49 protein-coding genes and 1 tRNA gene (1 of these 50 running past the window's edge) are annotated in these 57,671 nt (G+C 70.1%); 26 read left to right on the top strand and 24 right to left on the bottom strand.

Going from position 1 to position 57,671, the window contains the following annotated elements; genetic code table 11:
- Positions 1-493 precede the first annotated feature (493 nt).
- From IU476_RS27345 to IU476_RS27360, 4 genes are all read left to right on the top strand, one after another.
- Positions 494-661 (top strand): hypothetical protein, encoded by a 168-nt coding sequence (locus IU476_RS27345; protein ID WP_195104841.1) that lies wholly within the window; start codon positions 494-496, stop codon positions 659-661.
- 158 nt (positions 662-819) lie between these two features.
- Complete coding sequence (istA, locus tag IU476_RS27350) at positions 820-2,457, top strand: IS21 family transposase (protein WP_195104843.1); 1,638 nt, start codon at positions 820-822, stop codon at positions 2,455-2,457.
- Positions 2,454-3,293, top strand: a complete 840-nt coding sequence (gene istB / locus IU476_RS27355; RefSeq protein ID WP_195104845.1) for an IS21-like element helper ATPase IstB — start codon at positions 2,454-2,456, stop codon at positions 3,291-3,293. Before istA ends, istB begins: the two co-directional genes overlap by 4 nt.
- A 78-nt stretch (positions 3,294-3,371) precedes the next feature.
- Positions 3,372-3,596, top strand: coding sequence for a hypothetical protein (locus tag IU476_RS27360; RefSeq protein WP_195104847.1), 225 nt, complete (start codon positions 3,372-3,374; stop codon positions 3,594-3,596).
- Between the two features lie 31 nt (positions 3,597-3,627).
- Here the strand turns inward: IU476_RS27360 and IU476_RS27365 are convergent, their stop codons facing one another.
- Both IU476_RS27365 and IU476_RS27370 read right to left on the bottom strand, forming a co-directional pair.
- Positions 3,628-4,041 carry a pyridoxamine 5'-phosphate oxidase family protein gene (locus IU476_RS27365; protein WP_195104849.1) on the bottom strand — a complete coding sequence of 138 codons (414 nt, stop codon included), beginning with the start codon at positions 4,039-4,041 and terminating at the stop codon, positions 3,628-3,630.
- A gap of 135 nt (positions 4,042-4,176) precedes the next feature.
- Positions 4,177-4,464 carry a hypothetical protein gene (locus IU476_RS27370; protein ID WP_195104851.1) on the bottom strand — a complete coding sequence of 96 codons (288 nt, stop codon included), beginning with the start codon at positions 4,462-4,464 and terminating at the stop codon, positions 4,177-4,179.
- A gap of 533 nt (positions 4,465-4,997) precedes the next feature.
- Here IU476_RS27370 and IU476_RS37250 point away from each other — a divergent pair.
- Complete coding sequence (locus IU476_RS37250; RefSeq protein ID WP_369123138.1) at positions 4,998-5,357, top strand: GNAT family N-acetyltransferase; 360 nt, start codon at positions 4,998-5,000, stop codon at positions 5,355-5,357.
- Positions 5,358-5,572: 215 nt separating this feature from the next.
- Here the strand turns inward: IU476_RS37250 and IU476_RS27380 are convergent, their stop codons facing one another.
- The 7 genes from IU476_RS27380 to IU476_RS27410 form a co-directional block, all read right to left on the bottom strand.
- Positions 5,573-6,532, bottom strand: coding sequence for a C40 family peptidase (locus tag IU476_RS27380; RefSeq protein WP_228824428.1), 960 nt, complete (start codon positions 6,530-6,532; stop codon positions 5,573-5,575).
- A 38-nt stretch (positions 6,533-6,570) separates the two neighbouring features.
- On the bottom strand, positions 6,571-7,605 hold the full coding sequence (locus IU476_RS27385) for a replication-relaxation family protein (protein ID WP_195104855.1): 1,035 nt from the start codon (positions 7,603-7,605) through the stop codon (positions 6,571-6,573).
- 84 nt (positions 7,606-7,689) lie between these two features.
- On the bottom strand, positions 7,690-9,393 hold the full coding sequence (locus IU476_RS27390; RefSeq protein WP_195104857.1) for a type IV secretory system conjugative DNA transfer family protein: 1,704 nt from the start codon (positions 9,391-9,393) through the stop codon (positions 7,690-7,692).
- A gap of 106 nt (positions 9,394-9,499) precedes the next feature.
- Positions 9,500-13,336: a TraG/VirB4 family ATPase gene (locus tag IU476_RS27395; RefSeq protein WP_195104859.1), complete on the bottom strand. Its 3,837-nt coding sequence runs from the start codon at positions 13,334-13,336 to the stop codon at positions 9,500-9,502.
- Entirely contained in the window at positions 13,333-15,243 is a 1,911-nt protein-coding gene (locus IU476_RS27400; RefSeq protein ID WP_195104861.1) for a TrbL/VirB6 family protein, read from the bottom strand. Before IU476_RS27400 ends, IU476_RS27395 begins: the two co-directional genes overlap by 4 nt.
- A gap of 3 nt (positions 15,244-15,246) precedes the next feature.
- Complete coding sequence (locus tag IU476_RS27405) at positions 15,247-15,663, bottom strand: pilin (protein WP_228824429.1); 417 nt, start codon at positions 15,661-15,663, stop codon at positions 15,247-15,249.
- Positions 15,654-16,577, bottom strand: a complete 924-nt coding sequence (locus IU476_RS27410) for a hypothetical protein (protein WP_195104863.1) — start codon at positions 16,575-16,577, stop codon at positions 15,654-15,656. Before IU476_RS27410 ends, IU476_RS27405 begins: the two co-directional genes overlap by 10 nt.
- A gap of 476 nt (positions 16,578-17,053) precedes the next feature.
- On the opposite strand from IU476_RS27410, the gene IU476_RS27415 reads away from it, so the two are divergent.
- From IU476_RS27415 to IU476_RS27430, 4 genes are all read left to right on the top strand, one after another.
- Positions 17,054-17,716, top strand: coding sequence for a hypothetical protein (locus tag IU476_RS27415; RefSeq protein ID WP_195104865.1), 663 nt, complete (start codon positions 17,054-17,056; stop codon positions 17,714-17,716).
- A gap of 65 nt (positions 17,717-17,781) precedes the next feature.
- Entirely contained in the window at positions 17,782-18,762 is a 981-nt protein-coding gene (locus IU476_RS27420) for a TRM11 family SAM-dependent methyltransferase (protein WP_228824430.1), read from the top strand.
- Positions 18,763-19,222: 460 nt separating this feature from the next.
- The gene (locus IU476_RS37255; RefSeq protein WP_195105161.1) at positions 19,223-19,495 is read left to right on the top strand and encodes a helix-turn-helix transcriptional regulator; all 273 of its coding nucleotides are present in this window, start codon (positions 19,223-19,225) and stop codon (positions 19,493-19,495) included.
- 26 nt (positions 19,496-19,521) lie between these two features.
- Positions 19,522-20,823: a tyrosine-type recombinase/integrase gene (locus IU476_RS27430; protein WP_195104877.1), complete on the top strand. Its 1,302-nt coding sequence runs from the start codon at positions 19,522-19,524 to the stop codon at positions 20,821-20,823.
- Between the two features lie 97 nt (positions 20,824-20,920).
- Here the strand turns inward: IU476_RS27430 and IU476_RS27435 are convergent.
- Positions 20,921-20,993, bottom strand: a tRNA-Asn gene (locus IU476_RS27435).
- A gap of 144 nt (positions 20,994-21,137) precedes the next feature.
- On the opposite strand from IU476_RS27435, the gene IU476_RS27440 reads away from it, so the two are divergent.
- Entirely contained in the window at positions 21,138-21,794 is a 657-nt protein-coding gene (locus IU476_RS27440) for a response regulator transcription factor (protein ID WP_195104878.1), read from the top strand.
- Positions 21,791-22,999: a sensor histidine kinase gene (locus tag IU476_RS27445; protein ID WP_195105191.1), complete on the top strand. Its 1,209-nt coding sequence runs from the start codon at positions 21,791-21,793 to the stop codon at positions 22,997-22,999. Before IU476_RS27440 ends, IU476_RS27445 begins: the two co-directional genes overlap by 4 nt.
- An 18-nt stretch (positions 23,000-23,017) precedes the next feature.
- Here IU476_RS27445 and IU476_RS27450 read toward each other — a convergent pair whose 3' ends face one another.
- Positions 23,018-23,407 carry a hemophore-related protein gene (locus IU476_RS27450; RefSeq protein ID WP_195104880.1) on the bottom strand — a complete coding sequence of 130 codons (390 nt, stop codon included), beginning with the start codon at positions 23,405-23,407 and terminating at the stop codon, positions 23,018-23,020.
- A gap of 128 nt (positions 23,408-23,535) precedes the next feature.
- Positions 23,536-24,564 carry an FAD-dependent oxidoreductase gene (locus tag IU476_RS27455; RefSeq protein WP_195104882.1) on the bottom strand — a complete coding sequence of 343 codons (1,029 nt, stop codon included), beginning with the start codon at positions 24,562-24,564 and terminating at the stop codon, positions 23,536-23,538.
- 217 nt (positions 24,565-24,781) lie between these two features.
- Here IU476_RS27455 and IU476_RS27460 point away from each other — a divergent pair, with 217 nt between their 5' ends.
- The 3 genes from IU476_RS27460 (at position 24,782) to IU476_RS27470 (ending at position 27,622) form a co-directional block, all read left to right on the top strand.
- Positions 24,782-25,324 (top strand): DUF8020 domain-containing protein, encoded by a 543-nt coding sequence (locus tag IU476_RS27460; protein ID WP_195104884.1) that lies wholly within the window; start codon positions 24,782-24,784, stop codon positions 25,322-25,324.
- A gap of 277 nt (positions 25,325-25,601) precedes the next feature.
- Entirely contained in the window at positions 25,602-26,801 is a 1,200-nt protein-coding gene (locus IU476_RS27465) for a hypothetical protein (RefSeq protein ID WP_195104886.1), read from the top strand.
- A 68-nt stretch (positions 26,802-26,869) separates the two neighbouring features.
- Positions 26,870-27,622 (top strand): thioesterase II family protein, encoded by a 753-nt coding sequence (locus IU476_RS27470; protein ID WP_195104888.1) that lies wholly within the window; start codon positions 26,870-26,872, stop codon positions 27,620-27,622.
- Here IU476_RS27470 and IU476_RS27475 read toward each other — a convergent pair.
- On the bottom strand, positions 27,619-28,464 hold the full coding sequence (locus tag IU476_RS27475) for a 1-acyl-sn-glycerol-3-phosphate acyltransferase (protein WP_195104891.1): 846 nt from the start codon (positions 28,462-28,464) through the stop codon (positions 27,619-27,621). The two genes, IU476_RS27470 and IU476_RS27475, sit on opposite strands and share 4 nt — an antisense overlap.
- 543 nt (positions 28,465-29,007) lie before the next feature.
- On the opposite strand from IU476_RS27475, the gene car reads away from it, so the two are divergent.
- Entirely contained in the window at positions 29,008-32,511 is a 3,504-nt protein-coding gene (gene car, locus IU476_RS27480; protein ID WP_195105163.1) for a carboxylic acid reductase, read from the top strand.
- 11 nt (positions 32,512-32,522) lie between these two features.
- Here the strand turns inward: car and IU476_RS27485 are convergent, their stop codons facing one another.
- From IU476_RS27485 to lpdA, 5 genes are all read right to left on the bottom strand, one after another.
- Positions 32,523-33,161: a nicotinamide mononucleotide transporter family protein gene (locus IU476_RS27485; RefSeq protein ID WP_195104893.1), complete on the bottom strand. Its 639-nt coding sequence runs from the start codon at positions 33,159-33,161 to the stop codon at positions 32,523-32,525.
- A 416-nt stretch (positions 33,162-33,577) separates the two neighbouring features.
- Positions 33,578-34,957, bottom strand: a complete 1,380-nt coding sequence (locus IU476_RS27490; RefSeq protein ID WP_195104896.1) for a dihydrolipoamide acetyltransferase family protein — start codon at positions 34,955-34,957, stop codon at positions 33,578-33,580.
- A complete protein-coding gene (locus IU476_RS27495; protein WP_228824431.1) occupies positions 34,950-35,951 on the bottom strand; it encodes an alpha-ketoacid dehydrogenase subunit beta in 1,002 nt (333 codons plus the stop codon). Before IU476_RS27495 ends, IU476_RS27490 begins: the two co-directional genes overlap by 8 nt.
- Positions 35,952-35,977: 26 nt before the next feature.
- Positions 35,978-37,069, bottom strand: coding sequence for a pyruvate dehydrogenase (acetyl-transferring) E1 component subunit alpha (pdhA, locus tag IU476_RS27500; RefSeq protein WP_195104900.1), 1,092 nt, complete (start codon positions 37,067-37,069; stop codon positions 35,978-35,980).
- Between the two features lie 13 nt (positions 37,070-37,082).
- Complete coding sequence (gene lpdA, locus IU476_RS27505; protein WP_195104903.1) at positions 37,083-38,531, bottom strand: dihydrolipoyl dehydrogenase; 1,449 nt, start codon at positions 38,529-38,531, stop codon at positions 37,083-37,085.
- A 388-nt stretch (positions 38,532-38,919) separates the two neighbouring features.
- Here lpdA and IU476_RS27510 point away from each other — a divergent pair, with 388 nt between their 5' ends.
- Complete coding sequence (locus tag IU476_RS27510; protein WP_195104905.1) at positions 38,920-39,861, top strand: alpha/beta hydrolase; 942 nt, start codon at positions 38,920-38,922, stop codon at positions 39,859-39,861.
- 13 nt (positions 39,862-39,874) lie between these two features.
- Here IU476_RS27510 and IU476_RS27515 read toward each other — a convergent pair whose 3' ends face one another.
- Entirely contained in the window at positions 39,875-41,056 is a 1,182-nt protein-coding gene (locus tag IU476_RS27515) for a PucR family transcriptional regulator (protein ID WP_195104907.1), read from the bottom strand.
- A 264-nt stretch (positions 41,057-41,320) separates the two neighbouring features.
- Positions 41,321-43,777: a hypothetical protein gene (locus IU476_RS27520; RefSeq protein ID WP_195104909.1), complete on the bottom strand. Its 2,457-nt coding sequence runs from the start codon at positions 43,775-43,777 to the stop codon at positions 41,321-41,323.
- A gap of 514 nt (positions 43,778-44,291) precedes the next feature.
- On the opposite strand from IU476_RS27520, the gene IU476_RS27525 reads away from it, so the two are divergent.
- On the top strand, positions 44,292-44,612 hold the full coding sequence (locus tag IU476_RS27525) for a hypothetical protein (RefSeq protein WP_195104911.1): 321 nt from the start codon (positions 44,292-44,294) through the stop codon (positions 44,610-44,612).
- Positions 44,613-44,622: 10 nt separating this feature from the next.
- Here the strand turns inward: IU476_RS27525 and IU476_RS27530 are convergent, their stop codons facing one another.
- On the bottom strand, positions 44,623-46,119 hold the full coding sequence (locus tag IU476_RS27530) for a PucR family transcriptional regulator (protein WP_195104913.1): 1,497 nt from the start codon (positions 46,117-46,119) through the stop codon (positions 44,623-44,625).
- Positions 46,120-46,340: 221 nt separating this feature from the next.
- Between IU476_RS27530 and IU476_RS27535 the strand changes: the two genes are divergently transcribed.
- From IU476_RS27535 to IU476_RS27560, 6 genes are all read left to right on the top strand, one after another.
- Positions 46,341-47,210, top strand: coding sequence for an FAD binding domain-containing protein (locus tag IU476_RS27535; protein WP_195104915.1), 870 nt, complete (start codon positions 46,341-46,343; stop codon positions 47,208-47,210).
- On the top strand, positions 47,210-47,686 hold the full coding sequence (locus IU476_RS27540; protein ID WP_195104917.1) for a (2Fe-2S)-binding protein: 477 nt from the start codon (positions 47,210-47,212) through the stop codon (positions 47,684-47,686). Before IU476_RS27535 ends, IU476_RS27540 begins: the two co-directional genes overlap by 1 nt.
- Positions 47,683-49,053 carry an 8-oxoguanine deaminase gene (locus tag IU476_RS27545; RefSeq protein ID WP_195104919.1) on the top strand — a complete coding sequence of 457 codons (1,371 nt, stop codon included), beginning with the start codon at positions 47,683-47,685 and terminating at the stop codon, positions 49,051-49,053. Before IU476_RS27540 ends, IU476_RS27545 begins: the two co-directional genes overlap by 4 nt.
- Entirely contained in the window at positions 49,050-51,380 is a 2,331-nt protein-coding gene (locus IU476_RS27550) for a molybdopterin cofactor-binding domain-containing protein (RefSeq protein WP_195104921.1), read from the top strand. Before IU476_RS27545 ends, IU476_RS27550 begins: the two co-directional genes overlap by 4 nt.
- Positions 51,381-51,492: 112 nt before the next feature.
- Positions 51,493-52,929, top strand: coding sequence for an NCS2 family permease (locus IU476_RS27555; RefSeq protein WP_195104923.1), 1,437 nt, complete (start codon positions 51,493-51,495; stop codon positions 52,927-52,929).
- A gap of 5 nt (positions 52,930-52,934) precedes the next feature.
- Positions 52,935-54,215, top strand: coding sequence for an XdhC family protein (locus IU476_RS27560; RefSeq protein WP_324194357.1), 1,281 nt, complete (start codon positions 52,935-52,937; stop codon positions 54,213-54,215).
- Here the strand turns inward: IU476_RS27560 and IU476_RS27565 are convergent, their stop codons facing one another.
- Together IU476_RS27565 and IU476_RS27570 are read right to left on the bottom strand one after the other, a co-directional pair.
- Complete coding sequence (locus IU476_RS27565; RefSeq protein WP_195104927.1) at positions 54,216-54,452, bottom strand: hypothetical protein; 237 nt, start codon at positions 54,450-54,452, stop codon at positions 54,216-54,218.
- 75 nt (positions 54,453-54,527) lie between these two features.
- Positions 54,528-55,517, bottom strand: coding sequence for an LLM class flavin-dependent oxidoreductase (locus tag IU476_RS27570; protein WP_228824432.1), 990 nt, complete (start codon positions 55,515-55,517; stop codon positions 54,528-54,530).
- A gap of 82 nt (positions 55,518-55,599) precedes the next feature.
- On the opposite strand from IU476_RS27570, the gene IU476_RS27575 reads away from it, so the two are divergent.
- A complete protein-coding gene (locus IU476_RS27575; protein ID WP_324194358.1) occupies positions 55,600-56,370 on the top strand; it encodes an enoyl-CoA hydratase-related protein in 771 nt (256 codons plus the stop codon).
- A gap of 1 nt (position 56,371) precedes the next feature.
- Here the strand turns inward: IU476_RS27575 and IU476_RS27580 are convergent, their stop codons facing one another.
- Positions 56,372-57,109: an SDR family oxidoreductase gene (locus tag IU476_RS27580; RefSeq protein ID WP_438944077.1), complete on the bottom strand. Its 738-nt coding sequence runs from the start codon at positions 57,107-57,109 to the stop codon at positions 56,372-56,374.
- Positions 57,110-57,161: 52 nt separating this feature from the next.
- Between IU476_RS27580 and IU476_RS27585 the strand changes: the two genes are divergently transcribed.
- Positions 57,162-57,491 carry a winged helix-turn-helix transcriptional regulator gene (locus IU476_RS27585; protein ID WP_195104933.1) on the top strand — a complete coding sequence of 110 codons (330 nt, stop codon included), beginning with the start codon at positions 57,162-57,164 and terminating at the stop codon, positions 57,489-57,491.
- Between the two features lie 87 nt (positions 57,492-57,578).
- Positions 57,579-57,671 carry the start of a hypothetical protein gene (locus IU476_RS27590; protein WP_195104935.1) on the top strand. The gene runs 351 nt beyond the window's last position, so 93 of the gene's 444 nt are visible here — the first part of the coding sequence; it begins with the start codon at positions 57,579-57,581; its stop codon lies beyond the right edge, outside the window.

Raw genomic sequence — 57,671 nt, forward strand, 5'->3', positions numbered from 1 at the left:
AGCTCCCACTGCTTGTCCGTCAGCACCTGGTACCGATCACCGGTCAGTGTCGCCACGGCGACCATAATGCATGACCGGCCCGCTGTTCGGGCTGGTCATGCAAAATCTATTGGGAGACAGGCCCTAGAGCCATACGTCAGTTTAGTGGCAGAGCTATGGTTCTTGCGCCGGAAGGGTGGCAATACGTCAGGTCATCTTGCATCGGACACGAATCATGGCGCAGTTGATCAGTGCATCCTATTCTCCCAAGGCCAGTTCGATCATTTTGGCTGTCTGGGCAGGGTTGGGCCCTCTCTATCTCGCCTTGGTTCGGGCTCGGAGGACGCACCATTGAACACCACGGCATCGTCAAACCGCACGTTCTGGGCTCGCATGAGCCCATGCTCCGGCACAGCCTCCCCAACACCCCAACCGTCCCTGGTGTCCGAGGCCAGGCGGTTGTCAAACCGACAAGCCCTCGGGCCTGTCGGTAGTTGACGACATAATGACGGGCGTGGTTCCTGAAATCTGGCTCGACGATTCAATGGACATCGATGCGCCAATCGTTAACTCGTGGTTCCGACATCATGAGGCCACCACTCAGGAGCACTGGTTCCCACCTGGCTATCGAGTTGATGGCAAGCTGTCTCAGGCCAAATCGCTGAAGTGGTTGTGCGGGTGATCTCGGACAGCACCTGCGGGGGAATCTGGGCAGCGCTTTCGATCTGAAGATGTTGGTGCAGGCGAATTTTGACGTCACCTGGATCGGATGGTGGTAGGTTGCGCCGCAACGTTCTGTGTGCTGCGTCGACGCCGGAACCCGTGTGGTAGGAGCCGTCGTTGCCGCCTCGCCAGTCCAAGGTGGAGTTGTATGCCGCGATTCGTCGGGATTCGCGGGCGGGGATGTCGGGTCGGGCGTTGGAGCGCAAGTACAACGTCTCGTATCGCACGGTTCGTGCGGCCTTGAACTCGGCGTGGCCGGCCGAACGCAAGAAGTATCCGCCGCGAGCGTCCAAGCTCGATGAGTTCAAGCCGACCATCGATGAGTGGTTGCGCACCGATCTGAATGCGCCACGCAAGCAACGGCATACGGTGCGGCGGATCTTTGCCCGGTTGATCGACGAGCAGCACATGATCGACGTCTCCTACGAGACAGTGCGTGAGTATGTGGCGACCCGGGCGCCGCAGATCCGGGCGGCGGCCGGGCGTGGCCCGGTCGAGGTGTTCATTCCCCAGACACACCGGCCCGGCGACGAGGCCGAGGTCGATTTCGGTGAACTCGTGGTCGAGCTTCGTGGCGAGCCGGTCAAGATGTTCTTGTTCTCGTTCCGGCTCTCATTCTCCGGCAAGGCTATTCATCGAATTTCGACCTCGGGTGGGCAGGAGGCGTTCTTCGAGGGGCACGTTCACGCGTTCCGCGTGCTGGGCGGGGTGCCGTTCGGCAAGGTTCGATACGACAATCTGAATGCGGCTGTCGCACAGGTCATCGGGTTGTCGCGGTTGCGTGTGGAGACGGATCGGTGGACGGCTTTCCGGTCTCATTATGATCTTGACGTTTTCTACTGTCAGCCCGGTGAGCAGGGAGCTCACGAAAAGGGCGGTGTCGAAGGCGATATCGGCTGGTTTCGTCGCAATCACCTCGTGCCCGTCCCGTCTGTGAACTCGGTAGGTGAGTTGAACGCGAAGATCGATGACTGGGACTTCGCCGATGACACACGCCGGATCGGTGCGCGCGCCCGGACGGTCGGTGAGCATTTCGAGGTCGAAAGACCACTGCTGAAACCGTTGCCGGAGGAGGACTTCGAGACCGGGTTGTGGTTCACCCCGCGGGTCGACCGGTATTCGTTGGTTACGGTGCGCACCAATCGCTACAGCGTTCCGGTCCGGTTGATCGGGCGTCAGCTGCGGGTGTTGCTGCACGCCTCACTGCTGATCGTCTACGACGGCCGGGTCGAGGTCACCCGGCACGAACGGATCGCGGGCAAGGCACAAACCCGCATGGACCTCGACCACTATCTCGAAGGGCTGATGCGCAAGCCCGGGGCACTGGCCGGGGCAACAGCGTTGGAACAGGCTCGCCTGGCCGGCAAGTTCACCGCCGCTCACGACGCATGGTGGGCCGCTGCGCGCAAAGCGCACGGGGATCGTGACGGCACCCGCGCTCTCATCGAAGTGCTGCTGTTGCACCGGCACATGCCCCACGCCCAGGTGATCGCGGGCCTCGAGGTCGCACTGTCGGTCGGCGCGCTGACCGCCGACGCTGTCGCTCTCGAGGCCCGCAAGATCGCCGACGCGACACCGCCACCACCGCCGGCAGTGGACCTCGACGTCCCCGACGCCGAGCCCACCATCGTGTCGTCGCTGACCACGCGTCGCCTGGCGCAGCTCCCACCCGATCTGAGGCCGTTGCCGTCGGTGGCCATCTATGACCAGCTGCTGCGCCGCCCGTACCCACCGAGAGAAGGAACTACCCGATGACAATCCCCAGTGCGCCGCGACGCCGCGGCATGACCGAGCAGGCCGCCGACGCGTCGATCGACCAGGCATGTCGGATGTTGCGGTTGCCGACGATTCGTCAGCAGTTCGGCGAGATCGCCGACACCGCCGAACGCGAGCAGATGTCGTATCGGGCGTTCATGGCCGAGTTGCTGCTGGCCGAGTGCGACGACCGCGCCCGACGCCGCTCCGAGCGCCGCATCCGCGCGGCCGGGTTCCCACGCGACAAGTCGTTGCGCGCCTTCGATTTCGACGCCAACCCGAGCATCGACGCCGCGCTCATCCACACCCTGGCCACCTGCGGATGGGTCGAGAAAGGGTTGCCGCTGTGTCTGATTGGCGATTCGGGCACCGGTAAGAGTCATCTGCTGATCTCGCTGGGCACCGAGGCCGCGATGAAGGGCTTCCGCGTGAAATACACCCTGGCTACCAAACTCGTCAACGAACTGGTCGAAGCCGCCGATGACAAGGTGCTGACCAAAACCATCGCCCGCTACGGTCGAGTGGATCTGCTCTGCCTTGACGAACTCGGATATATGGCCCTGGACCGCCGCGGCGCCGAGCTGCTGTTCCAGGTTCTGACTGAGAGGGAGGAAAAGAGCAGTGTCGCCATCGCATCCAACGAGTCGTTCGGGGGATGGACGAAAACGTTCACCGATCCTCGGCTGTGCTCGGCCATTGTCGATCGATTGACCTTCGGCGGACACATCATCGAGACCGGCACTCAAAGTTACCGCCTGACCCGCACCGCGCAAGTCGCCGCGCAGACCATGCCGCCGAAAGACGCAGAACAGCAGGCGCTGCAACCCCAACCCTGACCAGCTACCGCGACAACCAGGTGACGCCGAGATTCGTCTGGAATTACCTGGTCGCGCCACAATTCGGGACCATCCGGGATGTCCGATAACAGCCGCATCGGCGGCGACGCCACCGAGCTCGCCGAACTGCTCCAGTTCATCAACGACTGGCTCGCCACCGACCAGCAGGCCCGCATCCGCCTGGACCGTTTCGCTGGCCGCGCCTATTCCGCGCAATCCCTGCGCGCCGACCTCTACCGCTTCACGGCCGTGATACTCGCCGGCGCCGCCGAAGCTGACCAGGAACCCGACCCGGGCCACTGAACGACCCGGCACGTGGGTCCAGATCTGTTGATCAGGAGTCGTCGAGGTTCTCGATGCGCCGGGCCAGTTCGGGGTGGATCCGCAGCAGGCGAGGGCGGGGGCCGGGAACCGGGGCGGGCAGCAGGGTGCGGTAGTGCAGTTTCTCGGTGGGGTCGGTGATCTCGGTGCAGATCCCGGTGACGAGCACGCACCAGCGGCGGCCGGTGGCGGGGTCGGGGGCGTCAGCCTGATACGACACGACTTGGCGGTGCGGGCTCATGGTGACCGAGCGGGCCAGGAAGACGATCAGGTCGGGTCCCTCGCGCAGGTGTCCGGCCGGGTGCAGGGTCGGTAGCGCGTGGTGGATGTAGATCAGGCGCCCGACCCTCGTCTGCTCCAACAACCCTAGCGCCGTCACCAGCGGAAATACCGGCAGGTCGCCACGTTCGTTCAGTCCCGTTCCCATTCCTGACGCCCCGTTTCCGTTGCCCGGAGGCCCAGGGTTTGCTGCGCCGCGCTGGGCGTGCCGCCTGGACCGGTCCGTCTCCGGCCTCGGCCGAAGCGACCCGGCGGTGTCGGAGATGATATCGGGGGCTGTCCGCTATGGCGGGTATTCGCTGCCGTGGATGAGGGCCACGATCGCCAGACCGGTGTCGTGGATCACTGTGTCCAGGGTGTCGAGCACCGCGTCCACGCCCACACGCAGGTCTGCGGCAGCGCAGCCCTCGCCGGCGTGGGGGTCCAGCCCAGCGCGGAGCCGGTGCAGACCGAGACCGGCCTCGAACAAGTGCCCGACCAGGCGGTCCGCATGGTAGGCGAATTCGACCGGCACCGTGAGTACGTCCTCACCGACACCAGCGAACAGATCCTCGGCCATAGATTCCGTCACGAAGAACTCGCCCCGTCTCCCAATTGATCGTTCACGATCCTGAAGACGGCCAGTCCGAAAGGCGACGGCACCGATCCGGGTCACGTTTTCCCGGTCCGGCGGAGCGAGAGCACACGCTCGACACGACCGACGATCGGCCGGTGAGAACACGGGTGCCCTCCACCAACAGGTGCGTCACAACCTGTGACGTACCTGCCAGTGTGACACCACCACCCAGCTCGCACCACCACCTTCGGTCAACAGGCCCTAGCAGTGCCAGACCGCGCCAGACCCGCCAGCTTCCGGTCAACTGGACCCACACCCACCGACCCGCCCTCCGACAGCAGCAGGTGCTGTCAATTTTCGTCTGCACAAATCGCCGCTCGCGACGCCGAACGACTCCCGAATTCACCTGGAACCGCTGCCTGAATCCACCCGTCTAGCCACTGAAGCGCAGAGATCGCAGGGACGAGACAGTCGAGCTGATCAGTGCACACGCGTGGGTCGTCCGCGATCTGTGCGCGGAAGTGCCGATCGGATGGATCGCGGGGAAGGTGTGGCCGTGCCACGACTACTGCGGTGACATCATCTCAGGGCACCTGCCCGAGGACGCGGACGATCGCCCGTCCGGGCCGTTCGAGCTGTGCGTGGCTCCGCCGCGTCGAGGACAGGGGTATGGCACAGCAATGCTTACCGCGATCGCAAATCACCACGCGCTCCAGAACACCCAACTCTGGCTGAATATCGATATCAAGAACGGGCCCAGCCAGTGCGCTGCTAAGCGGGCCGGGTTCAAGCACGAATTCACGACGGCCCATTACCGGATCAAGGGTGGTGATGGTATTCGGATCGATTTGCAGAAGCACATGACCCACTTCCGTCGTACCGCTACGGGCCAGAAACCCGGTCATTGACTGAAGCGTGTACCTCTTGCTGTGCCGAGGAACCCAACTCGGCATGAGCGTGCGTTCGAGAACGTCAGATTTCCCGACGTCAACAGGTCTCGGCCCGATGGCTGACGCAAGCGTTTCGCCGGTACCCGGGAGCCGTGAGTGTAGCCGCTCGGAGTAGACCTGCCGCAGACTTCCCACTGGTCTTGCGTGACCGCGGGATGATTACGAGGGCACAGTCAGTCATGTGAACCTGCAGCGGGAATGGGCGAGGACGGCCGGGTGGCGGCGTAGAAATCGTCTCGATACGAGTCGTCGATCCGGACAGGGATTCCGAAGTCTGGTGCGTGGATCATCTTCCCGTCTCCGAGGTAGAGACCGACGTGATGCACGTCGTCGGCGGTGCCGAAGAACAGGAGATCGCCGGGCTCGATGGCGTTTGCGGGAATGCGGTGGCCGGTGTGGACTTGGTCGTAGGTGGTGCGGGGCAGGTCGATGCCGATGGTGGCGTAGGCGGCTTTAGTGAGTCCGGAGCAGTCCCAGCCGCCATTGGTTTCGGGGCCGTTGCCGCCCCACACGTACGGTTGCCCGAGTTGGGCGCACGCGAACGAGATCACCTGCACGACAGCGGGGTTGGCGGCTTGGATCGTGCGGCAGTCGCCGCTGCCCGGTGCCGGGGTGGCGCGGTAGCGGGCGGCTTGGTCGAGGACGAGTTGGACGTACCAGTCGGCGTGGTTGTAGGCGTAGAGGGCGCGGTGGAGGTCGCCGGGGGCGCCGGAGTCGCACAGGTAGAAGGCGGCGGCGTGGATGGCGTCGCTGGGGTTGTAGTGCGAGGGCGGGCTCGCCCCGCCCGCGGCCAGGGTGTGGTGTGCGGTGATCGAGTCGAAGGTGGCCTGGAGGAATTGCATGGGTCCTGCGGCGCCTGCGCTGTTTTCGCCGTCGGCGACTCCGGGGAGGCGGGAGCGGCCGTGGTCGGTCTCGACTTTGCCGATGCCGGCCAGGATGGTCCAGTCCAGTCCGGGGCAGTCCGAGGCGGCCTGGCGGTAGAGGACGAGGGTGTCGGCGGGGATGTCGGCGACCGCGTCCGGGCTCGGTGTGGATTGCCCGGCTGAGTCCGGCGCGGTGATGCCGGTGTGGGTTCGGGCGTCCTCGATCACGACGACGGTGACGGTGAACGCGCCGATTGTCACGGCGGTCATCAGCGCGAGTCCTCCGGTGCCCGCGGCGAGCCGGAACATCACAGTCTCCCGTGCTGGGGCGGGCGCGGCGGCGGGGGTGGGAGGGCGACGCGCCGGTCGACGGCGGTGCCGCTCTCGGCCTCGCTGGCTGGGGCAGGGGTGAGCGACAGGTGCGGCCAGGCGGTGGTGAGGTGGGTGAGGGTGATCCGGTGGCCTGGCCGGGCTGGTGGAGGGTGCAGCGGCAGCCACACTGTCTCGGCCGGTCCCGTTGCGGGGGTGTGGTCGGCGGCGGCGGTGGCGATCGGCACGGTGTCGGGGTGCTCGAGCCCGGCGGCGGTGGCGGCGAGTGTGGCACGGGCGGTGACTTCCCGTGCGCCGGTGGGGAGCCAGATCAGCAGCGGCGTGGTGATTCCGGTGGCGGCGGCCAGGTTCGCGTATCCGTCGAGTTTGCGGCTCAGTTGAGTGAGAGATTCTGTGCCGCAGTCGTATTCGAGGAAGAACTCCAGCGCGCCCGCGTCTCGCCGGGCGTTGGTACCAGGGATGGGGTCGAGGCGTCCGTAGCCGTCGGGACGGGACAGGTCTCCCCAAAGCCGCGCGCAGCGGGTCTGAGACCACCATGCGGTGAGGACTGGTTCGGGGTGGGTGGCGAGGGTGGTGAACCAGTCGGCGACGCCGATGTCGTGGTCGAGGTGGAGGCTGTGGGCGAGGCCGAGCGCGCGGTCGTGGCGCCAGCGCAGCTCGCGCATGTCGAGGCCGTGTTCGGCGGCGAGTACGGCGGCTCCGGCGGGGGCGAGGATCCAGTGCCAGGGTGCGGTGCCGACGGGGCGGCGGGGCCGGAATCGGTCGATGACCCCGGCTTCGTGCAGCCGCAGGAGGCGGCGGGTGGCGCGGCGGGGCGCGGTGAACGCAAGGGCTGCGATGTGGGTGGTGGTGAGGACGCGGTGCTCGTAGAGCATCCACAGCAGCCACCGGTCCCGGGCGGTGAGGATGCCGGCCAGCCTCGCCTGCCCGGCCAGCACCGGCCTAGCCGAGCGTGGGCGGTCGTGCGCGGGGGCGTGGGTTGTGGGCGGAGCGGATCGTGGAGTGGGGGTCATCGCAGTGCACCTCCGATCGGCGGCGAGGTGAAGCGCCGGGCATGGCGGGGCGGCGAGCGCCGGAAACTGTTGTGCTGGCAGGTGTTACCGGCGGCGTGGGTCGAGGCGGGGAGCCTTCGGTGCGGGCGGCGTTTCCTGGGTTGTGGGAACGGGCGGGCTTGGCGGTTGCCGGTGTGGTGTGGTGTGAGTGCGGACGGCGGCGCGGATGTGGCGGGCTCGTCCGAGGATCGGTGGGGGCAGTGGTTCGGTGGCGACGGTGCAGGGGGCGGTGTTTTGTCCGTTGACGACCAGGCGGGTGGCGGCGTGGTAGGCGTCGAGGTGGGCGAGGTCGTGTTCGGACAGTTGCGGGCTGGTGTGGCGGGCCAGGTTGTGGGCGTCCTCGGGCGAGACAGCGAAATAGATTTTGTTGCGAGCGTTGGTCGAGATCGCTTCGCGCAGTGTGGGAGTGAGCTGGCCGAGGTTCTGGTGGGCCAGGACCATGGACAGTCGCTGGGCGCGGGCCTCGGCGAGCATGTCCTCCACCGGGGTCGAGGAATGCAGGAAGTTGTGGAATTCGTCGAGGTAGAGGGCCGCGTCGCGGCGTTGTGCCTCGGGGGTGTCGGCGCGGGAGGTGGCGGCCTGCCATGTGCGTGCGACCAGAAGCGCGCCGAGTAGCCGGGTGGTTTCCTCGCCGAGGCGGCCTTTGGGCAGGCGGGCGAGGACCAGCCCGCCGTGGTCGAGTACCGCGCGCAGGTCGACGGTCGCGGGCCCGCCTGCCAGTGCGGCCTTGACGAACGGGCGCAACAGCAGGTGGCGGAGTTTGTTGAGCAGCGGGGCGGTGAGCTGGCCGCGTCCGGAGTCGCCGAGGCTGTCGAACGCGCGCCAGAATCGTTGCACGACAGGGTCTTTGACGCCGGTGGTGAGGCGGGCGCGGTAGGTGTCGTCGGTGAGGAGACGTTCGACGTCGGCGAGGGTGGCGGGTCGGGGCTGGGTGCAGACGGTCTTGAGGCTGTTGCGGAACAGGTCGTCGGTGCGCGGGCCCCAGAACTGGTGGTAGATCCGCGCGAACACGGTCCCGACGTTGTCCACGGCCAGGTCGAGGTCTCCGCCGAAGGTGATCACATCGAGGGGATTGAGGCACGGTTCCGGGCTGGTGGAGGCGGCGTCGAACAACACCACCCGCTCCGCACTGTGCTGGGGCAGGCGGGCTACGACGTCGGTGACGAGGTCGCCTTTGGGGTCGATCAGGACCAGCCCGCGGCGAGCGTCGGCGTCGGCGAGGATCATCCGGCCCAGCAGGGTCGATTTCCCGCATCCGGTCGGGCCGAGGATGTGCACGTGGTGGCGGGCGTCGGCGACGCGCATCGCGACGGGGCGGCCTCGCTGGGCGTCGGCGCGGCCGAGCGGTTTGGTGCCGGGTCCGCCGAAGACGACGACCTCGCTGGGCGCCAGGGCGCGGGCTCCGGCCCGGTGGATCTCGGCGATCGCCGGATCGGTGGGCAGGTGCGCGAGTACCGCCAGCTCCGGGCCCGACAGCAGATCACCGCGACCGAGCCGTCGTGCGGTGAGCGCCTCCCGCAGGCGGGGATGGCGGCGGCGACGGTAGTGGTTGTGGCCCGAGGCTCCCGACAGATACGACGACACCGCGTGCGCGCGGCCTCGCACCATCGCGGCGACCCGCGCGCAGGTCTGCTTGTCGGCGTCGGCCGGGACGGGCGCGGTGACGGCGTAGCGCACGACCGTGGCCCACTGCGGCCCGAGTGCCTTGCCTGCGGCGGCGTGATCTCGCGCGGACTGCTCCAGGCTCACCTGCCGATCACCCGGCCCGTACCCGCGCTTCGGTTGCGGGCGGGCCGGTGTCCGGCTGCCGCGCACCGGGCCTGGCAGGAACAGGCCCAAGAAATCCCGCAGGAAATCAGTAAGGAGCCCGGCGAATGCTGTTGGTGTGCCGGAGCTGGCGGTGTGCTGGTCGGGTCTGGTGGTGACAGGGCGGGCGAGGACTTGCACGCAGGCGGTGGTGCCGGGTTCCATCGCGGAGGCGGCGTTGATCAGGGTGGCGGCGGGGTCGCCGGGGAAGGCGGTGCGGATGGGCCAGCGGGCGTGTCGCGTGAGCCGTAGTTCGCCGCCCGCGAGCAGGCTGGGCTGTCGGGCAGGGGTTACCGGTAGCGGTGGCGCGGCGTCGGTGGTGTGGGTGCGGGCCCCGCGCCAGGCGACGGTGACGGCGTTCTCCACCAGATGCGGCGGGACACACGAGGGCACCCACACGCGGATGCTCGCGCCTTCGCCGGGACTGATGCGGTATTCGAACCCGAGCAGATGCTGCCCGGACCACCACCGCTGCCACCAGCGGCGGGCGAGCGCGCCGTGCAGGTGTTCCCAGAACACCTGCGCGCTGTCGGGAGCTACCTGCGGCGGGACCAGGATCTCCACCTGCCGCGCCCCCTCGGCCCACCGCTGCTCGCGGCGGCGACGGACCCACACGGACACAGCGACGCCGCCGAGGACAACGGCGGCCACCGTGGCGGCGAGGAGTACCGCGTGTCCGGCGGCGGTGAGCAGGTGCGGCAGGTGCGGGCCGGGACGGGTGAGCAGTTCCCCGATGAGCCCGCCGTGACTGCCGGGACCGGGAGTCGGCTGGGCGCGCAAGTCGGTGTGCATCATGCTGCCTCCTGCTGCGGCTGGTGGCCTTGGCGGACGGCGGCCTCCTGCGCGGGCTCGTGGTCGAGGCCGAAGTGCCGGGGTCGCCGACGCCGGCATCTATGTCGCCGGTGAATTCGTCGGCGCCGAGGTCGATGTGGCTGTCGCCGAGGTCTGCGGGGAGGTCCAGGTAGCCGAACTCGTCGGTGCCGGGCAGGTCGTATTCCGGTGACGTGGTGGCGAGCTGGTGTTCGGCGAGCGAGGCGACCGAGCCGAAGACGGTGCGCTGGTGGGCTCCGACGGCGAGTAAGCCCTGGCCGCGGTCGGCGGCGAGCAGGAAGCGCCGCTCGCCCTCGGACAAGGCGAAGGCGTCGCCGACCTGGTCGATCGCCTGCGGGGCTTGCCGGAGCAGGACCTGGGTGGCGGCGTTGGCGACGATCGCCTTCCCGAGATCGGTGGACAGGACATCGGCGGCGTCCTGGGTGGCGACGGTGAGTCCGGCGAAGTATTTGCGCGCGGATTTCGCCAGCCGGTACAGGAACTCCGCCCCGGTCGGCTGCCGCATGAGCAGCCAGGCTTCATCGACCACCACCACCCGCGCTCGCCGCAGGCCGGGGTCGCTGACGCGCCGCCAGGTCGCGTCCAACGCCAGCAGGGTGCCGATGGTTTTCAGTTCAGCAGGCAGCTCGCGCATCGAGTACACAATCAACTCGCCGTCGACCTGGTGGCTGGTCGGGCCGTCGAGTAGCCCGGCGAACGCACCTCCCGCGACGTAGGGGGCGAGCCCGGCCGCCAGGTCGGCCGCGACCGGGTCGCCGGTGGCGGCGAGCTGGTCGCGCAGCATGCTCAGCGTCGGCGCGGGCCGGACCCAGCTGGCCGGGTCGTCGGTGATCCCGGCCGCCGCATAGGTGGCGGTGACGGCGGTGTCCAGGGCGGCGCGCTGGGCGGAGGTTTGCTCGCCGAGCAGGACCGCGATCACTGTGTGCAGATGCAGTTTCCGCCGCAGCAGCGCGTCGGCGGGGGCGGTGCGGTGACCGGTGCGCTGGTCGAGGTGGATGTCGAGGTCGAAGGGGTTGATCCGGACTCTGGGGGCGCCGAGGCGCAGGTGGGTGCCACCGAGCGCGTCGCACAGGGCGGCGTATTCGTCTTCGGGGTCGATGACGACGGTCTCGATCCCGCGATACAGCGACCGCAGAATCGAGGTCTTCGCCAGATAGGACTTGCCGGCACCGGACCGGCCGAGGATGACCTCGTTGTGGTTGTGCATCCCAGGGGCGAAGCGGTCGTGGAACAGCAGCCCGGCCGCGCCGTCGCGCCCGTACAGCACCCCGGCCGGGTGAGTGGAGATCGGGTCGTCAGGCGGGAGTTGCGCGGAGGCGAACGGGACGGCCGCGGCGAGGGCGTGACTGTCGAAGGTGCGGTGCAGCCGCACCGGATCCAGGCCCAGCGGCAACGTCGCCGTCCACCCGTGCACGGCGCGGTAGGTGAGCGGGCAGGTGTCGATCAGCAGACTCGCCGCCAGTGTCCGCAGCGCGGTGACCTGTCCGGCGAGTTCGTTCTCGGTGTCGGCGTGGACGGTCAGATACAGTCCCGCGCGGAACAGGCGGGACTCGCCGCGGGCGAGCTGGGCGGCCAGGGCGGCGGCGTCTTCGGCGGCGACCTCGACCGCCGGATCACCGACCCGATTATTGACCGCCGCCGACGCCAGCGAAGATTCCAGGCGCGCGATCTGGCGGCGTAACCGCACGGCAGCTTGATGCGGGTCGATCGGGGAGATGTGCAGGGCGATGTCCACCCGGCCCCCGAACGCGGCCAGCGGCGCGAGCCAGCCGGGCGTGACTTCGCGCGGGTAGCCGGTGACCGCGATCGTGGCGACGTGGTCCGAGCCCACCTGAAGATGCCGCGCACCGATGGTCAACGACTCCGGCGCGAACTCCACACTCCCACCCCGGCGTGATACTCGGCCATAACGGACCCGGCCGCGTGCCCGGCGGCGAGGTGCCGCGTCCGGCTCGTGCTCGTCGTCGACGTCCGTCACGTCGAACCAGGCGCCGCTGAACTCGCTGGCTGAGCTGGTGATGATCTCGCCAGGTCCGGCAGCGTCGGGTGCGCCGAACGGAACGAGGCTGGCGGGGTTGGTGCAGCTGGTCAGGATCGCTCGCGCTTGCGTCTCGTCCAGGGCCCGCACCCCGACCCCGAGGGGAGCGAGTAGATCGGTGGCGTCGCTGACGCGGGCGAGCAGCCGGGTTTCGGCGGCGTGGCGGGCCTGGGCGGAGAGCTGGCGGTCGCGGCGGCCACGCGGGGTGAGTCCCCCCAGTGGTGAGGTCGCCAGCCGGGTCGCGGGGTCGACGGGTTCACGCCACACCAGCAGGACTTGGCGTCGGGCGGTGGTGTCGTCGTCGGCCAGCTCGGCCAGGTATCGGGCGTGGTCGCGGGCGTACTCGGCCACTTCGAGCGGCATCTGTTCGGTCGCGGTGTGCAGGTCGGTGAGGTGGCCGGTCACGTCCAAGCGGATCGACCGCAACAGGATCTGCACCCCGTGCCCGGACAGACTCTGCAGCCAGCCCGCGAGCGCGCTCACCAACCCGGCCTGCTCGGCAGGGGTGCGCAGCGTGAGGTTGAGGGTGGACGCGGCGGCGATCACCGCGATCCCCTCCTCCCCGAGATCGACCACCCCGGCCCCGCCGCCGAGGCCCGTGCCCGGCGTGACTGCCCCCGGCAGGGTGACGGTGCGAGAGGTAATCGGGTGCGCGGTGGGCGGGCGCGGCCCGTGCGCGCGGTCGTTCACCCAGCGCGGCACCGCCGCGCCCTGGCCGTCGTCGCCGGGCTGCGCGGCGATCAGGTGCCGGGCCCGCGCCCGGTGGCGTAGCCCAGCCACGAGCAGCTGATCCCCGGTGAGCCCGTCGCGGGTGGTGAGCACGAGCGCGGTCGCGACCGCTGCGACCGGGGCCGCGAGCCCGGTGAACATCGTGATCGGCAGCATCGTGCGGGTGCTCGCCCACGCCAGCAGCAGGACCAGCCCGGTCGCGGCGAGCAGGGCGAGTTGGCGGGCGGTGAACGGGCCGACGATGCGGTCGGGCCGTTCCACATCCGAGGGAATGCGATAGGAGTTCACCTGGAACCTCCTCCGGTATCGCGCCGCAGGCGGCGGCGCACGGGCAGGTCGGGAAGCGGAAGATGCAACTGCCGACCGGCGGGCCGGGGCGCGGGCGGCGCGATCCAGGCCGGTGCGGGCGGCGGGGCCGGTCGCCGGACCCGGGTCACGCCCAGCGGCAGGACGTACTGGCCCTGCGCGGTCACTTTCGGGCGCGCGTAGACATCCCGAGGTTGTGCCGGTGGTGAGGACTGTTGCGGGGGTGGGAACCGCAGCGCCAGCTGGCGGCCCTTCGCGGCGCGCCGCTCCGCCGGTACGCCGCTCGGAGGACCGGCCGCGGGCGTGGCATTCGCCGGAGACGGACGACGTCGTGCCGGAGGCTTCGTGGCGGGGGTGGCGTAGAACAGGGCGTACTGGCCGTCCGGTCGGGGCGCTTCGCGCGGGAGCGGCCGGGCAGGTCTGGACAGGTGCAGCTCCAGCTGGCGGCCAGTGGTTGATGACGGCCGCGAGCCTGGGCTTCGGTGACCGGATGTCGGATCGGGTGGCAGTGGTGGCGGTGATTTCCGGGGAGTGCGGGTGAGGCCCTGCAAGGGCAGCAGCATCTGCCCGTTGGCGGCGGTCTGCACGTGCCGGTAGGGATCCGAGGCGTCGCTCTCGGGCTTGCGCGAGGTGGATTTGCGTGTGGCGGTGGTGGATCGGTGGCGGAGCAGCCCGAAGGTCTTGTAGGTGAGGTAGCTACGGACCATGCCACCGGCCAGGGAGCGGCCGGAGCCGATCCGCATCGCCGAGAGCATCCAGAACGGGGTCTTTGCCAGCACCCCGACCAATGCGATCGCGACGATCAGGTCCACTATTCCGCCGTCGGAGTCGCTCGACATCCGCCAGCCGCCGGGGGTGAGGAACACGCGGGTCGCGGTGATCAAGGTCAGGCTCTGCACGAACTGGATGGCCAGGCAGGCCCCCATCGACCGCCACCACCAGCGGGCGATCGGCTCGGTGACCGGCAGCGCGTGACACATCAACGCCAGCGGTGCGGCCACGATCAGCACGATCGTCACCGCGACCCGGATCACGTACCCGACCAGCAGACCGACGACCAGCACGACGAGCACCACCGCCAGCAGCAGCCCGAACAGGCCGATCATGCTGTCGGAGTTCACGGTCACCAGCTGCCGTAGCGCCTGCCCGGCCGAGTCGGGATCGACGCCGTCCCCGGCGACCGCGACCGACAAGGTGTTCGCGGCTCGCACGGCCTGGGTGATTAGCGGGAAGCTCAGCGCGGCGGCGATCATGCCCAACACCAGGCCGGGGGCGATCTCGCGTAGCGACCACCGTTCCTGCAGAGTTTGATACGACATCAGCAGCAGTCCGGCGGCCATCACCAGCAGCCCGTACAGGGTGAGGGTGATCTGCCACGACGAGGTCCACAACTGACCGACTCGCGGCAGGCTCGCCGGGTCCGGCGTCGCCAGCAGGGTGGTCGACAGCAACTCCAGCAGCGGGTTTAGCGCCGAGGACACCAGCGTGGAGAAGAACCCGTCCATCGCCTTGACCACGCAGCCGCTGATGTTGTCCAGGCCGCACTCGGGTTCGGGAGCGGCGAGCGGACCTTGCCGGGTCTCAGGCTGCTGAGCGCACCCGCCGCTGGTCTGCGCGCACGGCAGTCCCGGCGGCGGTGCCGGTGCCGTCGGTGCGGTGGTCGGCGGGGTCGGTGCCGCCGGTGTGACCGGTGCCGGTGTCTGCGGGCGGGGGACGGGCACGGCCGGGGAGGTCGCTACCGGTGGCGGCGTGGTGGTATCCGGGCTCGCCCAGACCGGGGCGACTCCGGCCGTACAGATCAGGACGGGCAGCACCATCAGCAGCCAGCACCGCCGCACTTCTCGCAGCGGGCCGTGCCGGGCCGGACGGGCGGACACGGTGATCGGCATGGCTCAGCCCCCCACGAGTGACTTGAGGACGGCCACGACGACTGGGGCGAGGATGGCCAGGCAGTAGCCGATCATCGCCGCGCGCAGCGCCGCCTTCGCGCGTTCGACCTCGCCGGCGTCCCCGCCCGAGAGCAGGTATCGGGCGCCGCCGACCGTCAGATAGGTCGTGGCGATCGTGGCCAGGATCGCGACCAGCCAGTTGCGGAGATTGTCGGCGACCTCGTTGAGCGACCCCGCTACAGCCAGCACCTCCGGTGCGGCGTGGGCCCGGCCCGCCGCCGCACACACGGTGACGACGATGAGGGCCTCGGCGGTCGCGATGCTCCGGGCCCGGTGGTGAGAACGGCGGCGGGTGTGGTGCGAGCCGGAGGCCTGAGCGGTCGAGGGCGGGGTATCGGGGGAACGGGGGGTTATGCGCATCGGGGGTTTTCCTCCGCGGTGGTGGGGTCCGCGCTGGGCACGGACTCGGGCATGGGGAGGACTCCTGGTCCGCGCCGGTGTGTGGACATTGGTCGTGCGGAGTCCCGTCGCTGAGTCGCTGGTGCGGGGTGCGGCGTGAGGTGATCGAGCGCAGCGGTTTCGACGTCGCTGGACGTTTGTGTGTCGGCGAGACGCTGGCGTAGCCACACCGCAAGGCGTTGTTCGGCACGCCGGCGGCGTTTGGCGAGTGCCTCGTAGCCGGTCGCGGTTTCGGCAGCGACGTGGGTGAGCCGCCGGTGGTTCAAGCGGGTGTCGGCGATCAGTATCGCGTCGGTGGTGCTGATCACGCCCTCGCCGACGGCGAGGGCCAGCAGCTGCTCCGGATGCCCGTGGGGCGGGGAGGAGACGATGTGGTCCTTGTCGGGGATCGGGCCGTCGTTGAACCACAGCACCGGGATCGGTGCCTGCTTGCGCTCACGTACCGGCGGGCAGGTCCGATGAAAGGTGGCCCACCGCAGCCGACTTGCGACGTTCGGGCGTGTCAGGTCGATCTGCGAGACCGCGTCCAGGAATGCCACAACCACCATCGACTCGGTGTCGGCGCGATGGGCCGGGTGCCCGCACAGCCACGCGGCGACCTTGTGCAGCATCGGCAACGCGGTGCCCACGCAGATCAGCACCGCGGTTTCGTCCCTGGTCCGCGCTTGCTCGATCAGCTGTACCCAGACCGCATCGACCTCCCCGGCCGGAACGCGCGGAGACAACAGCCGCCCGGCCATCCGCCCGGCTTTCATCCGGTCCCAGCCCGGCGGCAGGCCCCCAACCGGCCGATCCGCCAGCTCACGGAACCGTTTCCGGATCACTGTCAGCGGCCTCGGCGCCATACGGCCTTCGGGCGTTGGTGAATTCGACATCGCAACTCCTGTGCTCGGTGAATTCGACCGGACAAGGAAATGTGACGGCGTCCACACAACCGTGTCAGAAGAACCTCACAACGAATTCAAAAGAATCTCCGAGCTAATTCACCACCAGATTCAGGCACTGGTAAACCCGGGGTGAGGCAGCGGCGCACGCCCTATCGGCCCTCGGGTCATGAAATGGCTGCTACCTGCGATGAATGTGTCGTGTTGCGCCGGTGTGGCACCGGCGCGCGACTGTCACACCAGTGCCACACGAAACCCGTGTCACCCAACCTCGAAAATCTTTGACCGGACGCCGAACCGCAGCGGCACCTTGCCGTCGCGGATCTCCTTGCCGACTGTCGACGCTGCTGTGCTCGGGATGGTCGAAAAGAATTTCTCTCGATGGATGTCCGGAAACCGGTCGCGGAACAGAGTCCTCCCGCTGAACCACCCCTGTTCACTCGCCGACCGGAACGAGGTACATCCCGATGACCGCACGCAAGCCCGCCCGCACGAGCCGACCCCGCACCGCGACCGCAGTGACCCACTCGACGCTGTGGGCGTGCGGGCCCACCCCTATCGAGGTGGCCGACTCCTGGCCGCCCCGCGTCCTGGCCCGGAGTCTGCTCGAATACAGTGCCCCCGACGACCGCGTCCTGCTGATGCCGCGCACACCCGCCGCCGAGCGCCTGGTCGGTGACTTCGGCCGCATCCTCGCACCCGCACCCGGGCAGACCCAGCTCGCCGACACCGACCTGATCATCGCCGCGACCCTGCCGGGCACGCCCGGCCTTCGCCCCTGGATGGTGGCCGACGTGGCCGCATCCCGGCTCCGGGCAGGAGGACTGCTGGTGGTCCTGACCCGCAGCCACCACGACCACGACGGTGTGTTCCACAACCTGACCGGCGACCTGGTCACCGCCGCCCAGAACACCGATCTGCTCTATCTGCAACACCTCGTCGCCGCCCCCATCCACGACGACGAGATCGTCCCCACCCCCGCACACCCCGGCCCCGCCGAGAGTCCGGCCGGTTCCGGCGACCCGGGCGACCCTGGTGAGACCGGCCCGGCCGAGGTGGCCGCCACCGAACCAGTGCACATCGATGTCCTGGTCTTCCTCCAACCCCATGACCTCACCGCCACCGCATGAGACCCGGACCCCGCCCGTCCGCGCCCCCAGCGCACCATTGCTCGCTACCGAAAGGTGATCCGCACATGTCTGCCCCCGACACCATGCCCAGCCACACTCCGGACATCACCCCGACGCCGGTGTCGGTGTGGGCGACCGCCCAGGCCAGCCCCGCTGCCCAGCGCGGTTCCCGCTACACCCGCGACTCGTCGGCGCACCCGGCGAAAATGCTGCCGCGCATCGCCGCCGAGGCCATCACCCGCTACAGCAACCCCGGCGACCTGGTGATGGACCCCATGTGCGGCATCGGCACCACCCTGGTCGAGGCCGTCCACGCCGGCCGCCGCGCCATCGGCATCGAGTACGAGAACCGCTGGGCCGCGATCGCCCGCGACAACCTCGCCCTCGCCGCCGACGCCGGGCACGACACCGAAGCAGTCGTCTACACCGGCGACGCCCGCAAACTCGCCATCGTGCTGCCCGAGGAGCTGCGCGGCGCCGTCGACCTGATCGTCACCTCGCCCCCGTACGGCGACTCGATTCACGGGCACGTGCGGGTCCGTGCCGGGGAAGGAGTCCGTAAACGCAATCACCGCTACGGCAACACCCTCGATCGCGGCAACCTCGCCAACGTCGGCGTGCCCCGCCTACTGTCCGGATTCACCCGCATCCTCACCGCCGCCGCCGACTACCTCACACCCGGTGGTCACGTCGTGGTCACCGCCCGCCCCTGGCGGCAGCACGCGGAGCTGGTCGATCTGCCCTCGCTGCTCACCCGCTGCGCCGCCACCGCCGGGCTGGTGCCCGTCGACCGCGCCGTCGCGCTGCTGGGGAGGCTGACCAACAACGACATCGTCGCGCACCCCAGCTTCTTCCAACGCGATTTCGTCCGCAAAAATCGTGCCGCGGGCCTGCCCCTGGCACTCATCGCACACGAAGATGTCCTGGTCTTTCGCGCCGAGGCAACTCACAGGACCACGCCTGAAGCCAGCCGCTTCCGACCACACTCGACGCTGCGAGCCATCCCGTCGCAGGAGACGGGACAAGCCGGAGACCTGGCAGCTTAATCCCCAACGATCTGGCCCCGGGGGAGCGGAGAGACGCTCCGCCCCCGGGGTCAACGGATCTTCGTAACGCCAGACGACGCCCCGGCCGACCGAACCGTTCGGCCCCGGCGGGCCCGGCGCGGTAGCCGGGGAGCCGGTGGCCCGTTGTGGTGCCCAGGATTGCCCGCTGTGCGTGTCGACGATGGTTTCCGAATACGAATACGGCCCCGGGGATCGGTGGCCGACAGCGGCGCGGCAAAAGATTCCGCTTGACAAATTCGGGTTCACGGAGCGTCCATTACGGTCCGCGCCGACATTTCACCGATATCGGAATCGGCACACCCGTTTCACGGAATGAGTGACGTCTCCGATATCCGATGGCGACGCGAAAGAAGCCCGGGAACCATTCCCGCCCGAAGTCGGGAAGGAACCACCGGAAGAAGGAGTGGCGATGAACGAAAAAGCCTTAGGAGGAACGATTATGCCGATACACGGCCGAGAAGAATCCCGTCGATCGCGCCGATGTGTCGGTTCGCGGTCAGGCGATATCGATGGCAAACGGTGGCTCACACGGGAGGAAGCGGGCGACTATCTAGGCGTCCACCCTCGAACCTTGGCGAACTGGGCTGCTAAGAGGCATGGTCCCCGCTACTCGAAGCCGTCCGGTACCGCGTGCATGTACCAGATAACGGATCTGGACGCCTATCTCGCGGCCCACATGGTCCACACCGAAGAACAGCCCGAAGCCGCGTAAACCACGCCGAAGAAAGGGGAAGTCCAATGCCAAGACCAGCCACCGAACTCGGCACCTACGGCGATATCGGCACCAAGGAACAGGGCGACGGGAATTGGAGAGCGTGGGCCACGTTCCGAGACTACGACGGCAGAAACCGTCTCGTGGACGCCTTCGGGTCGACAGAGAACAAGGCCAAGAACGGGCTGAGGAAGAAACTCTCAGCCCGTCAGCGACAGTACAAGGGCCGCACGCGCGGCAAGGTCACCCGGGATACCCGGCTTACGGTTCTGATGGACATGTGGCTCGACGAGATGAAACGAGACGAAGGTGTAAGCCAGCAGTCGTACGACCTGTACAAGCGCGAGATAGACGCGAGCGACGACAAGCGCGCCGCCACGCACACAGTCAAACTACGGCCTGCTCTCGGCAACCTCCGTGTCTGGGAAGCGGACACGGGCCGACTCGATGAACACATCCAGTCGCTCGTCGCCGCCGGGCTGAAGTCGAAGGCGCGATTGCACAAAGTCATCCTGACCGGCGTCATGGGGACAGCGGTCCGGTACGGCGTCCTGCCGGAGAATCCCGTGCGCGACACCTCGCGCATGCGCAGACGTAAGACCAGACCGCATGCCATCGAGCGGGAACGTCTGGAGGGATTGCGCGCCCAGCTTCGGGAATGGCTGGCAGGCAACGAGATCCCGGGAACGCCCCCATACACGCACGGTCCCCGCCGGAGCCGGGTCGTCGTGGATGTTGCCGACCTGATTCTCGGCTCTGGCGTTCGGCCGGGAGAAGCGCTCGCGGCTTCCTGGTCGCAGTTCGATCTCGAGACGGAACCGGCGACGTTCACCGTCTCTGCGACGGTTGTCAGGATCGCTGGCAAAGGATTGTTTCGGCAGGAGTGGACCAAATCCGACGCGGGACACCGAGTCATCGCTCTTCCCGAGTTCACGACCCGCATGCTGAAGCGGTTGCACGCCGACCCGGAGCATGCGCGGATGTGCGCGGTGAAAGCGCTTCGCGAAGTGGGTGGCACCGTAACGGAAGTGGAGGATCACGTCCCGCTGGTGTTCCCCGGCAGGGGCCGAGTGCTCCGCGATCCGCACAACTTCAACCGGACATGGCGGGACGCACGCGGCACCCTGTACAAGGACGTCACCCAGTACACGTTCCGGAAGACCGTCGCCACGCTGATCGCCGAAGCATCGGATTCGAAGACGGCCGCCAAGCAGCTGGGGCATTCGCGTGAGAGTGTCACCGAGCGGCACTACATCGTGTCGCCCGAGCAGGCACCGGATTCGTCGGCGGTGCTGGAACTTGGGTTGGGGCTGGGAATGACCAGCTGACGAAACCCCGGCGCTGAATTCTTGGCGTATTCTTGGTGAAAGCCCAGTCCGACTGGACTGGGCTTTCTGCTGTCAGCACTTGACCTGGTGTTTTATGCTCCCCCATCTGGACTCGAACCAGAAACCTGCCGATTAACAGTCGGCTGCTCTGCCAATTGAGCTATAGGGGACTGCTTGGCTCGTCCGTCCGGGCGGGCCGAGGAGAAACTTTAGCGTATGCGTGGTCGGGGGCCCAAATCGGGGGTCTAGCTGGGGGGATGGGGTGGGGGGTTTCCTCACAGGGACCTAACAGGGGGGCGGGGGAGGATGGGCGGGTGCGGGTTCTGGTGGTCGAGGACGAGCAGTTGCTGGCCGATGCGGTGGGGGCGGGGTTGCGGCGGTATGCGATGGCGGTGGATGTGGTCTATGACGGGGGTGCGGCGCTGGAGCGGGTGGGGGTGAACGATTACGACGTGGTGGTGCTGGACCGGGATCTGCCGGTGGTCGGCGGCGACGAGGTGTGCGCGCGGGTGGTGGCGGCGGGCGGGGCGGCGCGGGTGCTGATGCTGACCGCCGCGGCGGCGGTGCCGGATCGGGTGGCGGGGCTCGGGCTGGGCGCCGACGACTATCTGACCAAGCCGTTCGCGTTCGCCGAACTGGTGGCGCGCATCCAGGCGCTGGGGCGCAGGTCGCGGCCGGCGGCGCCGCCCGTGCTGGCGCGGTCGGGGGTGCGGCTGGATCTGCACCGGTGTTCGGTGACCCGCGACGACGCGCCGATCGCGTTGTCGCGCAAGGAGTTCGCCGTCCTGGCCGAGTTGCTGCGGGCGGACGGGGGCGTGGTGTCGGCGGAGCAACTGCTGGAGAAGGCATGGGACGAGAACATCGATCCGTTCACGGGCGTGGTCCGGTACACGATCATGATGCTGCGGCGGAAACTGGGCGATCCGGACCTGATCGTGACCGAGCCCGGCGTGGGCTATCGACTCCGGTGACGCGCCGCTGGCGGCCGACCATCCGGTTCCGCCTGACGCTGCTGTACGCCGGGGCGTTCTTCCTGGCCGGCGCGGTGCTGGTGGCGGTCCTGTACTTCTCGATGGAGCAGTGGCTGGGCCGGCGGCCGGGTGGCGGCGCGCAACTGATCGTGCGCGAGTATCTGGGTACGCCGCAGTCGCGGGTGCGGGTGGGCGCGATCGACGAACTGGCCTCCGCGGTGGCCGCGCAGGCCGAGGCGGAGCGACGTGCCACGCTGCACGCGATGCTGGCCTGGTCGCTGGTGGCGCTGGGCGCGGTCGGCGTCGCCGCGACGGGATTCGGGTGGCTGCTCGCCGGGCGGGTGCTGGCGCCGTTGCAGCAGATCGGCGCGACCGCGCGCCGGGTCGCCGACGACAACCTGCACGAGCGGATCGCGCTCGACGGCCCGCGCGACGAGATCACCGAGCTGGCAGACACTTTCGACGCCATGCTGGAGCGCCTGGACCGCTCCTTCGACAGCCAGCGCCGGTTCGTGGCCAACGCCTCGCACGAGTTGCGCACTCCGCTGACGATCAACCGGACGCTGCTGGAGGTCGCGCTGGATCGCCCCGACGCCCCGGAATCGCTGCGGCAGTTGGGCAGCACCCTCCTGGAGGTGAACCGCCGCCACGAACGTCTCATCGACGGACTGCTGGTGCTGGCCGGCAGCGAGCAGCGGCTGACCGAACACCGCGCCGCCGACCTCGCCGAGATCGTCCGGCACGTCGCCGGCACCTGTGCGGAGGCGGCGCGGACCGCCGAGGTCGAGGTCCGCACCGACCTGGCCGTCGCACCGGTCGCCGGCGACCCGCTGCTGCTGGAACGCTTGGCGCACAACCTGTTCGACAACGCGATCCGCTACAACCAGCCGGGCGGCTGGGTCGCGGTGCGCACCGAGGCAGCGGACGGGCGCTGCCGCCTCGTCGTCGACAACACCGGACCCGAGGTGCCCGAATACGACCTCGACGGCCTATTCGAGCCGTTCCGCCGCCTCACCGCCACCACCCGCCGGGCGGACGCGGCGCTGGGACGCGGTGCGGGCCTGGGGCTTTCGATCGTGCGGTCGGTCGCCCAGGCGCACGGCGGCACGGTGACGGCCGCCGCACGCCACGGCGGCGGATTGCGGTTGACCGTCGAGCTTCCCGTGCACGTGCCCACGAATACGCCTGTCACGCAACAACTCTGAATCCGAGCGGCCCGCCGCTCAGTACTGGTGGCACGTATCGGCGACCACCCGCATCTGCTGCGGCAGTCCGGCGAAACGCGGATCGTCGCGCAGGATGATCCGGTCGCGGCCCTCCCCGGGCGGCGGCCCGTCCTCGCCGCGCTCCCGGATGACGATGCGACGCTGCTCGGGCGGCACGGAGAACATGTGCTCGAACTTCGCGCGATGGTCGGGGTGCTCGTCGAGATAGGCCGCGAACTGCGGTGCGTGGTCGCGCATCGCCGCCTCGACCTGCGCGGCCGAACACGTCGACTCCGCCAGCGGATGACGCTCGCCCGGCTGCGCCGACGCCGTCCCCGCCACCGTCACCACACCCGCGCACGCCGCCGCCACCAGCAGCGATCCCCGCATGAATCTCGTCACCGACATCTCGGTCCTCTCATTCGGCTGTCCGGCCGCCGGACTCGGCGGCTTCGGCGCCCAGTCCACCAGCGGCGCCGTTTGCGGGGCGTTAGGGCGCTGCGGCACAACCGGATCGGGAGAGGTCGCGACTCCGCCTAGCCGCGCGCCCGCTCGTAGAGCCGCGCGATGCGGTCGCGTTCCTCGACGATCTGCCGGCGGCGTTCGGCCATGGCGGCGGCCGGGTCCGTGCCGCCGGTGAACGCGTCGGCCAGCGCGGCCGCGTCCTCGATGGCGTCGCGGGCGCCCACACCGGCGGCGGGGGTCAGGGCGTGGTCGGCGTCGCCGCACAGGATGACCGGGGCGCGCGGCGGCCGCGCGGTGGCGAGCGGGACGTTGCGGGCGTTGATGACTCGCACGGTCTCGGTCGCCGCGAGCATGGTGTCGACGAGATCCGCGATGGCGGGGGCGGCGAGCCGGACGGCGGTGGCCCACTCCCGCACCGGATGCCCGCCGATCCGGTCGGCCGGCAGTTCGGGCCGGGTGAGGCGGGCGAACCAGACGGCCACGCCGTCGTTCCAGAAGTGCCCGAACGTGCTGTTCGGCAGCACGCCGTCGCCGACCTGGCCCTGGAAGTGCAGGACCGACGGTTCGCTGTCCGGCCGGACCGGCCGCGTGGTGGTCCCGTAGATCACCGTCTGCCCCGCGTACTCGGCTGTGCGGCCGGGCTCGAGCCGCGCGCGGGCGAGCGAGTCGGTGCCGTCGGCGGCGATGATCGGGCCGTCGGCGGGCAGGGTGGTGTCGCCGCTGGTCAAGGTGCCGGTGGCGGGATCGAGGTCGGTGATCGGGGTGGCGTCGTGCCGCTGTGCGCCCGCGGCGGCGGCGAATTCGCCGAGCACCCGCATCAGGTCGTCGCGGAAGTAGAGGCGGTGGCCGTCGCTCGGGCGGGTGCGCTCGTTGGTGGTGTACGCGATGCGCAGCGCGGTGAGCGGATGGGAGGCCGCGCGCAGCCGGTCGCCGGGTACGCCGAGGCCGGTCAGCGTCTCGTGCGCGCGGCCGTCGAGGACCAGGAACTGCCCGTTGCGCGGGTGCGCCTGCCGCTCGTAGACGGTGGCCGGGCGCCCGTGCCCGGCCAGCGCGCCGGCCAGGACGGTGCCGGCGATGCCGCCGCCGATGATCGTGACCATGTGTGGCTCCTAGCGTTCGGCCGAGCGATGGGTTCCCACTGACTGCCGTCGATCCGACGCAACGATACCCGCACGCGTCGTCCGCCCGAGCCGCCGTGACCACGAGATTTCGGAAACCGACCGCTGCGCACGGTTTTTCGCGGGACAATGGGTACGGTCGAGATTCGGCCTGGGCATCCATCGGCTGTCACCGGGCCGACGGAATGAGGGGATTGCCATGAGAGCCAAGCGAATCGCTGCCACCGCCCTGCTCGCGATCGGAGCCACCGGCGTCACCGCGGGAGTGGTCGGCGCGGCGCCCGCGCCGGAGAGCGCCGGCATCAGCGGGGTCGACCACGGCGTCGCCTACGTGGCCGCTCCCACCGCGGACCGCACGGGCGTGACCACCACCGTCGCGGCCGGTTCCTTCGCGGTGACCCCCGACGGCCGATCGGTCACGCTCACCGACGTCGCCGGCCGCGAGGTGGTGACGGTGCCGCTGGCGCTGCGGGTCGCGGGCGCGACGGTCGGGCTCACCCCGAGCATCGATCCCGCCGGCCGCACCCTGACCCTCACCGCGAACACCGAGGCGAACAACGTGGCGCAATACATCGACGAGGCGGAGACCGAGGCGCGCAAGCAGCACAACGCCGTGGTCGGCGCGCTCGTCGGCGCCGGGATCGGCGCGGTGATCGGCTTCTTCCTCGGCGGTGTCGGCGCGCTGGTGACCGTGCCGATCGGCGCGGGGATCGGTGCCCTGATCGGTTACTCCACACCGTAATCGGGACGCGGCCGCGGGCACCGGCCGGAACTCGCCGCGCCACCCCGGTGGCGCGGCCCGGTCTCGTGCGCGCGCGGCCGATGCAGTTCGCATAACTATCCGGACTCACCGGTATGCATCCATTTCGCAGTGGGTATGCGGGGTGCACGAGAGTCGGGAAGTGGTGACGATGCGGGCAGCGGATTTGGATACCCGGATCGGCGCCGCGGTGGAATGGCTGCACCGGCATCAGCTTCCGGACGGACGCGACGGTGCCGGGTAGGGATGGATTCCGGACGTGGCGCCGAATCCGGTGAGTACGGCCGAGGTGGTGTGCGCCCTGGCGACCGCGGGACGGGAGATCCCGTGCGCCCGGGAGGTCGCCCTGCTGGTGCGCCGGATCGGCACGGGGACAGGCGATCCCGCGCCACTCGAGGCGGCTTGGCGCCTGCGGGCGCTGCAAAGCCTGGGGGTCCCGGCGGACGACCCGGACGCCGCGACCTTCCGCAGCGCGTTGCTGGCGGCGCAGGACCCCGATTCCGGCGGCTGGCCGATGACCGACCGCGCCGGACCGGTCTCGCTCACCGCGACCGCCCTCGCGATCCAGGCGCTCGGTGTGGGCGCGGAGCCGGACGCCGCGGTGACCGAGGCCGTGCTCTGGGGCGCCGGTCGGCTGGTCACCACGGTGCTCGATCGGGCCCCGCGCAGGCAGCGGACGTTCGAATCGGCCTGTGTGGTGGCGACTTTGGCGCGACCGGAGGTCGCGGCCATCGGCGGCGACCGTTTCGTGCACGCGCGCGAGCTGGCCATGTGCCGGCTGCTGACGTCATTGCGCCGGGGCGGGGTCGGCATCGAGGAGGAGTCGTTCCGCCGCGGCGGCGCGGCCGACACCTGGCGGCATCTCACGCTGCACGCGACGCTGTGCGCCGTGACCGCGGCCGACCCGCAGGCGCTGCGCGATCCGGTGATCGTGCAGGCGCTCACCAGCCTGCTCGCGCTGCAGGAGCGGGAACCGCTGCACGCGCAGTACGGCGGCTTCCGCACCTCGGCGGAGGGCTTCGTGACCGCGTCGTCGACCGCTCAGGCGCTGGAGGCGCTGGTGCGGGCACGGGCGCAACTGGCCGACAACGACGACGTGCCAATGGTTTTCGAGCCGATCGGCCGCCTGCTGCGCGCCCGGCGCGGCACGGCGTCGAAGGCGGGGCCCGCCTGGGGCGCCGCGTCGACGGCCCGCACCGGGCGCGCGGCGAGCGCGGTGTGGGCGTCCAACGGCGCGGCGGGACTGACCATTTCGCTGCTGGCGGTGCTGTTCGCCGACCCGCTGGGCCGGATCGGCAGCCGCTCGCTGGTGGCGTGGGGCATGGTGTTCGTCGCGGTCGGCACCTACGAAGGGATCGCCGTGCGGCTGCCGCGCTTGTCGCGCCGGCGGATCGCGGCGGCGGTGCTGGGCACCTACACGGCGGTGGTGCTGCCGCTGATGGCCTTCCTGCTGACCTGACCGCCCCGGTGGCCGAAACGCCGGTTCCCCGCGACAATGTCGGAGGACGAGCGAGTCGAGGGGGTCCGATGCACAGCAGCGCGCAGCAGACCGGGGGCACCTGGGTGCGGCGGTTCCATCCGCGTGCCGACCCGCGGGCGCGGCTGGTGTGCCTGGCACACGCGGGCGGCTCCGCGAGCTACTTCCATCCGGTCTCCCGGATGGTCGATCCCGCCCACGAGGTGCTGGCGGTGCAGTATCCCGGCCGCCAGGACCGGCGGCACGAGCGCTGTATCGAGAGCGTGGCCGAACTCGCGGAACTGGTTGCGGCGGAACTGGTTCCGTGGCTGGATCGGCCGCTGTACCTGTTCGGTCACAGCATGGGCGCCTCGGTGGCGTTCGAGGTGGCGCGCCGATTGGAGGCGCGCGGCACCGCACCGGCGGCCCTGTTCGTGTCCGGCCGGCGGGCGCCCTCGCGGGTGCGCACCGAGACCGTGCACCTGCTCGACGACGCGGGCCTACTCGCGGAAGTGCGGCGGCTCAACGGATCCGACGTCCGCGTCCTCGACGACGAGGAGATGCTGCGCGCGATCCTGCCCGCCATCCGCGGCGACTACAAGGCGGCCGAGACCTATCGCGGCACCGACGGCGCCACCGTCTCCGCGCCGATCCACGCGCACCTCGGCCTGCGGGACCCGAAGGTGACCGTGGCCGAGGCGCAGGCCTGGCGCGAACACACCACGGGCGGTTTCGAACTCACCACCTACGACGGCGGCCACTTCTACCTCAACACCCACGCCCCGCGGCTGGTGCGCTCGATCGAAGCGGTGATGTCGGCCTAGACGATCCGCGCCAGCTCCGAGAGCGGCCCGGGCAGCCCGGCCAGGTGGCGTTTGATGCCGGTGGCCACGGGGTTCGGATTCTCGGCGCGCAAACGATCGAGTTCGCGCTGCATGGTGTCCACGGTCGCGTGGTAGCAGGCGTCGACCTCGGCCGGGTTGTCGGGATCGCCGGGCTGGGTGGACCAGTCCAGCGGCGGCAGGAAGCTCACCTGCACGGTGGCGGGCAGCGGAATCTGCGGCAGCACCGGTGCCAGCCCGAACGGCACCCCGAGGGTGTAGGGGAACACCTTGGCGCGCAACAACTTGTCCAGGCGCAGCAGGCGCGCGGTGCGCTCGCCGCGGCTGACGATGAAGATCGCGTCGTGGCCGCCGTTGGCCACCGCAGGGATCACGGGTACGCCGAGTTCCATTGCGAGCCGGATGAATCCGCGGCGGTCGGCGAAGTCGATGCGACCGCGGTCGGTCCAGGGGCGGCAGGCCTCCCAGTCGCCGCCCGGGTAGACCAGCACGGCCCCGCCGTCCTTGATGCCCGCCGTCGCGGCCTCGCGCGAGGCGGGCAGCGCGCCGAGCCCGCGCAGGGCGTCACCGAGAACCGGTGCGCGCAGCAAGATCTCGTGTGCCAGGCCGAACGAGGGATCGTCCGGGCGGCGGTCCAGCATGGTCAGCAACGTGGTCCAGATCTCCGGCGCCCAGTAGATCGACGAGTGATTGCCGATGATCAGTGCCGGGCCGGACGCCGGCACGTGCTGCGCGCCGGTGACCGTCGGCGTGAAGTAGTTGACATAGGCCCGCGCCAGGGGGAGCAGCGGGTGATCGGGGTCCGGATACTTCCGGGTGTTCATGTGTGTCGTTCCTGTCTGTCGCCTCGACGACGGACGGCGGCACGCCGCGACCGGCCGCGGCACGAAATAGTGCCCGGCGGAACCTGATTGCGGTCACATCCCCATTGATATTCCCTGATGTCGCGCGTGCGCGAATCGGCACGGTGCGAGTGCATCGTCTGCCCGACCGATGCCGATCACCGTCCTCCTGCACCATCGAGGTTACCAACGCAAGCATTTGCTTGGTAGTCGATGTGCGGAATCCGACACGCGCGGGGGCGGACTCGCCATTCACACGAATCCGCTGGTCGATGAGTAAATCGGTCAAACCGCGCAAATACGCCAGCGTGACGTATGCCTCAATGGCGTCTAGCTCGGTGGATGTCGGCGCCTGTCGCGAGGCCCTTGACAGTGTGTCGTGACCAGCGCGACCGTAGAGATAGTTAGCGTGGGTAAATTAATTCGGTGCGCGGAATGTGCTGGCCCGCGCGGGATCCACGGCGCATCGGCCGTCGGACATCGGTGGGAACAACTCGGAGAGGTCGGGGAATGGACATCTTGGGGATGGAGATCACGGACGCGGAGGCCCGGCTGGCTCGACGAGCCGCCGAACTGATCGAGCGCGACGAGCAGATCCGTGCCGCGCTCCCGGACGAGGCGGTCGCCCGGGCCGTGCAGGCGCCGGACCTGCGGCTGGCCGGGATCGTGGCGACCATCATGGAGGCGTACGCCGATCGCCCGGCGGTCGCGCAGCGGGCGGTCGACTTCGTGGCCGACGACACCGGCCGCCGCCGCGCCCGCCTGCTGCCGCGGTTCGACACCCTCACCTACGGTCAGGTGTGGGAGCGGGTGCGGGCGCTGACCGCGGCCTGGCACGGCGACGCCGAAAACCCGGTTCGCGCAGGCGATTTCGTCGCTATTCTCGGATTCACCAGCATCGACTACACCGTCGTCGACCTGGCGTGCATCCACTCGGGCACGGTGTCGGTGCCGTTGCAGGCGGGCGCGCCGCCGGCGCAGCTGGCCCCGATCGTCGGCGAGACCGCGCCGCTGGTGCTGGCCACCGATGTCGAACAGCTGGACGTGGCGGTCGATCTGGTCGCGGCCGCGGATTCGGTGCGTTCGCTGGTCGTCTTCGACTATCACTCGCGCGACGACGACCACCGGGCGGCGGTTGCCGCAGCCCGGGAACGGTTGTCGGACAGTCCCGTACGCGTCGAGACTCTCGACGAGGTGCTGGCGCGCGGCCGCGCCCTGCCGCCCGCCCCGCTGCACACCGCCGCGAGTGAGGACGAGCTCTCGCTGCTGATCTACACCTCCGGCAGCACCGGAACACCCAAGGGCGCAATGTATCCCGAGCGGCTGCTCACGCGGATGTGGCGCAGCGGCGGCGGGCTGCCGTTGCCGGTCCTCGGGTTCAGCTACATGCCGATGAGCCACGTCGCGGGCCGAGCCTCGCTGATCAGCTGCCTGTCCGGCGGCGGCACCGCGTATTTCGCGGCCCGCAGCGACATGTCGACCCTGTTCGAGGACATCGCGCTGGCCCGGCCGACGATGCTGTTCTTCGTTCCGCGCGTGTGCGACATGGTGTTCCAGCGGTTCCGCGCGGAGGTCGACCGGAAGGTCGCGGCCGGCGGCGACCCGGAGCAGGTCGAGCGCGAGGTGAAGACCGCGCTGCGGGAGGACTACTTGGGCGGGCGCTTCCTGCTCGCGCTGGTCGGCAGCGCGCCGCTGTCGCGGGACATGCGCACGTTCATGGAGTCGGTGCTCGAGGTCGGGATGTTCGACGGCTACGGCGCCACCGAGACCGGCGGCGGGGTGCTGCTCAACAACCGGCTGCAACGGCCGCCGGTGCTGGACTACAAGCTGGTCGACGTGCCCGAACTCGGCTACTTCGGCACCGACAAGCCTTATCCGCGTGGCGAATTGCTGCTCAAGTCCGAGACGCTGGTGCCGGGCTACTACAAGCGCCCCGAGTTGAACGCGGAGATCTTCGACGCCGACGGCTTCTACCGCACCGGGGACGTCATGGCCGAGATCGGGCCGGACCAGCTGGTGTACGTCGATCGGCGCAACAACGTGCTGAAGCTGTCGCAGGGCGAGTTCGTGGCGGTGTCGAAGCTGGAGGCCGTGTACGCGGGCAGCCCGCTGGTCCGTCAGATCTACGTCTACGGCTCCAGCGAGCGCGCCTTCCTGCTCGCGGTGATCGTCCCGACGGCCGCCGCGGTCTCGGCGTATCCGGATGTGGCGCAGTTGAAGTCGGCGATCGGCGAATCGTTGCAGCAGGTGGCCAAGGAGGCACGGCTGGAGTCCTACGAGATCCCGCGCGACTTCCTGCTCGAGACCGAGCCGTTCAGCATGTCTAACGGGCTGCTGTCGGGGATCGGGAAACTGTTGCGGCCCAAGCTGAAAGAGCGTTACGGCGCTCGGCTCGAGCAGCGCTACGACGAGCTGGAGCGCGCCCAGCGCGACGAGCTGACCGCGCTGCGCTCCGCCGCCGCCGACCTGCCCGTGCTGGAGACGGTGGGGCGCGCGGCGCGGGCGGTGTTGGGTTGCGCGGCTACCGATCTCGCGCCGGACGCGCACTTCGCCGACCTCGGCGGGGATTCGCTGTCGGCGCTGACGCTGTCGAATCTGCTGGGCGAGATCTTCGGTGTCGAGGTGCCGGTGGGCGTGATCGTCGGTCCCGCCACCGATCTGCGGCGGCTCGCGGAGTACGTGGAGACCGAGCGGCGCACGGGCGGCACCCGGCCCTCGGCGGCGTCGGTGCACGGCGGCGGGTCCGAGATCCACGCCGCCGACCTGACTCTCGACAAGTTCGTCGACGCGGCGACCCTCGCGGCGGCGGCCGCGCTGCCCCGGGCCGCGCAGCCGCCGCGCACGGTGCTGCTGACCGGCGCCAACGGTTACCTGGGCCGCTTCCTGTGCCTGGAATGGCTGGAGCGCCTACACGACTCGGGTGGCACGCTGATCTGCGTGGTGCGTGGCGGTGACGACGCGGCGGCGCGGGCACGCCTGGACGCGGTGTTCGACAGCGGCGATCCGGAGCTGCCGGGGCGGTACCGGGAGCTGGCGGCAGGCACCCTCGAAGTGCTCGCGGGCGATATCGGCGAGCCCGATTTCGGTGTGGGACAGCAACAGTGGCGGCGGCTGGCGGAGACGGTCGACCTGATCGTGCACCCGGCGGCGCTGGTGAACCACGTGCTGCCCTACGACCAGCTGTTCGGCCCCAACGTGGTCGGCACCGCGGAGGTGATCCGGCTGGCCCTGACCGAGCGGCTCAAGCCGGTCACGTATCTGTCGACGGTCGGCGTTGCCGCACAGGTGGATCCGCAGCGTTTCACCGAGGACGGGGACATTCGCGAGATCAGTCCGCGCCGCCGGATCGACGACAGCTACGCCAACGGTTACGGCAACAGCAAGTGGGCCGGCGAGGTGCTGCTGCGGGAGGCGCACGACCTGTGCGGCCTGCCGGTGGCGGTGTTCCGCTCGGACATGATCCTCGCGCACAGCCGCTACGCCGGGCAGTTCAATCTGCCCGACATGTTCACCCGGCTGCTGCTGAGCGTGCTGGCGACCGGGGTCGCGCCGACATCGTTCTACGCCACCGATGCCGCCGGTGCGCGCCAGCGCGCCCACTACGACGGCCTGCCTGCCGATTTCACCGCGGCGGCGATCACCACGCTCGGTTCCCGGGTGCACACCGGTTTCGAGAGTTTCGACGTGCTCAATCCGCACGACGACGGCCTGTCGCTGGACGTGTTCGTGGACTGGCTGATCGAGGCGGGCCACCCGATCGAGCGGATCGACGACTACGCGGACTGGCTGGCGCGGTTCGAGACCGCCTTGCGCGCCCTGCCCGAACAGCAGCGCCAGCACTCGGTACTGCCGCTGCTGCACGCCTACCGCCACCCCGACACTCCGCTGCCCGGCGCCATCCTGCCCGCCAAGAAGTTCCAGGCCGCGGTGCAGGAGGCGCGGATCGGGGCCGCCGCGGACATCCCGCACCTGACCCCGGAGCTGATCCGCAAGTACGCCGACGACCTGCGGCTGCGCAACCTGCTCTGACCGCGAGGACGCTACGCCGTGACCGGTCCGGAGGGTTCGAGCGCGGACCGGCGCGCGCGGTACTCGCGCCGCCAGCGGGCGAAGCCGACCAGCACCATCACGAAGAACAGGCCGTACACCGCGCCGGAGATGTAGAGGCCGGAGTGGAAGGCCAGCGGCACGCCGACCAGATCGACCAGCATCCAGATGATCCAGAAGTCGACGAGCGCGCGGCTCTGGGCGAAGGTGGCGATCGCGCTGCCGACGAAGATGTAGGCGTTCGCCCACGGGGACCAGGCGACGTGCAGCCAGGCGGCGTGGATGAACAGCTCGGCGACGGCCACGGTGCCCAGCGCCAGCACCGCCAGCAGCACGACGCGTTCGCGGACGGTGGCGGGCCGCACGAGCAGGCCGTGGTCGGCGCGAGCGCCCCGGGTCCAGGCGACCCAGCCGTATACCGCCAAGGCGCAGAACAGGATCTGCTTGAGCGCGTTGCCGGGCACATGGGCGTGCAGCGAGGCGGCCAGCAGGAGCAGCGCGCCCGCCGCCTGGACCGGCCAGGTCCACACGGTCTTGCGCATGGCCAGCCAGACCACGGCCAGCGACAGGATGTTGCCGATCAGGTCGGTCCAGAGGATGTGCTCGCCGAAGAGCTGGAAGCCCGCGTTCACGCGGCGACTCCCGGCCCCGCGCAACCGGATTCGCCCGCGCTCCGGATGTGCATCTCCCGGACCTCCTCGATGCTTCGGCACCGGGACCGCGACGGCCGTTCACCTGGCTCGAACTCGCCCCGCTCCCGGAATGAGCGTTCCCTGGGGGAACCCGCCCGGCGGCGCAAGGTATTCCCGGGCCCCGCGCGACAAGCTGTGACGTAGACCTCGTACCGGTGTTTGGGTACGGGGACGGGGTGATGGGCGGCTGGTGGCCTGCCCATCACCCCGGTGAAGACTCCCGCCGCCCTGGTCGGGGGATGAGGGCCCCTCGTGCACTTGTGGTGCTCCGGCGGGAACCCCGGCTTCCGCTCGGCGAGCGGGCACTGGTTGCCGGGGTGGCGGGTATGCCGGTGGTTCGGGTGCGCGGTGGGGCGCTACGCGACGATGCGCAGGGGGTGCTCCAGCAGGTCCTTCAGGTGGCGCAGGAACTGTGCGGCGACCGCGCCGTCGATCGCGCGGTGGTCGGCGGACAGGGTGACGCGCAGGATCTTGCGGGCCACCACCTCGTCGCCGGCCAGGCGCAACTCGTCCTGGGCCGCGCCGACCGCGAGGATCGCCGCTTCGGGCGGGTTGATGACCGCGGTGAAGTGCTCGATGCCGAACATGCCCAGATTCGAGATGGTGAAGGTGCCGCCCGACATCTCCTCGGCGCGCAGCTTGCGATCGCGCGCCCGGCCGGCCAGGTCGCGAGCCGCGGCGGCGATCTCCGAGACGCTCTTGCGGTCGGCGTCGCGGATGACCGGGACCAGCAGCCCGGCGGGCGTGGCCACGGCGACGCCGAGGTGAATCCCGTGGTGCCGCAACAGTTTGTCCCCGGCGACGGAGACGTTCACCGCCGGCTCCGCGCGCAGTGTCGAGGCGACCGCCTTCACCAGTAGGTCGTTGACGCTGACCTTGCCCTTCCCGGCGGCCTCCAGCGTGCCGTTGAGCTCCGCGCGGAAGGCCAGCAGCTCGGTGACGTCGATCGCGCTGGTCAGGTAGATGTGCGGCGCCTGCTGCTTGCTCTCGGTGAGGCGCGCGGCCGAGACGCGCTGAATGGTGGTCAGCGGCACCTCGTCGTAGTCACCCGGCGGAAGCGCTGTGCCCTGCGCATTTTCGGAAGCCTGGCCAGTGATCGCGGGTGTGGCAGTGCTGTGCGCCACTTCCACATCCTGCCGCGTGATCCGGCCGCCGGGCCCGGTGCCGCTCACGGTCGCCAGGTCCACGCCCAACTCGCGGGCGACCTTGCGCGCCAGGGGAGAAGACTTCGGCCGGGACCCGCCCGCTGCTGAGGCGAGTGCGGGAGAAGCGGGTGCGGTGCTCGAAATGCTTTGCGTGCCAGCACTTCCAGAGCGTACGGTCACGCCGTTCCCGGCTGCTTCGAGGGCACCAGCGGGCACCGGCTGCCCGGCGTCCGTCGGCGAAGACGTCTGTGCGCCGGGCCCCGTATGTGCGGTGGCAGACTGCGCGCCACCCGCGCCCCCGTTGGAATCGCCTTGCGCCCCGGCGTTCGTCCGCGTGCCACCCGCGCCCGACCCGCTGCCGTCCCCGACGATCGCGATCGGCTCACCGATCGGGACCCGGGCCCCGGCCTCGGCGAGGATCTGCTCGAGTACCCCGTCGTCGTAGGCCTCCAGCTCCATCAGGGCCTTGTCGGTCTCGATCTCGGCGAGGACCTCGCCGCGGGCGACCGGGTCGCCGACCTGCTTGAGCCAGGAGGCGATGATGCCGTCCTCCATGGTGTCGGACAGGCGGGGCATGGTGATCTCAGGCAAGGTTGGTGTCCTTCGTGCGGCGGCCCACGGCCGCAAGGGTTTCCACCGCGGCGGTGTACAGTGAGTCGGCCGACGGCAGCGCGAGGCGCTCCAGCGGCTTGGCGTAGGGCAGCGGCACCTCGGCCATCGCCACCCGGCGCACGGGCGCGTCGAGGTAGTCGAACGCCCCGTCGGAGATCGACGCGGCGACTTCCGCGCCGATGCCGTAGGTGAGCCAGTCGTCCTCGCCGATCACCGCGCAGCCGGTCTTGCGCACCGAGGCGATCAGGGTGTCCCGATCCAGCGGCCGCAGGCTGCGCAGGTCGATGACCTCCGCCGAAATGCCTTCTGCGGCCAGACGTTCGGCCACCTGGGTGGCGACGGTCGCCATCCGCGAGTAGCCGATCAGCGTGATGTCGGAGCCGACCCGGGTGACCGCCGCCTTGCCGATCTGGGCGGGCGGAACATCCTCGGGCACTTCGCCTTTGGTGTTGTAGAGCGACAGGTTCTCCAGGAACAGCACCGGGTCGTCGTCGGCGATCGCGGCGCGCAGCAGCGCGCGGGCGTCGGCCGGGGTACTCGGCGCGACCACCTTCAGGCCCGGCACGAAGGCGTAGTACAGCTCGATGTTCTGCGAGTGCGTCGCGCCCAGCTGCTGGCCGCCGCCGCCGGGGGTGCGGATCACCATCGGCACGCTGGTCTGGCCGCCGAACATGCCGTAGATCTTGGCGGCGTGATTGACGATCTGGTCGAGCGCGAGCAGCGAGAAATTGATCGTCATGATCTCCACGACCGGGCGCAGCCCCAGCATGGCGGCGCCGATGGCCGCGCCGACGAAACCCTCTTCGGCGATCGGAGTGTCGCGCACCCGCTTCTCGCCGAACTCCTCGAGCAGCCCGGCGGTGATCTTGTAGGAACCCTCGAAGACGCCGATCTCCTCGCCGATGAGCAGGATGTCGTCGTCGCGCCGCATCTCCTGGCGCAGGGTGTCGCGCAGGGCCTCGCGATAGGTCATGACAGGCACGGTGGTGTGGTCCTCGGTCAGGCGCTGAACAGCGGGTCGGCGGGCAGCCGGCGGGAGTCGCCGGGCACCGGGGTGGCGTAGGTGAAGTCGAACAGGCTCGACGGCTCCGGGTGCGGGCTGGCGTCGGCGAACGCGACGGCCGCCTCGACACCCTCACGGACCTCCGCCTCGACCGCGGCGATGTCCTGCTCCGAGAGGATCCCGGCCGCGCTCAGCTCGGCCCCGAACCGCTCGATCGGATCGTGGGCGCGCGCGGCCGAAACATCCTCGGCGGAACGGTATTTCGCCGGGTCGACCACCGAGTGACCCCTGAGCCGGTAGCTGACCGCCTCGAGCAGCGCCGGTTTGCCTTCGCGCCGTGCGCCTTCCAGCAGTTCGGCCGCGATGTCGCGGACCGCCAGCACATCGGTGCCGTCCACCCGCTCGCCGCGCATCCGGTAGGACGCCGCGCGCTTGTAGAGGTCGGGTTCGGCCGAGGAGCGCTCGACCGTGGTGCCCATGCCGGTCTGGTTGTTGATCACCAGGAACAGCACCGGCAGCCGCCACAGCGCCGCGATGTTCAGCGATTCGTGGAAGGCGCCGATATTGGTGGTGCCGTCGCCCATCTGGCACACCACCACGTCGTCGCCGCCGCGGTAGTCGATGGCGAGCGCGGCGCCGACGGCGAGCGGCACCTGGCCGCCGACGATGGCGTAGCCGCCCAGCAGCCGGGTCGCGGTGTCGTACATGTGCATCGAGCCGCCCCAGCCCTTGGAGGTGCCGGTGGAGCGGCCGTACAGCTCGGCCATCACCTTGCCGGGCTCGATGCCCTTGGCCAGGGCGTAGCCGTGCTCGCGGTAGTTGGTGAACAGATAGTCGGTGGGGCACATGGCCGCCGCCAGCCCCACGACGGTGGCCTCCTCGCCGAGGTTGAGGTGGCAGTAGCCGCCGATCTTGGCCTGCTGGTAGCTCTGCGCGGTGCGCTCCTCGAAGCGGCGCACGAACAGCATGTCGCGGTAGAGGCCGCGCAGCACCTGCGGGTCCTCATCGCCGAAACGGTTGTCGGCCTTGGCTTTCGGGGCGCTCGTCGCCTTGCGGGCGGTCTTGCGCGGTGCGGTGGTCGCGGTCACGGGTGGGTGCTCCTCAACGCTTGCGCGGGGCGATGTGTACCGGCAGGCCGAGCCCGGCCAGGGCCGTCTCCATACCGATCTCGCCGAGGGTGGGGTGGGCGTGGATGGTGTCGGCGAGCTCGTCGAGCGTCGCCTCCAGCGACATGGCGAGCGCGCCCTCGGTGATCAGGTCGCTGGCCGCAGGGCCGATGATGTGCACGCCGAGCACTTCCCGATGCCGTTGCCCGGCAACGATCTTCATGAAGCCCTCGGTGTCGCCGAAGGTGCGCGAGCGGCCCAGTGCCGCGAACGGGAACTTCGCGGCGAGCACGTCGTGGCCGGCGGCGCGGGCCTGCTCCTCGGTGAGGCCCACGCTGGCGATCTCGGGGTGGGTGAAGGTGGCCGCGGGGATCACCGTGTAGTCGATGTGCGCCGGGTGCCCGGCGATCACGTCGGCCGCGGTGAGTCCCTGGTGGGACGCGACGTGCGCGAGCAGGGCCCGGCCGGTGACGTCGCCGATGGCGTAGACGTGTTCCACGCCGGTACGCAGCTGGTCGTCGACCTCGATGAAACCCCGTGCGTCCGTGGTGATTCCGGTGGCCTCCAGGCCGAGGTCGGCGGTGTTGGGCCGCCGGCCGACGCCGACCAGAACCACGTCGGCGTCGAGTTCGCGCGCCCGAGGTCCGCCGACGGCGACGCGCAGCGGGCCGCCGGCCGCGATCGATTCGACCGTCGAGCCGGTGAGCACCGTGATGCCGCGCTGCTCGAACGACCGGCCCAGCGCGACCCCGATGTCCTTGTCCTCCAACGGAACCAGGCGGTCCTGCAATTCGACGACGGTCACTTCGCTGCCGAAGGTGGCGAACAGGCTTGCCCATTCCGCGCCGACCGCGCTGCCGCCGATCACGACCAGCCGGCGCGGCACTTCGGTCAGCCCGAACGCCCCGTCGGAGGTGACGACGCCGGGCAGGTCGGCGCCGGGAATCGGCAGCCGGGCGGGCACCGAGCCGGTCGCGACGATCACGTCCCGGGCCTCGAGGCGGCGGATCGCGGCGGCCGGTGCGGCCGCGTAGCGCGGGCCGCCGGGGAAGATCGGGGACGGCCCGACCTCGTGCACCTCGACGGCAGTGGGGCCGACGAAGCGGGCGTGGCCCTCCACGACCGTGACCCCGTTGGCCCGCAGCAGTCCCGCGACGCCGTCGGTGAGTTCCTTGACGATGCCGTCCTTGCGCTGGCGCACAGCGCCGAAATCGAAGCGCACGTTCTCGGTCAGGACGCCGAATTCCGCTGCGGCGCTTACGGTCTGGAAGACCTCCGCGGAGCGCAGCATGGCCTTGGTGGGAATGCAGCCCCAGTTCAGGCAGACCCCGCCCGGCCGCTCCTTCTCCACCAGGCCGACCGACAGCCCGCGCTGCGCGGCACGCAGCGCGGCCACGTACCCGCCCGGGCCGCCGCCCACGACCAAAAGATCGAACTCCGGCACTCGTGGTGCTCCTAAATCTCGACGATTCCGACCCGGTCCCGGTTGTGGCGCGAGTCATCGGGAACGAGTCTGGTCGCCACCCAGTGCACAAACAATGACTCCGAAGCCCAGGAATCGGGTGCCGAAAATGGGCTCTGCGCCCAATCCGCCCACGCGAGTCGTTGGGAGTTCTCCGTGTCGGGCGGAAGCTGCGGAGTGATGCCGAAAGGTTGCCGAATCGGGACCTGCGGGTGTTGTGAAACGCTCTGTGGCTGTTCAGCCCGGCCGGGCCGGAGGTTGCTGCTATCCGGTTGTCGCGCAAGCCGTTCGGCCGCGACACGCGCGGGGGCCTGCGATCTTTCGCGGATGGCTGCGCGCGGGTGATCTTCCGGCGTACAACGGAATGGTGATGGCTTCGAGGTGGTCGGCCGCGCTCGTGACCGTGCTGATGGGCGCCGTCGCACTGTGTTCGTTATCAGCGTCCCCGGCCGCGGCGGAGGAGGCCCGGGTGGTCGGCGAGAATCCCCTGGGCGGGTCGGTCTCGCAGGTGGACGTGTACTCGCCCGCGATGGGTCAGGTGATCAGCAGCCGGGTGATTCGCGCGGCAGGCGGCCCCGCGCCCACCCTGTACCTGCTCACCGGCATCGGCGGCGGGCTGGACGGCATCTCCTGGTGGGACGACACCGATGTCCGGCAGTTCTTCGCCGACAAGCACGTCAACGTGGTGATGCCGATCGGCGGCGCCTACAGCATGTACACCGACTGGCACTCCGACGATCCGGTGGTCGGCCGCGGCAAATGGCAGACCTTCCTGACCCAGGAACTGCCCTCGGCGCTGGACGCCCATCTGGGCAGCACCGGCCGCAATGCCGTCGCCGGGGTCTCGATGAGCGCCGCGTCCGCGATCGACCTGGCCATTCAGGCGCCCGGTCGCTACGACGCGGTCGCGGCCTACAGCGGCTGCCCGTGGTCGGCGGACCCGGCCGGGATCGGCCTGATCTCCGCGCAGGTCGCCCGCGGCGGCGCCAATCCGGGCAACATGTGGGGCTTCCCCGGCACCGGCGGCTGGCAGGCGCACGACGCGTTCGCGCACGCCGGCGCGCTCGCGGGCAAGACCGTCTACCTGTCGGCGGCGACCGGCACACCCGGGGAGATCGACCGGGGCGGCCTGCCGTTCCCGCCGGTCGAGGCGATCGCCAGCACCTGCACGGCCGCCTTCGCGGGACGGCTTGCCCAGCTCGGCGTGCCGGCGATCCACGTGAACCGCCCGGAGGGCGCGCACACCTGGGGCCAGTTCCAGGCCGACCTGCACGATTCCTGGCCGCATCTGGCCGCCGCGCTCGGGGCGTGAAACCGCTTCGCGCTCAGGGCAAGTGCAGGGCCGCCAGCGCCAGCGAGAGTTCCACGTAGGCGCGCTGGCCCTCCAGCGGGCGGTGCAGCAGTGCCGAGATCCGGTGCAGCCGGTTGATCACGGTGTTGCGGTGGCAGTGCAGCAGCGGGGCGGCGTTGGCGGCCGAGCAGTTCTCCGCCAGCCAGGTCGCCAAGGTCTGCAACAGGATGTCGCGCTCCTTCTCGGGCAGCTCGAGCACCGGACCGAGAACGTGCGCCACCAGCAGATCGGTGAGATCGGGGGAGCGGGTGAGCAGCGCCTCGGGGTAGCGCTCGTCCAGTGACACCAGGCCGGTCGCGTCGCCGGGCAGCGTCTCCAGCGCGGTGAGCGCCGACGCGTGCGCCGCGTCCACCTGCGCCAGGCCGGGCACGGCGGGCGAGGCCCCGGCCCGCCCGCGCACCAGGGGGCGCAGATGTCGTAGGACAGCGTCGCTGTCGCGGTGCTCGAGCGCCACCAGGCCGATCGTGGTGTCCATGTGGTCGTGCCAGACCGAGCGGATTCCCAACGCGGACAGCGTGGTCTCGGCCCCGGCGCGCAGGGGGCGGCCGTCGCCGCGGGCGGCCACCACCAGGTACGCCCCCTGGCTCGGCAGGTTCAGTTCCCGCGCCACCCGGGCCGCGAACCCGGCGTCGTGCGCGCGGCCCGCCAGGAGATCCTCGATCAGCGCGTGCCGGCGGCGCTCGTCGCGGCGCACCTGCTCGAGTTCGGTGTTGCGGTAGGAGGTGACCAGCGCGGAGGACAATCCGTCGATGACCGTCCACATGGCCGTGCCGGCCTCGCGGATCTCCTGCGGCCCGGCCTGTTCGGCCTTGTCCAGCAGCGCCTCCCACACGATGCCGCCGCCGAGCCGGAACGTGCGCAGCATCGCCTCCAGCGGGACGCCCTGCTCGGCGCGACGACGGCCGATCGATGCCGCCACGTCGTCGCGTTCGGGATCGCCGGGTTCGCCGCCCAGTAATTGGAGGATCCGGGTCAGATAGCGGCGGCAGCCGTCTTGCAGATCCGCCCGCGGCACCGAGGTGTAGTCGGTCCACTCGGGGTTGTCGGTGAAGATCGCCGAGATCAGCCGCTGGGTAAGCCGGGGGATGTCGGCGCGGCACGCGTCCGCCAGCGTCCGAATCCCCGGCGTCGAGAGGGGTGGGTGGGGCGCGGCCATGGGAATGCACGCTACCGCGCGCTCCCGCCGCGACCTGCCGCACGGCCACGCCAGCGCAACGGACCTCACCGGAGCAGCCGAGCGAACTCGCCGCTCATCGCGTGCCGCCATGCGTCCTGCACGCGCAACCTCATCGGAGCAGGCGGGCGAATCCGCCGCTCATTGCGGCCGCCGCGCGTCCTGCTACGCGCAACGGACCTCATCGGAGCAGCCGGGCGAACTCGCCGCTCATCGCGCGTCGCCACGCGTCCTGGACGCGCGATCTCATCGGAGCAGGCGGGCGAATTCGCCGCTCATCGCGCGTCGCCACGCGTCCTGCCACGCGCGGGTCGGTGGGGAGGCGGTGGGTGTGGCGAGCGAGTTCCACGGTGTGCGGGAGCGGCCGGACGCCCACTGGTCGGTGGTGCTGGCGGCGGCGATCCGCTGCCTGGCGTCTCGAAGCGACTGGTAGTTGCCGGGGTCGCGCAGCACCTGGTTGACCGAATCCAGCACCTCGTTGCCGTGGCGATTGCCGATGGCCGCCAGGATGCGCCCGGCGCCGTCCCGGCCGCCGACATTCGCGAGGGTGCCGGTGGCCTGCGCCATGTCGCCGTCCGCGAGTCCCTGCAACTGTTTGATCTTCGCCATCGTCGGGTCGCGCATGTAGTCGTCGATGAAGGCCTGCTGCTCCCCGGTGTAGGCGCCGCCGTCGAGGGTGACGCCCAAGGGGTTCGCGCGCTGGAAGCGGAACGCGGCGGCTTGCAGCGTCGCCATGTCCGCGGCCGCTTCCTCGGCGCTGCCGCGGCCGTTCACCAGGTTGTTCGCCGACTCCTGGGCACGTTTGGCGGCGGCCACCACGTGACCGAGGTGTTTGTCGGCGAGCGTCTCGTCGTCGGCGTTGGCGTCGACGATCTCCCAGGAGCGGATCGAGTGCCGCATGATGTTCTGGTCGGTGAAGCCGATGGACCGCAGCACCGCCCACGCGTCGCTGCCGCCGCCACCGAAGTCCTCCAGGCCCTGCAACGCCGCGGCGGCACCGCGGAAGGTGTTGATGCCGCCGTTCTGCAAGGCGGCCTCGCGGGCGCCCTGCTCGAATTGTGTCCATTTCTCGTACGAGCGGGCGTAGGTGCCCGACGACCCGCCCACGCCCGGCGAGGCCCAGAAACCCCACTGCCCTTGCTGCGCAGCGCGTTCCAGACGCGCGTGCGGCCGCAACGGCGAGCGGGTCCGGCCGAACAGCCATTCGGTCGCGGGCGAATTGCTGACGGTGCTGACCGCCGCGAGGGCGGGCAGCAGACTCGAACTCATCGAATGCCCGGCGGTCATCGTGCCCATGCCGAGGGCCTTGCCGCCCCCGCCCGAACCGCCCCCGGACGACCGCGCGCCCTGGGCGGCCAGCGCGAACCGGTTGGCGATCCACTCGTTGCCGTTGTCCAGGCTCTTGCTGAGCTTTCTCAGTTGGAAGATGGCGACGACCTCCACGATCGCCCCGACCACGAACACCACCATGACCTGATCACCGGCCATCCGGAACAGGTCACCCAGGATCAGCATGTAGACCCCGAGGAAGATGGTGTAGACCGTCATGCGCAGCGCGGCGACGAAACTGTCGACGACATTGCGGATCAGGAACGTCTGTGTGGGCCCGTACACGAAACCGCCTGCGGCGAAACCGAATATCGACATCAGCCCGTGATAGACGGTGTCGAGCGCGGACCGGATCACCTTGAGCGCCAGCACCGCCCCGAACAACAGCAGAATCGCCCCGGAGATCAGCAGCAGCAGACCGGTGGCGATCTGCTCGAAGTTCGGGTTGTCCATCGACGCCCGCGCCGCGTAGTCGCCGCAGGCCTGGATGCCGCCCTTGACCCGCTCCTCGCTGCCCGACGCCACCGCCGCCGACCACGCGGCGCGGCACGCCGGGCGCTCGTCGATCACGTGCCCGAAGTTCCACACCTGCAAGGGTCGCCGGGCGGTGTTGTCGGTGAGAGTGGCCTGCATGGTCGCGACCAGGTGAGTGGGATCGCGGGTGTCGTCCCCGTTCAGCCCCGCCGCCACCGAGATGCCGAGATCCCTTCCCTGCGAGAGCCATCCGTCCGAGGACAGCACGTCGGCCAGCGGCTCGGCGAGGAATATCGGCCCCAGCACGGCGACCATCAGCATGGTCACCACCTGCATGGTGGCCTTGGAGTAGAAGCCGCGCGCGACGAACCAGGCGACGCAGACCGCGCCGATCGTCGCGGCGGTCACCAGCATCATCGGCGTCGCGAGCTGACCGGTGAGGCTGTGCCCGACCGCGAGCAGCGGCTTGGCGAGCAGGTTCAGCCACTGGAAGCTCAGCGCGTAGCCGATCAGCCAGATCGCCGTGACGACAATGATTTTCCAGCCTGCGAACTCCAGGCCGATCACCACCGACAGCGCGGTGTTGCCCGGGCTGAGGATGCCGCCGTGATCGGTGGCGAACAGATAGTTGGCCGCCTCGACGCCCGAGGAGTCGGCGACGTGGGTCCAGCCGAGCGCGCTGCCCACCGACGATCCGGCGGTGCGGGTGCTGGTCTCGGCCGCGGCCGCGGTGCCCAGCAGGCCCGGGCAGACGAGCATGAGGAACAGGCAGGACAGAATTCCCGTGGTCCAGCGTCGTCGTCGTGTCGCGACGATCCACGCCCGGCACCGCCGCACCGCCTCGGACAGGTCCGGGGGCGCCGCGTGCCAGCCATTCGCTTTCCGGTTATCGAGTGCCACAACCAATTTCGTTTCTACGCAGGCCGCGGCGAGGCACGGCGCGTGCGGGATGAGCATGACGGTCGGGACCCTTCGGGGCTGCTCGACAGTCCCCGGAAACGACCTCCGCACGCTAACCCGGTGGTATGAACGACCACCTTCCGAGCGGTGAACAATGCACTCCGAGAACGCCGCGACCCGTTGACATTTCGCCTCCGATGTGACTCCCGGCGTTCACCTCGGGTTCACCGCCTCCGGCGGCGGCGGGCAAGTCCCGCTGACCGCCGTTTCGGTGTCATATCATCCGTCGGAGACGCGAAATCCGTTGCGCTTCTGCGTTTTCCGGGTATTTCACCCCTGTGCACCGGTGTTTATCCCCTCGGGTAGCGGGTTATACCTGAGCGGTATCGGAATTGTCGGTTTCGTGAGCCGGCCGCAACCAGGCGGGCGGCCCCCGGCATTTCCCGACCACTGCCGCCGGCAACGCGGACGCGAGTGTGTGCCGCGCGGCCGCGCGGGCGGGAAGTGAGGCACTATGTGGGAATGCTATGACGAACCACTACTCGGCTGCATCGACCGGCCGAACGAATGTCGTTGTCATACCGCCGTATTCGCGGGCATCGCCGATCAGCTGGTGCGGCAGCTGTTCGATGTCGGGCTGCGCTTGGACGCCATCGGCGCGGTGTTCGACGGCGACGAGCCACCGGCTGTGCGGCTGGACAAGACCGAGGCCGCGCTCACCGAGATCCTGGCCGGGCTCGACCACATGATCCGCGACGCCGGACTGGCGATGCTGTCGGTGACCGCCGCGCTGCCCGCCTGGGAGCTGGACCGCCGCCCGCCCGCACCCTCTTGACTCACAACGCTCAGCGCAGGGCCAGCGCCAGGAAGAAGTCGACGCGGTCCGCCAGGCGGGACAGGTCGCGGCCGGTCAGCTCCTCGATGCGGGCGATGCGGTAGCGCAGCGTGTTCACGTGCACGTGCAGCAGTTCGGCGCTGCGCGCCCACGAGCCCGAGGCCTCCAGGAACGTCTCCAGGGTGTGCACGAGGTCGGCGTTGTTGGTGCGGTCGTAGGTGGTCAGCGGGTCGAGCAGGCGCAGGCGGAACATGCGGCGCACCTCGTCGGGCACGCTCGCCAGCAGCATCATGTGGGTGGCCAGTTCGTCGTGGCCGACCACGCAGGCGGGCCGGTGCCGGTCGGCGGCCACCCGGCGGGCGTGGCGCGCCTCGTCGACCGCGCCGCGCAGCGATTCGCCGTCGACGATCCCGCTCACCCCGATCGACAGCCGGCTGCCGCCCAGGCCCGGCTCGAGGGTGTCCAGGGCGGCGTGGATGACGTCGAGCACGGACCGGTCGGTCGGCACCAGCGCGATCGCCTCGCCGTCCACGACTCCGGCGGCAGGCGTTGCGCCGTAGAGGATTTCGCGTAGCAGTGACCGTAACTCCCTGGGCCGCAAGCCGTCCTCGGCGGCCGCGGCCACCGCGACGTAGCTGTCCGACGAACCGAGGCCGGTCAGCTGCAGCCGCGAAATGATCTCCGCGGGTTTGGCATCGGACACGATGAGCTGGACCAGTTCCTCGGCCAACCGGCCCTCGGCGCTCTGCCGGTCGTCCTGGCGGGCGCGCTCCAGGGACACCACCGCCGCCAGTTCGCCGGTCACCGCGCGGCGTTCCTCGGTCCAATCGGACCAGTCGCCGTCGAAGACCAGCAGCCAGTCCGCCGCCCGGGAGGTGCCGAACTCGTCCACGGCGAACAGCGAGTACGGCCGCCCGGCCACGGTGGTCACGCACGGCAGGCGGCGCGCGCCGAGGAAGGCGGTGACGACCGCGGTGGGCGGGCGTTGCGGCGGTCCGGCCACCACGCGCCCGGTCGAGGACAGCACCCAGCAGCGCATTCCGAGATCGCGTTCGACCAGTTCCAGCACCGAGCCCAGGCCGGTCCCGGACACCAGCTGCCGATGCCGGTCCAGGATCGCCGACAGGTCCGCCGCCCGCCCGGTGGACAGGTCGCGGGTGATCCGCTCGGTGACCGTCGCGAACGCCACCGACTCGTGCACCCGGAACAGCGGGATCCGGTGCCGGCGGCAGGCCTCGACCACGTCGTCGGGCGGGGCGCCGTAGCGGGCGTCGCCGGTGGCCAGCGCCGCCACCTTCGCCCGCGCGAGCGCGCCGACGAACAGCTCGCTGTCGGCCGGGGTCCGCCGCCACTGCATGCCCGTGAGCACCAGCTCGCCGCCGGACAGGTACCGGCTGGGGTCGGGCAGGTCCTGGGTGACGACCCAGCGCACGAACCGGTCGAGCTCCTCCTCCCCGGTGACGAGCTCGAGCCCCAGGTCCATGGTGAGCAGGGAACGCAGCCGCATGATTTTCGACGCTAACAGCCCGCGCTCGGAAACACCGTCGCCATTCGCTTGGAGATAAATACAAATACCGTCCTGTGAACTGGCGCACAGTTCGTCGGTCCGGTCGTGGCCGCCGCCCGCGCCGGCCGGGTGTACTCGGGGAACACCGATCGACCCGAGGGAGGACCGATGGCGCAGCAGGTGCCCGGGTATCCGGCCGCGGACGGCGGGAAGGAGTGACGATGGAATTCCTGCGACCCGGGAACTGGGCGGAGGCGCTGGAAATGAAGGCCGCCCATCCGCAGGCCACGCCGATTCAAGGCGGCACCGATGTGATGGTCGAGCTGAATTTCGACAAGGCGCGGCCCGCGGCGCTGTTGGATTTGAATCCGTGCCGGGAACTGGCCCGCGCCGAGCGCGTCGGCGGGCGGCTGCGGCTGGGCGCGGCGGTCCCGTACGTCCAGGTCATTCGCGATCTGAGCGGTCAGGCGCCCGCGCTGGCGCAGGCGGCGCGCACGGTCGGTTCGCCGCAGATCCGCAATCGCGGCTCGGTGGGCGGGAATCTCGGGGCGGCGTCCCCGGCCGGCGACAGTCATCCGGCGCTGCTGGCCGCGGGCGCCGTGATCGAGGTGGAATCCGCCGCGCGCGGCACTCGCATGATCCCGATCGACGATTTCTACGTCTGGGTGAAGAAGAACGCGCTGGAACCCGACGAACTGATTCGCGCGATCTGGCTCGAACCGGCCGACGGTCCGCAGTATTTCTCGAAGGTCGGAACCCGCAATGCCATGGTGATCGCGGTGTGCTCGTTCGCGGTCGCCTTGCGTCCGGAGCGGCGCGGTGCGGGCGCGGGCATCGGCTCGGCCGGGCCCACCCCGCTGCGCGCGGCCGAGGCCGAGAGATTTCTGGCCGAGGCGTTGCCGTGGGACGATCCGGCCCCGCTGACCGAGGCGGTCGGCCGCGAATTCGGTGCGCTGGTCGCGGCCGCGGCCCGCCCCATCGACGATGTGCGCGGCACCGCCGACTATCGCAAGCATGCCCTGTCGGTGCTGGCGCGCCGCACGCTGACCTGGGCCTGGAACGATCTGACGGCGCGGCGGAGGGCGGCCTGATGCGGGTGCGGTTCGAGATCAACGGCTCGCAGGAGCACGCCGACGACGTGTGGGAGGGCGAGAGTCTGCTGTACCTGCTGCGCGAGCGGATGGGCCTGCCGGGCTCCAAGAACGCCTGCGAACAAGGCGAATGTGGTTCGTGCACAGTGTATCTGGACGGTGTGCCGGTGTGCTCGTGCCTGGTCGCGGCCGGGCAGGCGCACGGTCGCTCGGTGCGCACGGTGGAGGGCCTGAGCGGCGCGACCGGCACGCTGGACCCGGTGCAGCAGGCGTTCGTCGAGGCCGGCGCCGTGCAGTGCGGGTTCTGCACGCCCGGCCTGATCGTGCAGGCGCACGACCTGATCGAGCGCACGCCGGAACCCTCGGACGCCGAGATCCGCGAGGCGCTGGCCGGAAACCTCTGTCGCTGTACGGGTTACGAGAAGATCCTGGACGCGGTCCGCCTCGCGGCCGCGCGGAAGGCGGTGATCGAATGACCGAACGCACCGAGTCGGCACGTCGAATCGTCATCGAAAACGCCTACCTCGCACCGGTTGTGGGGGAGGAGATCGAGAACGGGTACCTGATCGCGGAGAACGGCCGGATCACCGCGCTCGGCGCGGGCACCGCCCCGCGCACCGAGGGCGCCGAGCGCCTCGACGCCACCGGCTGCCTGGTCACCCCCGGCTTGGTCAACACCCACCATCACCTCTATCAGTGGGCGACCCAGGGCCTGTACCAGGATTCGACCCTGTTCGAATGGCTGACCGGGTTGTACCGCACCTGGTCCCGTCTCGACGCGGAGATCACCTACGGCGCGGCCACCGCGGGCCTGGCCTGGCTCGCGACCAGCGGCGCCACCACCTCCTCCGACCACCACTACATCTTCCCGAAGGGCCGCGGCGACCTGTTCGACGCGGAGGTGCGCGCCGCCGCCGAGGTCGGGCTGCGTTTCCATCCCTGCCGCGGTTCGATGGACCGCGGGCAGTCCGACGGCGGCCTGCCGCCGGACGAGGTTGTCGAGAAGACCGACGAAATCCTCTCCGCCACAGCCGAAACCATCGACAGGTATCACGATCCCGCCTTCGACTCGATGCTGCGGGTCGCGGTCGCGCCGTGCTCGCCGTTCTCGGTGACCGAGACCCTGATGCGCGAGTCCGCGGTGCTGGCCCGGGACAAGGGCGTGCGCCTGCACACCCACCTCGCCGAAACCCTCGACGAGGAACAGCACTGCCTCGAGCAGGTGGGCTGCACGCCGGTGGAGTACATGGAGAAGCTCGGCTGGCTCGGCGACGACGTGTGGTTCGCGCACGCGGTGCATCTGCACGACAAGGACATTCGGCGGTTCGCCGACACCGGCAGCGGCTCGGCGCACTGCCCGAGTTCCAATGCCCGGCTGGGTGCGGGGATCGCGCGGGTGTCGGACCTGCTGGCCGCGGGCGCGCCGGTCGGGCTCGGGGTGGACGGCGCCGCCTCCAGCGAGCTGACCTCGATGGCCGGAGAGATGCGGCAGGCCATGCTGTTCCAGCGCGCGGTGCACGGCCCGCAGGCACTCACCGCCCGCCAGGCCCTCCGCATCGCCACCCTGGGTGGTGCCCGAAATCTCGGCCGTCACAAGGAGATCGGCAGTCTGGAGCCCGGCAAGCTGGCCGACATCGCCGTGTGGCGGGTCGACGGTTTCCGCGCGGCCCTCGCCGACCCGGTGTGCGCCTTGGTGTTCGGGCCCACGCCGCCGCTGGCGCGACTGCTGGTCGGCGGGCGGACGGTTGTAGAAAACGACGAACTGCGCACGGTGTCCCCGGACGCGGCCGCGCGCGCCGGAGCCGCCGCCCGCCGGCGACTGCTGGCCGAGGAGGACCGATGACTTCCACCCGATCGACCCGGTTCCCGACCGAGGTGGCCGCACCGGGCAAGGGCGGTGTCGGCGAGAGCCCGCTGCGCCCCGACGGGACGTTGAAGGTGAAGGGCGAGTTCGCCTATTCCTCCGATCTGTGGGCCGACGGCATGCTGTGGGGCGCGACCCTGCGCAGCCCGCACCCGCGGGCCCGCATCGCCGCCATCGATATCACTGCGGCGGTGGCGCTTCCGGGTGTGCACGCCGTACTGACCCACGAGGATGTGCCCGGCCGCAAGCACTACGGCCTCGACCACACCTGGGATCAGCCGGTGCTGGCGATCGGCGAGGTGCGTCATCAGGGGGAGCCGGTCGCGCTGGTCGCCGCCGACCACCCCGAGATCGCCCGGAGCGCAGTGCAGGCCATCCAGGTCGAGTGGGAGGTGCTGGAGCCGATCACCGATCCCGTTGCGGTGGTGGCGGATCCGGACGGCCACCGGGTGCAGGAGCGCGGCGGCATCGCGCGCCACCAGCCCGTGCGCGTCGGCGACCTCGCGGTGGGCCGCGCCCTCGCCGACGTCGTCGTCGCCGAGAAGTTCGAGGTCGGCATCCAGGACCAAGCCTTCCTCGGACCCGAATCGGGCCTGGTCGTCCCGGCCGAGGACGGCGGGCTCGACTTCTACGTCGCCACCCAGTGGATGCACAACGACCTGTCCCAGATCGGCCCGTGCCTGCGGCTGCCGGCGGAGAAGATCCGCATGACCCTGGCCGGCGTCGGCGGCGCGTTCGGCGGCCGCGAGGACCTGTCGATGCAGATCCACGCCGGAATGCTGGCGATGTACACCGGCCGGCCGATCAAGATGGTCTACAACCGCGAGGAGTCGTTCTTCGGTCACGTGCACCGGCATCCGGCGCAGCTGTGGTACGAGTACGGGGCCACCCGCGACGGCCGGCTCACCTTCGCCAAGGTGAAGATCGTGCTCGACGGCGGCGCGTACACGTCCGCCACGCTCAACGTCACCGGCAACGCGTCCTCGCTGGCGCTGGGCCCCTACGAGGTGCCGCATCTCGAGATCGACGCGTACGGCGTCTACACCAACAACCCGCCGTGCGGCGCCATGCGCGGATTCGGCGCGGTGCAGGCGTGTTTCGCGCACGAGTCGATGATGGACAAGCTGGCCGACGCGCTCGGCATGGATCCCGTGCACGTCCGCCAGATCAATGTCGTCGCACAGGGTTCCAGGCTCGCCACCGGGCAGGTGGTGCACGCGCCGACGCCGCTGCGCGAGATGCTCGGCCAACTCGAGGCGATGCCGCTGCCGGAAGCGTTGGACACCAACGACATTCGCAATCTCCCCGGCGGCGCGTCGCAGACCACCCACGGTGAGGGCGTGGTGCGCGGCGTCGGCTACGGCGTCGGTATCAAGAACATCTGCTTCTCCGAGGGCTTCGACGACTACTCCACCGCCCGGGTGCGGCTGGAAGTCGTCGCGGGCGAACCGGTCGCGCTGGTGCACACCGCCGCGGCCGAGGTCGGCCAGGGCCTGGTCACGGTGGAGGCGCAGATCGCCAGGACCGAACTCGGCATCGAGCGGGTGACCATCCACCCGGCCGACACCGGGGTGGGCGACGCCGGTTCCTCCTCGGCGTCGCGGCAGACCTACATGACCGGCGGCGCGGTCAAGGCGGCCTGCGAGGCGGTGCGGGCGCAGGTGCTCGCGCGGGCCGTCGCGAAGGGCCACACCGGGGCGGCGAAACTGGTTGGCGGCAAGGTGGTTTCGGACACCGGTGCGGTGCTCGTGGCGATCGTCGACGTACTCGATGAGGGGTTCGTCGAAGAGACCCGCGTGTTCCAGCACCACCCGACCACCGGCATGGACCCCGTCACCGGGCAGGGCGACAGCCACACCCAGCTCGCCGTCTGCGTGCACCGCGCCGTGGTGGACGTCGACATCGAACTGGGCCTGGTGAAGGTCGTCGCCCTGGACGCGGTCCAGGACGTCGGCCGGATCATGAACCGGCTGTCGCTGGAGGGCCAGATCCACGGCGGGTCCGTGCAGGGCCTGGGCCTGGCGGTCATGGAGGAAATACAGGTCGTCGACGGAAAGGTGCGCAACCCCTCGTTCACCGACTATCTCATCCCGACGATTCTCGACACCCCGGCGCAGCGGCTGGAGATCCTCGAGAACGCCGACCCGCGTGCGCCGTACGGCCTGCGCGGCGCCGGAGAGCCCCCGACGCTCTCGTCCACGCCGGCGATCGTCGCCGCCGTGCGCGACGCCTGCCGGGCCGCCGGCGGCACCGGACACCTCACCCGGGTGCCGGTCCGGCCGACGGACATCATCCGAAGCTGTTGAACAACAGGAGGTTCGGCGTCCGCAACCCGGCCTCCACAACCGCACAACCGAACCCCAGGTCCGTTCGACGGCACGGACCGCAGGTCGGCTCTGCCCCGAGGAGGGCACGCCAATGACCCAAGTGCAGACACGCACCACCAGCCCCGCGGGCGGCCGGTCCACCCTCGACCGGCTGTTCCGTCTCAGTGAGCGGCGCACCACCGTCTCTCGTGAAATCCGCGGCGGCATCACCACTTTCGTGGCGATGGCCTACGTCATCCTGCTGGTGCCGCTGATCCTCGGCGGCGCCACGGACATCGACGGCAGGCACCTGAGCATCACGCAGCTCACCACCGCCACGGCGTTCGCCGCGGGCCTGTCCACGATCCTGATGGGCCTGGTGGGCAACGTGCCGCTGGCGCTGGCCGCGGGACTGGGCGTGGTGCCGGTGGTGGCGTACCAGGCCGCGCCGCACATGACCTGGCCGCAGGCGATGGGCCTGGTCGTGCTGATGGGCGTGATCATCGTGATCATGGCCGCGACCGGCCTGCGGACCATGATCATCAATGCCATTCCGCTGGCGTTGAAGAACGCGATCGGTGTCGGGATCGGCATGTTCATCGCGATGATCGGGCTGGTGTCGGCGGGCGTGGTGGGGCACGGTTCGCCGACGGGACCGCCGGTGGGGCTGGGCCCGGACGGGCACCTGCAAGGCTGGCCGGTGCTGGTGTTCGGGGTCGGCCTGCTGGTGATGCTGGCGCTGTACATCCGCAAGGTGCCGGGCGCGATCCTGATCAGCATCGCGCTGGCCACCGCGCTGGCGATCCTCATCAACGCGGTGGCCGACATCGCACCCGAGGCGTGGGGCACGGTCGTCCCGGAGGTGCCCGAAAGGTTCTTCGCCGCACCGGATTTCGGCCTGATGCTGCACGTCGATCCGCTCGGCGGCTTCGCCCGGGCCGGGGCGCTCACCGCGGGCGTGGTGCTGTTCACGCTGGTGCTGACCGGATTCTTCGACGCCATGGGCACGATCTTCGGCGTGTGCGACGAGGCCGGACTGCTCGACGAGCGCGGCACCATGCCGGGACTGGGCCGCGTGCTGACCACCGACGGTGTCGCGCAGATCATCGGGGGCGCGGCGGGCGGTGCGGGCAGCACCGTATACGTCGAGTCGGCGACGGGTGTCGGTGAGGGCGCCCGTACCGGCTTGACCAGCGTGGTGACCGGCGGATTGTTCTGTCTGGCGGTGTTTTTCACCCCGATCGCCGGGGTGGTGCCGATCCAGGCGGCCGCGCCGGCGCTGGTGCTGGTGGGCGCGCTGATGATGACCCAGGCCCGCAAGATCGACTGGGGCGACCTGGAAGTCGCGGTGCCGGCCTTCCTGACCATCGTCGCGATGCCGTTCACCTACTCCATCACCAACGGCGTCGGCGCCGGGCTGATCGCGTACGCGGTGATCAAGGCGGCGCGCGGGAAGTTCCGCGAAATCCATTGGCTGGTATGGGTGGTCAGCGTGGTGTTCGCCGGCTACTTCGCCATCTCCGGCCTCGAAGTGCTGCTGGGCGGGTGAGGACCGTGCGCGAGTTGAGCGAGCAGTTGCGGCGCTGGCACGCCGAGGGCAGGCGCTACGCGGTGGCCAGCGTCGTCGGCGTCACGGGCAGCGCGCCCCGGTCCCCGGGCGCGGCGCTGGCGGTGGACGAGGCGGGCACCGTCGTCGGCAGCATCTCCGGCGGTTGCGTCGAGGGCGCGGTCTACGAACTGTGCCGAGAGGCGCTGCGCACCGGCCGCCCCCGGCGGGAAACCTTCGGCTACAGCGACTCCGATGCCTTCGCCGTGGGCCTGACCTGCGGCGGCGTCTTGGACGTCTTCGTGCACCCGGTCACGCCGCCGGTCGGGGCGGTGGTCGAGCGGGCGTTGCGCACGCCGGGTGCGGTGGCGCTGGTGCGGGATATGGCCTCCGGCGCGGTCCTGGCCGTGGGACCGGACTGGGCCGAGGCCGCGGAGTCCGATAGGGGGCGGTCGGCGCAGGATGCGCCGATGATCGGGCATAGGGGGCGGTCGGTGGATCCTGGCAAGGCGGCAGGGAAAGCGGAGCCCGACGTGGTGCGTGGGGTACGCCGTGTAGGCCCGCGTGCGATCGAGTCGGTGGAAGCCGGAGCGGGGAGCACGGATCCTGTGGCTGTGGCGGACCCGCGCGTGGTCGCCGAAGCGCGGGCCATGCTGGAGTCGGGGGCGACGGGGGTGCGTGAGATCGGTTGTGGCGCATCGGCGGTCACGGTGTTCGTGGAATCGTGGGTGCCGCCGCCGCGGATGATCGTGGTGGGTGCCATCGACTTCGCGGGGGCGGTGGCGCGGATCGGGAAATTCCTCGGTTACCGCGTCACGGTCGTCGACGCGCGGCCGGTTTTCGCCACTCCGGCGCGCTTTCCGGAGGCCGACGAGGTCGTGGTGGACTGGCCGCACCGCTATCTCGCGCGGGCCGAGGTGGATTCGCGCACGGTGGTCTGTGTGCTGACCCACGACGCCAAGTTCGATATCCCGGTGCTCGAGGTGGCGTTGCGGCGGGCGGTCGGCTACGTGGGGGCGATGGGCTCGCGTCGCACCCACCGGGATCGGCTGGCCCGGCTGCGCGCCGCCGGTCTCACCGAAATCGAACTGGCTCAGCTGCATTCGCCGATCGGACTGGATCTGGGCGGCCACACCCCGGAGGAGACGGCGGTGGCGGTGGCGGCCGAGATCGTCGCGGTGCGGCGCGGCGGCTCCGGCCGCGCGCTGGCGGCCACCGACGGGCCGATCCACCACTTCACGGACGCCGAGGCGGTCGGTCCGCCGCCGATGGGTGCCGCCGGCAGGTAGTCACTCCGCCAGAATGACCGGGCGGCAATCCAATCCGAACTCGGTGGCCTCGCATTCCCACACGATCGGCCCGTGGGCAGCGGCATCGGGTCGCGGCTCCCGCGGCCCTTCCGGCAGGTGTGCCAGCACGAATTTGCCCTCGGCCTCCGGGTATTTCGCGATCAGGGCCTGGAACTCCTCGATCAGCTCCCGGTGCCGCTCGGTGACCGCGACGGAACTCTTGGTGTGGTACGACATGGCTCGCCTCCTAGGCGACGCGTGTGCGACCCGGTCGGATGGACGTGACCACACCACTGTGCGCTCGGCCGCGGGCTATCTCGCGAGTAGTCGATTACTCGAATCCCGCACGGTCGCAACGCCGGAGCGGGGGAGTAGTTCGGTGACGCGTTCGAGCTGGCTCCGGAAGACTTCGGGGTCCACGGCCGCGATACGGATCAGCAGATGCCGCGCGCCCGCCCGGACGTAGCGATCCAGCTGTGCCGCCACCTGTTCGGCCGAGCCGGTCATCATGACCTGGATGTCGCCGACGGTCTCCAACGGCATGCGGTAGGTCGCCCGGCAGTACTCGTCCAGCGCCGCCCGGCCGCGCTCGGCATCGTCGTCGATGTGCACGGTGGCGAAAAGGCCTGGCGTGAAATCGGTCTCGGCACGGCCTTCCGCCGCACGAGTCTCGTCGATCGACGCCAGACCGGCGGCATAGTCACCGGGGTCGGGCGGATAGGGCAGCCACCCGTCGTACAGCCTGCCCGTGCGCGCGAGGGCGGCGGGGGTGATACCGGCCAGCCACAGCGGCGGACCACCGGGCCGGTGCGGGGGCGGCACCTCGGGCAGCCAGTCGTAATGCAGAACCTTGCCGTGGAACGGGCTCGAATCACCCGACCACAGCTGCCGCCACAGCCGCGCCGTATCGTCCAGATGCGAGAACCGCGTCTTGAACCGCACCCCGGACAGCTCGAACTCCGGCTCGCTCAGCCCCGGAAATCCCGCGCCCACACCCAGAACCAGCCGCCCCCGCGACAGCAGATCCAGCGACGCCAAGGTCAGCGCGGCCTGAACGGGATGGCGATAGGCCGGTATCAACGCCGCGGTCCCCAGCGTGATGCGCTCGGTGGCCGCGGCCGCCGCGGCCAGCAGTGTCAGCGGCTCCACCCGAGCCCGCATCAGCGAATCCCCCACCCAGGCCGAATCGAACCCCAGCCCCTCCGCCATCACCACCAGATCCAACAATCCCCGCGCCGACCCCCCGGCCGCCAACTGAGCCTGCCCAGCGGGAAGCAGCAATCCATATCGAATGTCGTTCATACCCCCAGAATTCGCCGCACAGGGATTGCGAACAATTCCCCGCAAGGTATCGCGGCGTTCCGCGGCGATTACCGTGGACGGCGTGGACTACCAGCATCTACTCGTCACCCGGGACGGCGATACCGTTCGCATCACCATGAATCGGCCGGAGCGCCGCAACGCGCTGTCCGCCGAGCATCTGGGCGAACTGCTGGCCGCGTTCCGGGGCGCGGGGGACAGTGACGCGACCGGTATCGTGCTGGCCGGTAGCGGGCCGGTGTTCTCCGCAGGGCACGACTTCGCCGATGTGGCCGCGCGTGATCTGCTCGGCGTGCGCGAGTTGCTCACGCTGTGCACCGAGGTGATGTCCACTGTCGAGGCGGTGCCGCAGGTGGTGATCGCCCGCGTGCACGGGCTGGCGACGGCCGCGGGCTGTCAGCTGGTGGCCTCCTGCGATCTGGCCGTCGCGGCGGAGTCGGCCGGATTCGCCCTGCCCGGCGGCAAGGGCGGTTGGTTCTGCCACACGCCCGCGGTGCCGGTGGCCCGCGCGGTCGGGCGCAAACGCCTCATGGAACTAGCGCTGACCGGCGACCCGATCGATGCGCGCACCGCCGCGGAGTGGGGCCTGATCAACCGCGCGGTGCCCGACGCCGACCTCGACGCCGCGGTCGACGATCTGCTCGCGCGCGCCACCCGCGGCAGCCGCGCGAGCAAGGCCCTCGGCAAGCGCACGCTCTACGCCCAGCTGGACCGCCCCGAGGCCGACGCCTACACCCTCGCGGTCGAGGTCATGGCGGCTGCGTCCCAATTGCCCGGCGCCCGTGCGGGTATGGCCGCTTTCCTGGAGAAGCGCCCGCCGGTGTGGCCGGACTGAGTCAGCGGTGCGCCAGATAGTCGGCCCCGCCGACGTAGACGGTGTGACCGGGTACGGCGGGAGCGTCGGCGGCGTCGGCGACGGCTGCGGCGAACTCCTCGACCGTCGGCAACTCGCCGTGCTCGGTGCGGGCGGCGACGGCTGCGGGATCGCGACGCTGCAATAGCCGCACGATGATCGTGCCGTCGATCATGTCTCCCGAGACGACCGTGAAACCCACACCGCGCGAGGCGAATTCGGGAATCATCGCCCGCAGCGCGTCCTCGCCCGCCCGCTTGCTCGCCGCGATCGGCAGATACGCCTCCGGGACCGGCTTGCGGCCGTGGAAATGGGCCTGATGGCTGGTGACGAACACGATGCGGCCACCAGAAGGCAGGTGCGGCAACGCCAGTCGCGCCAGCCGCACCTGGGCGTCGCGGTTGATCGCCATCGCGTAGGCCGGGGGAGCGCCGTGCTCGAGACCCCCGGAAGCGTTGAGCACCAGCACATCCAGCCGCCCGAAGCGCTCGACGACCTGCGCGACCAGCGCACCGGCCGCCGCCTCGTCCGACAGATCCGCACCGGCGATCGACGCGCTGCCGCCGGATCGCGCGATCTCGTCCGCGAGTTCCTGTGCGCGCTTGCGCTTCTCGCGATAGTTGATCACCACGTGGTCCCCGCGCGCCGCCATGATCCGCGCCGTCTGCGCGCCGATGCCGCGAGACGCCCCGGTCACCACCACGATTCGCTGTGAACCCACCATGCACTCCCACTCGGCCGCTTCTAATTCAGAACCACTATGGTAGTTCGAAATGAGAAGTGCAAGACGGCCCGGCGCGGGACGGCCGCAGGACCCGCCGCACGCGGCGATGGAACTGCTCGGCCAGCGCTGGATGCTGCGCGTGATCTGGGAATTGGAGCCGGGCCCGATCGGCTTCCTGGAATTGCGCCGTCGCATGGGCAACTGCTCGTCGAGCATGCTTTCGGTGCGCCTGCAGCATCTCCAGGGCGCCGGCCTCGCACTGAAAAGGCCCGACAAGGCCTGGGAATTGACCGCGTCCGGGCAGGCGCTCGGCACCGCCCTGCGGCCGCTGTGGTCCTGGTCGCGGCAGTGGAGCGGCGCGGCGGAGGGCGCGGACTGACCCGCGATTTCCGCGTGCCGCGTGCGAAGCCGGTCCGGATGGACCATGATCCGGACTGGGTGAGTGATACGTGAACGTGGGACGGAGATGACGGTGCGGACGATCGGTTTCCCGGCGGTTCGCCGCGGACTGGCCGTGATGGCGGCGACGGCGGCGGCGCTGGCCGTCACGGGCTGCGGC

The sequence above is a fragment of the Nocardia blacklockiae genome (assembly GCF_015477355.1).
Taxonomy (GTDB): Bacteria; Actinomycetota; Actinomycetes; order Mycobacteriales; family Mycobacteriaceae; genus Nocardia; species Nocardia blacklockiae.

What these genes read in the sequence shown, in the direction of transcription:
- IU476_RS27450 (WP_195104880.1), bottom strand. Translation starts at nt 23,407, where the DNA reads ATGTCGGTGACGAGATTCATGCGGGGATCGCTGCTGGTGGCGGCGGCG.
- IU476_RS27525 (WP_195104911.1), top strand. Translation starts at nt 44,292, where the DNA reads ATGTGGGAATGCTATGACGAACCACTACTCGGCTGCATCGACCGGCCG.
- IU476_RS27405 (WP_228824429.1), bottom strand. Translation starts at nt 15,663, where the DNA reads ATGCGCATAACCCCCCGTTCCCCCGATACCCCGCCCTCGACCGCTCAG.
- IU476_RS27515 (WP_195104907.1), bottom strand. Translation starts at nt 41,056, where the DNA reads ATGGCCGCGCCCCACCCACCCCTCTCGACGCCGGGGATTCGGACGCTG.
- IU476_RS27410 (WP_195104863.1), bottom strand. Translation starts at nt 16,577, where the DNA reads ATGTCGAATTCACCAACGCCCGAAGGCCGTATGGCGCCGAGGCCGCTG.
- IU476_RS27430 (WP_195104877.1), top strand. Translation starts at nt 19,522, where the DNA reads ATGCCAAGACCAGCCACCGAACTCGGCACCTACGGCGATATCGGCACC.
- IU476_RS27535 (WP_195104915.1), top strand. Translation starts at nt 46,341, where the DNA reads ATGGAATTCCTGCGACCCGGGAACTGGGCGGAGGCGCTGGAAATGAAG.
- IU476_RS27470 (WP_195104888.1), top strand. Translation starts at nt 26,870, where the DNA reads ATGCACAGCAGCGCGCAGCAGACCGGGGGCACCTGGGTGCGGCGGTTC.
- IU476_RS27475 (WP_195104891.1), bottom strand. Translation starts at nt 28,464, where the DNA reads ATGAACACCCGGAAGTATCCGGACCCCGATCACCCGCTGCTCCCCCTG.
- IU476_RS27420 (WP_228824430.1), top strand. Translation starts at nt 17,782, where the DNA reads ATGTCTGCCCCCGACACCATGCCCAGCCACACTCCGGACATCACCCCG.
- IU476_RS27545 (WP_195104919.1), top strand. Translation starts at nt 47,683, where the DNA reads ATGACCGAACGCACCGAGTCGGCACGTCGAATCGTCATCGAAAACGCC.
- IU476_RS27455 (WP_195104882.1), bottom strand. Translation starts at nt 24,564, where the DNA reads ATGGTCACGATCATCGGCGGCGGCATCGCCGGCACCGTCCTGGCCGGC.
- car (WP_195105163.1), top strand. Translation starts at nt 29,008, where the DNA reads ATGGAGATCACGGACGCGGAGGCCCGGCTGGCTCGACGAGCCGCCGAA.
- IU476_RS27510 (WP_195104905.1), top strand. Translation starts at nt 38,920, where the DNA reads ATGGCTTCGAGGTGGTCGGCCGCGCTCGTGACCGTGCTGATGGGCGCC.
- IU476_RS27530 (WP_195104913.1), bottom strand. Translation starts at nt 46,119, where the DNA reads ATGCGGCTGCGTTCCCTGCTCACCATGGACCTGGGGCTCGAGCTCGTC.
- IU476_RS27555 (WP_195104923.1), top strand. Translation starts at nt 51,493, where the DNA reads ATGACCCAAGTGCAGACACGCACCACCAGCCCCGCGGGCGGCCGGTCC.
- IU476_RS27565 (WP_195104927.1), bottom strand. Translation starts at nt 54,452, where the DNA reads ATGTCGTACCACACCAAGAGTTCCGTCGCGGTCACCGAGCGGCACCGG.
- IU476_RS27380 (WP_228824428.1), bottom strand. Translation starts at nt 6,532, where the DNA reads ATGACCGCCGTGACAATCGGCGCGTTCACCGTCACCGTCGTCGTGATC.
- IU476_RS27415 (WP_195104865.1), top strand. Translation starts at nt 17,054, where the DNA reads ATGACCGCACGCAAGCCCGCCCGCACGAGCCGACCCCGCACCGCGACC.
- IU476_RS37255 (WP_195105161.1), top strand. Translation starts at nt 19,223, where the DNA reads ATGCCGATACACGGCCGAGAAGAATCCCGTCGATCGCGCCGATGTGTC.
- IU476_RS27385 (WP_195104855.1), bottom strand. Translation starts at nt 7,605, where the DNA reads ATGACCCCCACTCCACGATCCGCTCCGCCCACAACCCACGCCCCCGCG.
- IU476_RS27495 (WP_228824431.1), bottom strand. Translation starts at nt 35,951, where the DNA reads ATGACCTATCGCGAGGCCCTGCGCGACACCCTGCGCCAGGAGATGCGG.
- IU476_RS27460 (WP_195104884.1), top strand. Translation starts at nt 24,782, where the DNA reads ATGAGAGCCAAGCGAATCGCTGCCACCGCCCTGCTCGCGATCGGAGCC.
- IU476_RS27570 (WP_228824432.1), bottom strand. Translation starts at nt 55,517, where the DNA reads ATGAACGACATTCGATATGGATTGCTGCTTCCCGCTGGGCAGGCTCAG.
- IU476_RS27360 (WP_195104847.1), top strand. Translation starts at nt 3,372, where the DNA reads ATGTCCGATAACAGCCGCATCGGCGGCGACGCCACCGAGCTCGCCGAA.
- IU476_RS27540 (WP_195104917.1), top strand. Translation starts at nt 47,210, where the DNA reads ATGCGGGTGCGGTTCGAGATCAACGGCTCGCAGGAGCACGCCGACGAC.
- IU476_RS27400 (WP_195104861.1), bottom strand. Translation starts at nt 15,243, where the DNA reads ATGCCGATCACCGTGTCCGCCCGTCCGGCCCGGCACGGCCCGCTGCGA.
- istB (WP_195104845.1), top strand. Translation starts at nt 2,454, where the DNA reads ATGACAATCCCCAGTGCGCCGCGACGCCGCGGCATGACCGAGCAGGCC.
- IU476_RS27550 (WP_195104921.1), top strand. Translation starts at nt 49,050, where the DNA reads ATGACTTCCACCCGATCGACCCGGTTCCCGACCGAGGTGGCCGCACCG.
- IU476_RS27365 (WP_195104849.1), bottom strand. Translation starts at nt 4,041, where the DNA reads ATGGGAACGGGACTGAACGAACGTGGCGACCTGCCGGTATTTCCGCTG.
- IU476_RS27585 (WP_195104933.1), top strand. Translation starts at nt 57,162, where the DNA reads ATGAGAAGTGCAAGACGGCCCGGCGCGGGACGGCCGCAGGACCCGCCG.